Genomic DNA, 48,184 nt, shown 5'->3' with positions numbered 1-48,184 from the left:
TCGGCCGGTTGACCCCGGACGAGGCGTACTTCAATGCGCTGCCAGCAATCCCGATGGCGGCCTAACCGAGGCAGGAATCCACTTAGGAAACGCCCCGAAACTGTTCAAACAAACCGAGCCAGCTCTGTGGTTGACATAGGCGTAGACGCCTGGCTGGAGAAAGGTGTAGAGCGCCGCGCCCGCGCAGCCGCCGGGGATGAACCAGGTCTCGAGGTCGCGCTCCGGCGGGTTGCGGAACTTGCCCGTCGCCCAGACGTAATCGCCGTGGCCGCCAATGAGATGCGGGCGGGTGTCGCGGTTGGCCTGGGAATGGACGATCAGCACCGTCTCGCCGACCTTGGACTTGAGCGCGCCCTTGCCGGTCAGCGCGCCGACGCGGCCGTTGAACACGACATGGCTCGGCGTTAGCGTGCGCATCGCCTTCACCACGTCATCATGCGAATCGCCGATGCTCTCGTAGCGCTTGAACTTGCCGTTCTCGTCGCGCGGGACGTAGAAATCCTGCTCGCCGACGTAATAGACGCGGTCGTATTTCAGCGCCTTGCCCTGCTGGTCGCGCAGACCCTCGCGCGGCAGCACCATGATGGCGCCATTCATGCCGGCGGTGACGTGCCAGGGCACCATGCCCTCCGGCGCGCAATGATAGACGAAGACGCCGGGCCGGGTCGCCTTGAAGCGCAGGACGGCCTTCTCGCCGGGGCCGACATCGGTGAGCTTCGCACCGCCGAGCGCGCCGGTCGCCGAATGGAAGTCGACATTGTGCAGCAACTCGTTGGTCGCGGCGTTGATCAGCGTGAGTTCGACGTAATCTCCCTCGTGAACCACCATCAGCGGACCGGGCACGGTGCCGTTGAAGGTGAAGGCGAAGACCTCGGTGCCCTCGGCATCGATCACGATCTTCTTCTCGATGATGGTCATCTCGAATTCGACGACCCTGGGGCCGCCAACCGCAACCTGATCATGCGCGTGCACGAAGGGCGGATCGACGAGCTTGACCTTGTGGCGCGGCAGCTTCGCGACATCGACCGCCGCGACCTTGGCCAGCCCAGCCGGCGCCACCGGCTGCGCGGCGGCATCCGTCACGGCCTGCGCCAGCGCGCTGCTCGCGGCCGCACCCGCGAGGATGCTTCGGCGGGTCAGTCTGAGGTCCTCGCCCATGGCTTGTCTCCGTTTTCTGCGATCGAGGATCGATCGGACGGAGCCAATCTAGACTTCCCGAGCCTGCGATTATTGTCGCAGCGCAATCTCGGCGATGATTGCCGGTTTGTCCCGCCCGATATGCCTCAGCACATGAAGCGGGGCGGCGGCGGCAGATCGTGTCCGGCCGCAAGCGCATCGGCGAAGCCGTGATTGATGTCGCGCTGGATGGCCTCGTCCTCCTGCATCGCCAGGATGATATCGCCGAGCCGCGCCTCGGGCGGCAGATCCCAATAGGCGAGAGCCGGCTCCGGTGCCGGCGGATTCTCCTGCCGGCCGGCCTGGATCTCCGCCAGGAATTGCGTATAGCCGCGCACCGCGTCCTCCGCGAAATAGCCGACAATCCGGTGCGCCATGCGCCGCGAGACGAGATAGATCAGGAAATGGGCGTTGTAGAACAGACCCTGGGCCAGGAGCACCAGCAGCCGCTCGAACAGGCTCGGCCGGTCGAGCGCAACGAACACCATGAGATGCGCGCGCTGAGCTTCCGCCTCGTTCATCAGCGTCCGGATCCAGCCGCGATCATCGGTCATGCGGCGCAGGCAGCGCAGATGCAGCAACGTTGCCGCGACCATGCCGGGAACGGCGGCGATGGTTTCCAGGACGATCGTCCGGTGGCGGTAGCGGCGTCCGAAGCACGCATCCGCGGCGCGACGCAGCAGGGTGACGAGGCCGAGAGCGATCCGGTCCGATAGATTGCCGGGTGGGTGATGGCGCCGGAGATCGTTCTTGTCGATGTTCAGCATGGTCCGAAGAAGCCCCTATTCCGCCAGCCGCCCGCACGATCGCAAAACGATTTCAGGAAGGGAAGCTGCGTCCCGGCGCCGAGCCGGACGGGCGCGACAACAGCCCCTTGACCCGGATGATTCCGGCTGCCTTCCTCCTGAAGCGCATGCTCGCGAATCCCTCGCGCAAAGACGGTGAATCGGCCTAGCCGGGAGAACGCGCGGCGGCAACGGGTGCAAGCGGTGATGAACCGGCAGACGGACCTGAACATCCTCGCGGGCACGGAGATCTTCCGCGGCCTCACCGCCGAGGCGCTCGATGAGATCCGGCGCGCAGCCTTCCGCAGGCGGCTTGCCAAGGACGAGGTGCTCTACCACCAGGGCGACCCGGCGGCGACCTTCTACGTGCTGATCGTCGGCCGCCTGCGGGTGACGCAGAACACGGTCGATGGCGGGCGGATAACCGTCCGCTATCTCGGCGCCGGGGAGATGGTCGGCTATGCCGTGCTCTCGGGCGCGGGCGCGCATCCCGGCACGGTGATCGCGGTCGAGGACAGCCACCTGTTCGGCTGGAGCCAGGAGAGCATCCGCCAGTTCACGGGCCGGCATCCCGAGGTCGCGATGAACGCCGTCGCCGCGCTCGGGGCGCGCTATCAGGAGACGCAGACGCGCCTCCAGGAGCTCTCCACCGAGAGCGTCGAGCGCAGGATCGCCCATACCCTGCTCCGCCTCGCGCATCAGGCGGGACGGCGCACCGCCATGGGAATCGAGATCGCCTTCCCTCTCTCCCGCCGCGACGTCGCCGAGCTTGCCGGAACCACCCTCCACACCGTCAGCCGCACCTTGAGCGCCTGGGAGAAGGACGGCATCGTGATGAGCGAGCGCCGGCATGTCATCGTCTGCCGCCCGCACGCGCTGGCGGCGCTCGACGCACCGGCCGGCCCGCTCTGACGCGGGGCAGATCCGCGCTTGCCTCCGGCGACGCTCCGGGCGCATCCTGCCGGAAACCGACTCGGAGGATGCCCATGAACGCGGTCGATCGCGGGACGCGGATCGAGACGCATCGCAATCTGATCGGAGCCGAATGGCGCTCCGCCCTTTCCGGCAGCACCCTGCCGATGGTCGAGCCATCGACCGGCGCGACCTTCGCCGCGATCGCCGCCTCCGGCGCCGAGGATATCGATCTCGCGGTCAGGGCGGCGCGTGCCGCCTTCGATGACGGCCCGTGGGGGCGCATGCCGGCCTTCGAGCGCGGCCGGCTGCTGATGCGCCTCGCCGGCGCCATTCTCGACCATGCCGAGGAATTGGCGGCGATCGAGGCGCGCGATTGCGGCAAGCCGATGCGGCAGGCCCGCGCCGATGTCGCGGCCACGGCGCGCTATTTCGAATATTACGGCGGCGCGGCCGACAAGCTGCACGGCGACACGATCCCCTATCTCGCCGGCATGACCGTGATGGCCCTGCGCGAACCGCTCGGCGTCACCGCGCATATCGTGCCGTGGAATTACCCGCTTCAGATCTTCGGCCGCTCGGTGGGGGCGAGCCTTGCCGCCGGCAATGCCGCGGTGGTGAAGCCGGCCGAGGATGCCTGCCTGTCGCTTGTCCGGCTCGCGGAACTGGCGCTGGAGATCGGCCTGCCGCCCGGCGCGCTCAACCTCGTGACCGGCACCGGCGAGGCGGCCGGGGCGGCGCTCGTGGCGCATCCGGGGATCGATTTCGTCTCCTTCACCGGTTCGCCCGAGGTCGGCACGCTGGTGCAGCAGGCGGCGGCGGCGAACCATGTCGGCGTCACGCTCGAACTCGGCGGGAAATCGCCGCAGATCGTGTTCGCCGATGCCGATCTCGACCAGGTCCTGCCCTTCGCGGTCAATGCCATCGTGCAGAATGCCGGCCAGACCTGCTCGGCCTGCTCGCGGCTTCTGGTCGAACGGTCGATCTACCCCGCCTTCCTGGAGCGGCTCGCGGCGGCCTTCGCGACATTGCGGGTCGGCGCGCATCAGGCGGATCTCGATTGCGGGCCGCTGATCTCGGCGCGGCAGAAGACGCGGGTCGAAGGCTTCCTCGACGAGGCGCGGGCAGCGCGCCTGCCCGTCCTCGCCCGCGGGACGATCGATCCCGCAGCGCCGGCGGGAGGCTTCTATGTCGCGCCGGCGCTGATCGGCGACGTGCCGCCCGATCTTCGCCTCGCCCGCGAGGAGATTTTCGGGCCGGTTCTCGCCGCGATCCCCTTCGCGGACGAGGAGGAAGCGCTCCGCCTCGCCAATGCCACCGATTACGGGCTCGTGGCCGCGCTCTGGACGCGCGACGGCGCGCGGCAGATGCGGCTGGCGCGGCGCCTGCGCTGCGGGCAGGTCTTCATCAACGGGTTCGGCGCCGGCGGCGGCATCGAATTGCCCTTCGGCGGCGTCAAGCGCTCCGGCCATGGCCGCGAGAAGGGGTTCGAGGCGCTGCACGAATTCACCGCGCTCAAGACGATCGTCATCAAACACGGATAATCCGGAACGGAATTTCCCATGAGGCTGAAGGACAAGGTCGCGATCGTCACCGGGGCGGCGCAGGGTTTTGGCGCGGGCATCGCGCAGGTCTTCGCCCGCGAGGGCGCGAAGGTCATCTGCTGCGATCTCAACGGCGAGGGCGCGGAGAAGATGGCCGAGAGCCTGATGAACGGCTCGGTCGGCATGGCCTGCGACGTCTCGCGGCTCGCGGATGCGCGGGCCGTGGCGGCGCGCGCGCTCGCCGCGTTCGGGCGGCTCGACATCGTCGTCAACAATGCCGGCACCTCGCACCGCAACAAGCCGCTGCTCGAGGTCACGGAAGAGGAATTCGACCGCGTCGTCGCGGTCAACGTGAAATCGCTCTACAATTTCGCGATTGCCGCCGTGCCGGCGATGCAGGCGCAGCAGGGCGGCGCGATCGTCAATATCGGGTCGACCGCCGGCATCCGCCCGCGCCCCGGCCTCACCTGGTACAACGGCACCAAGGGCGCGGTGCATCTGATGTCGAAATCCATGGCGGTAGAGCTCGCGCCGTGGCGCATCCGCGTCAATGTCATCGCGCCGGTGGCGGGGGAAACGCCGCTGCTGACGACCTTCATGGGCGAGGATTCCCCGGAAATCCGGTCGAAATTCCTCGCGACGATCCCGCTGGGGCGGTTCTCGACGCCGCGCGACATCGCCCATGCGGCGCTGTTCCTCGCCTCGGACGAGGCGAGCATGATCACCGGCGCGGTTCTGGAGGTGGATGGCGGCCGCTGCATCTGAGCGGCTCAGCGCTCCAGCACGGGCATCGCCGCGATCAGCGCCCGCGTATAGGGATGCTCCGGCGCACCGAACACGCGCTCGGTCGGGCCGGTCTCGACGATCCGGCCGCGCAGCATCACCGCGACATGATCCGAGAGATAGCGGATCACGCCGAGATTGTGGCTGATGAAGATGATCGAGAGCCCGCGCGCGAGCTTGAGATCGACGAGCAGGTTGAGGATCTGCGCCTGGATCGAGACGTCGAGCGCCGAGACCGGCTCGTCCGCGACCAGCAGCCGCGGCCCGGTGATCAGGGCGCGCGCAATCGCAATCCGCTGCCGCTGCCCCCCGGAGAACTGGTGCGGATAGCGCCGGAGCGCTGAAGTGCCGAGCCCGACCTCGGCGAGGGTGGCGGCGACGCGCGCCTCGCGCGCATCGCGATCGAGCCCCGGCAGGGCGATATCCAGCGGCTCAGCGACGCTGTCGATGACGCGCATGCGCGGATCGAGCGAACCGAACGGATCCTGAAACACCATCTGCATCGCGCGCCGATAGGGCCGCAGCGCACGCTCCGGCAGGTTCGAGATCGTGGCGCCGTCGAAGGCGATCGTGCCGCGATCAGGTCGTTCGAGCCCGACAAGCAGCCGCGCCAGAGTCGATTTCCCCGAACCGGATTCGCCGACGATGCCGAGCGTCTTGCCCTCGTCGAGTTCGAGCGACACGTCGTCGACCGCGACGAGCCGTCGCCTTCGGCCGAGCAATCCCTCGCCCGGCAGCCGATAGGCCCGGACGAGGTTGCGCGCCGCGATGATCGCGGTCATGGCGCCGCCTCCGGCCGGTGGCACCAGGCGATGCTCGCCCCCGGCACGGGCGGCGGGGGCACGTCGCGGCAGAGAGCGTCGCCCTTGGGGCAGCGCCCGAAGAACGGGCAGCCCGGCGGCAGCCGGTCGAGTTCGGGCACCTGGCCCGGCATCGGCCGCAACGGATTGGCATGGGCATTGCCGCGGGGGATCGCGGCGAGAAGCCCGTGCGTGTAAGGATGTCGCGGCGCGGCGAGCAGCGCGCGGGTTGCGCCCGTCTCCATCGCCCGGCCGCCGTAAAGCACCAATGTCCGGTCGGCCAGGCGCGAGACCACCGCGAGATCGTGGGTGATGAACAGCATCGCCATGCCGGTTTCGTCGCGGATCTCGCGGAGCAGCGCCAGCAGTTCCGCCTGCACCGTGACATCGAGCGCCGAGGTCGGCTCGTCCGCCACGAGCAGGGCCGGACGGCAGGCGATGGCGAGCGCGATCAGCGCCCGCTGGCGCTGGCCGCCAGACAATTCATGCGGATAGGCATGCAGCCGCGCCGCCGGGTCCGGCAATCCGACGCGGGCGATGAGCCGCAGGGCCCGTTTGCTTGCGCCGGCTGCATCCGCCAGACCGTGGCGGATCACCCCCTCGGCGATCTGGGCACCGATCGTCATCACGGGGTTGAGCGCCGTCATCGGCTCCTGGAAGACCATGCCGATCCGGCGTCCGCGCACGGCGCGCAGCTCGCGCTCGGACAGGCGGAGCAGATCCTGCCCCTCGAAGCGGATCGACCCGCTGGCGCGCATGCCGGGCGGCAGCAGGCCCAGCACGGCGAGCGCCGTCATCGACTTGCCGGAGCCCGATTCCCCCACAAGCCCGAGCACCTCCCCCGGCGCCAGGGTGAAGCTCAGCCCCCGGACGATCTCCAGCTCGCCGAGGCGGATTGACAGATTCTCGACAATGATCACGCGCCGCGCTCCCGCAGCCGCGGATCGAGCAGATCGCGCAGCCCGTCGCCGAGCAGGTTGAAGGCGAGCACCGCGAGCGCGATCGCCGCGCCGGGAAAGATCGCCAGGAACGGCTGGCGGGCCATGAAGGTCTGCGCGTCGGAGAGCATGCGCCCCCAGGAGGGGGCCGGCGGCTGGGTGCCGAGCCCGAGATAGGAGAGCGAGGCCTCCGCGAGGATCGCAACCGCGAATTGCACGCTCGCCTGCACGATCATCAGCCCGGCGATGTTCGGCACCACATGGCGCAGCAGGATGCGCGCAGGGCCGGCGCCGGCGAGCCGCGCCGCGCGGATGTAATCCCGCCGCATCACCTGGAGCGCCGCGCCGCGCGCGAGGCGGGCGAAAACCGGAACGTTGAACAGGCCGATCGCCACCACGGCCTCGACGAGCCCCGGCCCGAGCAGGGTCACGATCAGGATGGCGCTCAGCACGATCGGGAAGGCAAAGACGAAATCGAGCAGGCGCATGATCGCCGCGTCGAGGATCGTGCCATCCGCCCGTGCGGCGAGCAGGCCGAGGGCGAGCCCGAGGACGAGCCCGATCCCCACCGCCACCAGGCCGACCGTCAGCGCGTTGCGGGCCCCGACCATCAGCATCGAGGCAATGTCGCGGCCGAACTGGTCGGTGCCGAGCCAGAATTCGGCCGAGGGCGGCCGGAGCCGCGCCAGGATGTTCATCCGGCCGGGATCGGCCGGCGTCCAGACCAGCGAGACGAGCGCCAAAGCCACGATCAGCGCGCTCAGCACCGCGCCGACGAGGAAGGAGGGATGCCGCAGCGCCCGCATCATGCCGGCCGCATGCGGGGGTCGAGCAGGCCGTAGGCGATGTCCACCAGCGCGTTCACGGCCATGGCCGCGCCGGCGAACATCAGCACGAGGCTGCGGATCAGCATCAGGTCATGGCCGCCGATCGCCTGGATCAGCAGCCGCCCGAGCCCCGGCAGCGCGAACACGCCCTCGACCACCACGGTGCCGGTCAGCAGGAAGGAGAATTGCAGGCCGAGGATCGTCACGACCGGGATCAGCGCGTTGCGCAACGCGTGGCGCACCAGGGCCTCGGCGCGGCTCAACCCCTTGGCGCGGGCGGTGAGGATGTAATCCTCGCCGAGCGCCTCGATCACCGCCGAGCGGGTGATGCGCGCCAGCACCGCCGCCATCGGCAGAGCCAGCGCGAGTGCGGGCAGGATCAGCGCGTGCAGCGCCGGCCCCGGCCCCGCCGACCAGCCCGGAAACCCGCCCGAGGGGAACCAGCCGAGCCCGATCGAAAAGATCAGCACGAACAGGAGCCCGAACCAGAAATTCGGAATGGCGAGGCCGAGCTGGGAAACCCCCATCAGCACGGCGTCGAGCCGGGTATTGGCGCGCGACGCCGCCGCGACGCCGAGTGGAATGCCGATCCCGGCGGCAAGCAGCATCGCGAGCACGGCCAGAGGCAGCGTCACGCCGAACCGCTCGCCGATCAGCCCGCCCACGGGCACGCGATAGGCATAGGAGAGGCCGAGATCGCCGGTGACGAGCCCCGCGAGCCAGCGCAGGAAGCGCCGGGCGGCCGGCTGGTCGAGCCCCAATTCGGCGCGGAGCGCGGCGATCGTCTCCGGGGTCGCACTGACGCCGAGCATTGCGGCGGCGGGATCGCCCGGCAGGATCTCCAGAACCAGGAAGATGACGAGGGCCGCGGTGGCGAGCGCCGCGACCAGCATCGCGATGCGGGCTGCAAGAAAGCGCAGCATCGCGCCGGCCCGGTCTCAATTCCAACGCAGGTCGCGGATCGGCGCCGCCGGGATCGGCGAATGCGGCCAGAGCCCCTCGAGCCCCTTCCGCGCAACCGTGATCTTCGGCAGCATGAACAGGAAGACGTTGACCTGATCCTTCGCGATCTGGCGCTGGGCGGCCTCGAAGGCGGCCTTGCGCTCGGCCTCGCTCCGGGCCGATTTCGCGGCCGCCAGCGCCGTCTTCACCGCCGGCGAGGAATAGCCGAAATAATAATCCTCGCGGGCATAGATGTTGAGATCCATCGGTTCGACATGCGCGACGATGGTGAGGTCGTAATCCTTGTTGCGGAACACGCGCTCCAGCCATTGCGGCCATTCCATCGGCTCGATCCGCGCGGTGATGCCGATCTCCTTCAGCATCGCCGCCACGATCTCGCCGCCGCGCCGGGCATAGGCCGGCGGCGGCAGGCGCAGCGCGAGCGTGAAGCCGTTCGGATGTCCCGCCTCGGCGAGCAACGCCTTCGCGGCGCGCGGATCGAACGGCGTTTCCTTCGTCAGATCGAGATAGGCCGGATGGTTCGGCGAGAAATGCGAGCCGATCGGCGTGCCGAAGCCGGAAATCGCGCCTTCGTTGACGAGGTTGCGGTCGATCGCCATCGCGATCGCCCGGCGAACGCGGAGATCGTCGAGCGGCGGCCGGGCATTGTTCATCGCCACGATGGTCTCGCCCTCGGTGCGGCCGATCGCCACCACGAGGCGGGGGTCGGCGCGGAGCTGCGCCACCGCCTCCTGCGCGCCGATATTGGTATGCGCGTCGCAATCGCCGGCCAGCAGCGCCGCGACCTGGGCCTGCGGATCGGAGATGAACCGCAGGATCGCCTCGCGGATCGGCGGTGTGCCGCCCCACCAGGCGGGGTTGCGCTCCAGGACCAGCCGGTCGCCACGCATCCAGCGGCCGAACCGGTAGGGGCCGGTGCCGACCGGCTCCGTCGCGGCGCGGGCAGCGGATGCCTCGGAGAGGATCACCGCGTCGCCCCAGGCAAGCCCTTCGAGGAAATCGGCGGTATAGCGCTTGAGCGTGATTTCCACCCGGTCCGGCGCCGGCGTGGCGATGGCGGCGATCGGCTCGAAGATCCATTTCTGCGTGTTCTTCGAATCCGGCGCGAGCGCGCGCTCGAAGGAGAATTTCACGTCGGCGGCGGTGAAGGGCGCGCCGTCGTGAAAGCGCGCGTCGCGGCGCAGGAAGAAGCGCCAGGTCAGGCCGTCGGCGCTGACCTCGTGGCGTTCGGCGAGCCGCGGCACGATCCGCCCGTCGCGGTCGAAGGCCACGAGCCCCTCGAAGATGTTGTCGTAGGTCACCTCGCGGATCGCCGCGGCGGCGCCGGCGGTAGGGTCGAGGATCGGCGGCTCGAGCGTCTGGCATAGGGTGAGCCGGTCCCGGGCCTGCGCAGCGGCTGGCGAAGATGCGGAAATCCCGGCCGCAACCCCGAGAATGGCCAGAAACGCGCCGCGGAACAGGCCCCACTGGAACACGGTGTGGCGGACAGGATCGCGCATCGTTCTCTCCCCCGGCATTGTCTGCCTTTGCGCCAATTAAGCCGCTGGCGTCGCCCGCCGCAACAAGGTCAGCGTTGTGGCGGCCATGACTTTCGCGCTTGTCACCATGTCATCGATGCCGACCCATTCGTCGGGCTGATGCGCGAGATCAAGGATGCCGGGGCCGTAGGCGACGCAATCGCGCACCTGGCCGAACCGCGCGACATGCTTCTGGTCGTAGGTGCCCGGCGAGGCGACATGCGCGGCCGGCCGGCCGAACAGCGCCTCGATCCAATGGTCTAGGGCACGGACGAGCGGCGCCTCCGGCTCGGTCATCGTCGGCTCGAACCGCATGATCTCGCGCAGGGAATAATCGATCCCCGCGCGCCCCGCCTTCACGCGCTCCAGCAGCGCCACGATCTCGCCGGTCACCGCATCCGGATCCTCCTCGATCAGGTAGCGACGATCGAGCACGAGCCGGCAGCGATCCGCCACGACCGGGGCCGGGCGGCCGCCATGCGGATCCGGTTGTCCGCCATGGATCGAGTTGAGGTTGAGCGTCGCGGCGCGCGCGCCGTCCGGCACGCAGGGCATGCGGGTACGCCGGGCACGCAGCGCCGGCAGCAGCTCGCGCTCGATCAGGGCCAGGAAATCGCCCATGCCCGCGATCGCCGACACACCGAGAAACGGCATCGCCCCATGGCCGATACGGCCGCGGATCTCGACCTCGGCCCAGTAGACGCCGCGATGGCCGAGGCAGACCCGATCCGGGTTCAGCGGCTCGGGGATGATGACGTGGTCGACGCGGCCGCGATCGAACCAGCCGTTGCGCGCGAGATGGCCGACGCCGCCGAAACCGCCGCTCTCCTCGTCGACCGTGCCGGAGAATTCGAGCGCGCCCTGGCTCAGCAGCCCCTCCGCGAGCAGCGCCTCGACCGCGATCAGCGCCGCGGCGATTCCGCCCTTCATGTCGCAGGCGCCGCGGCCATAGACGCGGCCATCCCGCACCTCGCCCGCGAAGGGCGGCAGCGTCCAGCCCAGCCCCGCCTCGACGACGTCGATATGGCCGTTGAAATGGATCACCGGGCCGGGCCGGCCGCTCTCCCAGCGGCCGATGACGTTCACGCGCGGATGGAGATCGCTGTCATCGGGCTCGCCATGCCCCCGGACATAGCGCACCGTCGCGCCCGTGCCCGCGAGTCGCGCGCCGAGGAAGCGCGCACAGGCTTCGTAGGCATCACCCGGCGGATTGACGGTCGGGAAACGGATCAGGTCGCGCGTCAGGGCGACAAGCGCCTCGCGCCCCGCCTCGATGCGGCGGAACAGACGCGCGATCTCCTCCCCGTCCGGACCGGAAGCGGGCAGCGGGGCAGGCGCGTCTGGCGGCGTGTGACGGTCCATGGCTGGTCCTCGGCGCCAGCATAGCCGGCCCCGCGCGCCCGGCAATCAGGCAATGAGGCTCCAGACGAAGCGTGCCGAAACGAGCAGCAGGAAAACGCCGAACGCAATCTCCAGCCGCCGCTTCGGCATGGCATGGGCCAGCCGGGCGCCAAGCGGGGCGACCAGCGTCGAGGTTGGGGCCACCAGCGCGAAGCCGAGCAGCGAGACATAGCCGACCGAAAGCGGCGGCAGGCTCGCCATCTGCGACCAGCCGGCGAGCATGTAGGCGATCGCGCCCGGAATCGAGATCAGCACGCCGAGCCCGGATGAGGTCGCAACCGCATTGTGGATCGACCTGCCATGGAGCGTGAGGAGCATGTTCGAGATCGCGCCGCCGCCAATTCCCATCAGCGACGAGGCAAGCCCGATCAGCACGCCGTAAAGGCGCATGCCGAGCCGCCCCGGCAGATCCGGCGCGATGCGCCAATCGTCGCGCCCCGAAAGCAGCTTGACCGCGTTGGAGCCGGCCACGGCGACGAAAACCAGCTTGAGCAGCAGCGCCGGCGCGAAGGCCGCGATCGCGCCGCCGGCGATCACCGAGAGCACCACGGGAACCGCCCAGAGCCGCAGCACCGCCTCCAGCACCTTGCCCCTGGCGCGATGGGCGCGGAAGGACTGGATCGAGGTCGGAATGATGATCGCCAGCGAGGTGCCGACGCAGAGATGCATGCGGATCGCCTCCGGCACGTCGAGCAGGCCGAAGATCTGGTAGAGCACCGGAACGATGACCGCGCCGCCGCCGACGCCGAACATGCCGGCGAGTAGCCCGGTGACGAGCCCCGCGCCCAGGAGCGCAGCAACAAGGACGAGAAGATCCTGAAGGGGAATGCCGAGCATGGGGCGCCGGAAAAGGAACGGGCTTTCCGCGTAAAGCAGATACGCCGGCAAGGCAATGCGCCAGCCTGGCACAGGATCGGGCCGCAGATCCGGGCCGGAGGGCAGGCGCCGGCATCGGCGGCGCCGACATGGCAGCAAGAGCATTGCGCCCGATGCTGCGGCGCACAAGTCCAGAAAACGGCTTCGAGGGCCCGAATCGGCGCCCCGAAAGTCTAATCGATCAATCCGACTTCCGCAGTTGATTGCGTCAGAATTACCTCGCGACCCGAGATAAAACAACAGAAAGCCATATATCCAGACGCGATTCAATACATGCCGTTTTGAGTGGCTGTATAACTATTGATCGCGTCAGTTTTGACAGGATATTGAATAACATAGCCGTTTTTGCTCTTTACAGGCACAGCAAAAAGCCCGATACGACATTCCATCGGTCATTCGATCAAATTCAAGACGCGGCTACCGCGCTTGCTCCGGGAGGGGGTTCAGTGTCAGACCATCGAAGCCAGGCTGCGCGCTCGCCGCAGGATATCGTCGGCGGGCTCGCGCTCATCCTGATCGCGCTGCTCGCGCTCTATCTCGTCAACCATCTCCCGGCCTCGGGGCGGGTCGGCTTCGCCTCCGGCACCGCACCGCGCCTCTTCGCCTACGGGCTCGTCGGGCTGGGCGCGATGGTCATGATCACGGGCTGGATGAAGGAAGGGCCGCATATCGAGCGTTTCTCGTTCCGCGGCATCATTGCGATCCTCGGCTCGGTCGTGCTGTTCGCGCTGATGATCCGCACCTTCGGGCTTGCGGTTTCAGGCATCCCGATGGTGCTGCTGGCCGGAACCGCCGCGCGCGACATACGCTGGAAGGAGGCGCTCGTCTTCGCCATCGCGCTCACCGCGTTCTGCGGCTTCCTGTTCCCGATCGCGCTTGGCCAGCCGATCCCCCTGTGGCCGCAATTCTAGGGTCCCGCGTCCGATGGAACTGCTCTCGAATCTCGCCTATGGCTTCTCGGTCGCGGCGACAATCCAGAATATCCTGCTCTGTCTGCTCGGGGCGCTGGTGGGCACGCTCATCGGCGTGCTGCCGGGCATCGGCCCTGTCGCGACCATCGCGATGCTGCTGCCGATCACCTACAAGCTCGACCCGACCGGCGCGCTGATCATGCTCGCGGGCATCTATTACGGCGCGCAATATGGCGGCTCGACGACCGCGATCCTCGTCAACCTGCCGGGAGAATCCTCTTCGGTCGTCACCGCACTCGACGGGCACCAGATGGCGAAGAAGGGTCGCGCCGGCGCGGCGCTTGCCATCGCCGCGATCGGCTCGTTCATCGCCGGCACGTTCGGCACGATCCTGATCGCGGCACTCGGCAAGCCGCTGACCGAGATCGCGCAGGCGTTCGGGCCCGCGGATTATTTCTCGCTCATGGTGCTGGGCCTCGTCTGTGCGGTGGTGCTGGCGAGCGGCTCGGTGCTGAAGGCGCTGGCGATGATCTTCCTCGGCCTGCTGCTCTCGACCGTCGGCACCGATCTCGAAACCGGCGAGCAGCGCATGACCTTCGGGCTGCTGCCGCTGGCCGACGGCATCGAATTCGTGACCCTCGCCATGGGCGTGTTCGGCTTCGCGGAAATCCTGCGCAATCTCGAACAGGAACAGAGCCGCGACATCGTCGAGCAGAAGGTCACGAACCTGATGCCGACGCGGGCGGATCTCAAGGAGGCCGCGCCGGCGGTGGTGCGCGGCACCCTGCTCGGCTCCATCCTCGGCATCCTGCCGGGCGGCGGCGCGGTGCTCGCGGCCTTCGGCTCCTATACGCTTGAGAAGAAGCTCTCCAAGACCCCCAAGGAATTCGGCAAGGGCGCCATCTGCGGCGTCGCAGGGCCGGAATCGGCCAACAACGCCGCTGCACAGACCTCGTTCATCCCGCTGCTCACGCTCGGCATTCCGCCGAACGCGGTGATGGCGATCATGGTCGGCGCGATGACGATCCACGGCATCGTGCCGGGGCCGCAGATCATGCAGAAGCAGCCGGATCTGTTCTGGGGCATGATCGCGTCGATGTGGATCGGCAACCTGATGCTCGTCATCATCAATCTGCCGCTGGTCGGGCTCTGGGTGCGGCTGCTGCGCGTACCCTACCGGATGCTGTTCCCCGCGATCCTGATCTTCTGCGCGATCGGCGTCTACTCGATCAACAACCAGCCTTTCGACGTGATGCTCACGGCCTTTTTCGGGCTTTGCGGCTATGTGCTGATCAAGCTCAGCTTCGAGCCGGCCCCGATGCTCGTGGCTTTCGTTCTCGGCAAGCTGATGGAGGAAAAGCTCCGGCAGGCGATGCTGCTGTCGCGCGGGGATCCGACGACCTTCGTCAGCTTCTCCCAGCACCCGATCTCCACGGTGCTGATCATCGTCTCGGGGATCCTGCTGGTGCTTGCCGTGACGCCGTCCCTGCGCAAGAAGCGCGACGAAGTCTTCGTCGAATAGGTGCGCCGATCCGCGCCCTTGCCGGCCGGCTCCCGGCCCGCCGGCAGCCTTTCCAGACCAACAGGGAGAACAAGAATGAAGATCCATCATCTGCTCGGCGCCACCGCGATCCTGGCCCTCGGCACGCTGGGAGCCATGGCGCAGGGCTACCCGACGAAACCGATTACCGTGGTGGTGCCCTTCGCCGCCGGTGGCCCCACGGACGTGATCGCCCGCATCGTCGGCGAGCACATGTCCAAGACCCTCGGCCAGCCGCTGATCGTCGAGAATGTCGCGGGCGCCGGCGGCACCACCGGCCAGGCGCGCGTGGCCAAGGCCGCGCCGGACGGCTACACGATCGGCATGGGGCATATGGGCACGCTGGGCGCCTCGCCCGGCCTCTATCCCAACCTCACCTATGATCCGCAGAAGGATTTCCAGCCGATCGGCCTTGCCGCCGGCACGCCGATCGTAATCGTGACCCGCAAGGACCTTCCGGTGAAGGACTTCAAGGAGTTCATGGATTACGCCAAGAAGAACGAGAAGACGATCAACCAGGCCCATGCTGGCTCGGGTTCCGTCTCCCACATCACCTGCATCCTGCTGCACGAGATGCTGAAGATCGACCCGAACTCCATCCCCTATCGCGGCACCGGCCCGGCGGTGACGGATCTCATCGGCGGCAAGGTTGATTACATCTGCGACCAGATCGTCTCGGTTTCGTCGCAGGTGAAGGGCGGAACGATCCGCGGCCTCGCCATCGCGACTCCGGAGCGCTCGCCGGCGCTGGCCGATGTGCCGACCACCAAGGAAGCCGGCCTGCCCGCCTACCAGGTCTCGGCCTGGAATGCGCTCGTGGCGCCGAAGGGCGTGCCGGCGGATGTGATGAAGAAGCTTTCCGATGCGCTCATCGCCGCCGTGACCGACCCGGCGACGAAGAAGAAGCTCGAGGATCTCGGCGGCGTGGTGCCGGATGCCAAGGGCGCCTCGCCCGAGGCGCTCGCCGCGCTGATCAAGAGCGAGAACGACCGCTGGGTGCCGCTGCTCAAGGCCAAGGTCAAGCCGTGATCCCGGCCTCCTGGCCTGAAATTCGATAGTTCGATAAAAACCGAATAAAGAACTTGAATGCCGCCGGGTTCCGGCGGCATTCTCGTTTCGAACCTTTCTCTCGGCTTTCAGGACAGTTCATGCACCTCGCGCAGACCTCGGCGCTCGGTCCGCGGGTTCGCCTCGCGATCTTCGGCCTCGGCATCACCCAGATCATCGGCTGGGGCTCGACCTATTACCTGCTTTCGCTGCTGGCGCCGGAGATCGGCCGCGCGCTCGGGCTTTCGAGCGCCGCGACGCTGGCCGGCGCCTCGCTGCCGCTGGTGGCGGCAGCGCTGTTCGGGCCGCGCATCGGCCGCTGGCAGGACCGCGCGGGCTCGCGCGTGGTGATGAGCACGGGCTCGATCATCACCGGGCTCGGGCTCGGCCTGCTCGGCTTCGCGCCGGACGCCGCCTTCTACTACCTCGCCTGGAGCGTGATCGCGATCGGCGGGCCGATGATCCTCTATTCGGCCGCTTTCACGGCGCTGACGCAGATCGCCGGCGCGCAGGCGCGGCGGGCGATCTCGTTCCTCACCTTCATGGGCGGGCTTGCCTCGACGATCTTCTGGCCCTTCACGGCCTGGCTCCAGTCCTTCCTCGATTGGCGCTCGATCGCCTTCGTCTTCGCGGTGATGCATCTCGTGATCTGCCTTGGAATTCATCTCCGCCTCCCGGCAACCGGCGAGGCGCGGTCCGACGCGGGCACCGCGCCCCCTGCCCTGCCGCCCGGCCTGCCGCCGGAGGCGCATCTCCTCGCCTTCCTGTTGCTTGCGGCGATGCTCGCGCTCAACGGGCTGATCTTCAATGCCTGGTCGCTGCTCGTGTTCGAAGTGCTGAAGGGAATCGGCTTCGTGCCGGCGGCGGCGATCGCCATCGGCAGCCTTGTCGGGGCGTTCCAGGTCGCCGGCCGGGTCGGTGAATTGCTGTTCGGGGGCCGCTATTCCGCGATGTGGACGGGGCTGATCTCGGCGATCTGCCTGCCGGTTGCTTTCATGGTGCTCCAGGTTTCGGGTGGTGGCGTGGGGCTCGGCGGCTTGTTCGCGGCGCTCTACGGCATCTCGAATGGGCTTCTGACCATCGCGCGCGGGGCGCTCGTGCTGGCGATGTTCGGCACGCGCGGCTATGGCGAGCGGCTCAACCGCGTCACCGTGGCGCAGAACGCCGCCGGCGCGGTGGCGCCGATTCTCGGCGGCTTCCTGCTCGACCGGCTCGGCGCGCCGATGGTCGTGAGCCTGATGTTCGCCACGGCGCTCGTGTCGCTGGCGCTGATGCTGCTCTTGCGCCGGCATTGCGCCCGCAACGGCCTCACCTGACCGCGACGCGCGGACGGGTTGCCTCCCGCCGCGCGACCGGACAAGGTGAGACCTCCCTTCCTCCGACAGGATTCCCCATGCGCTCCGAGAACCCGCCCGTCATCCGCCTCGCCGATTACCGCGCGCCGGATTTCCTGATCGAGCATGTCGCGCTCGACCTGCGGCTGGCCCCGGCGGCGACCACGGTCGCGGCGACGCTGACCATGCGCCGCAACCCGGCCGGACGCGCCGGCGTGCCGCTGGAACTCGACGGCGACGAACTCATGCTGGTCTCGGCGGCGATCGACGGCAGCCTGCTCACGCCCGCGGCCTATGTGGCGACGCCGGACCGCCTGGTGATCCCCGCCGTGCCGGACGGCCCCTTCACCTTGCGGCTCGAAACGCATGTGAACCCGGCCGCCAACACCAAGCTGATGGGGCTCTACCGCTCGAACGGCGTCTATTGCACGCAATGCGAGGCGGACGGCTTCCGCCGCATCACCTATTTCCTCGACCGGCCGGACGTGATGGCGACCTGGCGCGTGCGGATCGAGGCGGACAAGGCGGAAGCGCCGCTGCTGCTCTCCAACGGCAACCCGGTCGAGGCCGGCGAACTGCCCGGCGGCCGCCATTTCGCGGTCTGGGACGATCCGCACAAGAAGCCCTGCTACCTGTTCGCCCTGGTCGCCGGCGATCTCGACGCCGTGACCGATCACCACGTCACCCCCTCGGGCCGGCGGGTGACGCTCAATGTCTATGTCGAGCGCGGCAAGGCCGGCCGCGCCGCCTATGCCATGGATGCCCTGAAGCGCGCAATGGCCTGGGACGAAACGGTCTTCGGCCGCGAATACGATCTCGACCTGTTCAACATTGTCGCCGTTTCCGATTTCAACATGGGGGCGATGGAGAACAAGGGCCTCAACATCTTCAACGACCGCTACATCCTCGCCTCGCCAGAGACCGCGACCGATCAAGACTACCATAACATCGAAGCAATCGTCGCGCATGAATACTTCCACAACTGGACGGGAAACCGCATCACCTGCCGCGACTGGTTCCAGCTCTGCCTGAAGGAGGGGCTCACCGTCTTCCGCGACCAGGAATTCTCCTCCGATCAGCGCAGCCGCGCGGTGGAACGCATCGCCAATGTCCAGACGCTGCGCGCCTCGCAATTCGTCGAGGATGCCGGGCCGCTGGCGCATCCGGTCCGCCCGCAGACCTACAAGGAAATCAACAACTTCTACACGGCGACCGTCTACAACAAGGGCTCCGAGCTGATCCAGATGCTGCGCATCCTGGTCGGACCGGAAGCGTTCCGGAAGGGCATGGATCTCTACTTCGCGCGGCATGACGGCGAAGCGGCGATCGTCGAGCAGTTCATCCAGTGCTTCGCCGATGTCTCCGGCCGCGACCTTGCCCCCTTCATGCGCTGGTATGACCAGGCCGGAACGCCTGTGGTGCGCGTGACCGAGGCATATGATGCGGAAAGCGGCACCTATCGGCTCGATTTCCGCCAGGAAACCCCGCCAACCCCCGGCCAGCTGGAAAAGGGGCCGCAGGTGATCCCGATCCGCCTCGGGTTGATTGCACCCTCGGGCGGCGAATGCGCGGCGGAAGAGACGCTGATCCTCGATGGGGCCGCGGCGAGCCGGGTCTGGACCGGGATGGCCGAACGGCCGATCCCGTCGCTGCTGCGCGGCTTTTCGGCGCCGGTGAAGCTCGACATCGCGCGGCGGGACGGCGATCTCCTGACGCTCGCGCGCCACGATACCGACCCGTTCAACCGCTGGCAGGCGCTCCAGGACGCTGCAACCGACCTGCTCCGACGCTCCACCGCCGCAATCCGGCAGGGCGGCGAACCGCTCACCGATGCCCGCCTAGCCGAGGCGATCGGCCATCTCGTCGCGACCAGCGCCGCTGATCCGGCCTTTGCGGCGCTCGCGACCGGCCTGCCAAGCGAAAGCGACATGGCCCGCGAGATCGGCGCCGATGTCGATCCGGACGCGATCGGCCGCGCGGTCGACGGCCTGCGGCAGGCGGTCGGCCGCGCCATCGCCGGCATCGCCCGCGAGACCTATGCCCGCCTCGATGCCGAGCGCGGGTTCAGCCCGGACGGCGCCAGCGCCGGGCGCCGGGCGCTGAAGGCGCAGCTCCTGCGCTATCTCGTCGCCGCCGATCCGGCCACGGGGGGCGAAGCGGCTCGTCGCCAATACGCGCAGGCCGACAACATGACCGACCGGATGGCGGCGCTCGCAGCGCTGCTGATCGCCGAGCCGGACCTGCGCGACCCGGCGCTCGAGGATTTCGCGACGCGCTTCGCCGAGGAACCGCTGATCCTCGACATGTGGTTCGGGCTTCAGGCGCGCATCGGCGGCGCGGATGCGGTGGCGCGGATCCGCGCGCTGACGCGGCATCCGCATTTCACCATCGCCAATCCCAACCGGGTGCGGGCGCTGGTCGGCACGTTCGCGAATGCCAATCCGCGCGGCTTCCATGCGCCGGACGGCGCCGGTTACCGGCTCGTCGCCGAGATCATCGCGGCACTCGATCAGCGCAACCCGCAGGTCGCGGCACGGCTCGCCACCGCGTTCCGCACCTGGCGCAGCCTCGAACCCGGACGGCGGGCGCAGGCGGAAGCGGCGCTGCGCAGCCTCGCCGAAGGCACGGCCCGTTCGCGCGATCTCGGCGACATTCTCGAACGGACACTCTCCTAGCGTTTGCCGATCCGGTCGGACTCGCGGCGCGTGCAGAACCCGACGCGGCGCCGCGCGGCCGACCCCATGCCGAGGTCAGAACACTATGAGAACATAGAGGGGCCAAACAGAATCCGGATCGCCCCAAGGATTCACGCAGCCCATTCCAAGCACTGCCCCGCCATCAAAAGGTGAATCGAGCGTAAATTTTCGCTTGTCACGTCGATTCACCTCGATTCAACTAGAGGTGATTCGGAGCGATGCGGCACATTCTCCGGGTCCGCTGGGGGAAATCGAGGGGGCGGTCATGGTGCGAGCATTCGCGGCCAGTGGTGGCTTGTTGCGTCATGAGACAACCATCGCGCACGGGCTTCCGCCTCTGCCCCATCGGCGCCGCGAGGCACTGCTCGACAAATCCGTCATCGTTCTCGTTCTTGTCTTTCTCGCGATCTCGGCGCTGAGCGTCATCGCGCAATTCACGACCTCGCGCCATGAACAGCTCGAACAGAGCGAGCGGGCGCTGGCGATCGCGGCGCGGATGCTGGCCGGAGAGATCGCGGCGCGGACGCTGCGCGAGGGGACGACGCTGCCGTCGGAACTGCCGGCCAATCTCCACGCGCTCATGGAGCCGGGGCGACGCTTCCTGCTCGTCGACCGCACGGGACATATCCGCGCCGCGAGCGATCCGGCGGCGATTCCGGGTCTGAGCGCCGGGCGGCTCTTCGCCGACCCCCTCGCCATTGCGCGACTCGACAGGCGCGGCACGGTCGAGCAGTTCCGACTCGCGGATGGCGCGCTCGCCAGTGTCGTGCTTGTGGAGGATGCGGCGATCGGCGGCGCGATCCTGGCCATCCAGCCGGTCGAGGACGAACTGGCGCCGTGGCGGCGGCGGGTGGCGACGCTTTCGGCCATCCTTCTCGCCTTCGGAGCGGTCACGATCGCCTTCACGCTGGCCTTCCACGCCCAGCGCCAGCGCGCCGCCCATGCCGGCAACCGGGCACTGGCCCTGCGCTCGCAATTCGAAGTCGCGCTGGAATATGGCCGCTGCGGCCTGTGGGACTGGCCGATCGCCGGCGATCAGGTGCTCTGGTCGACATCGATGCGCAGCCTGCTGGGCATCGGCGGCGTCGGCGCGACGGATCGGGCGATGATCGAGGCGCGGCTGCATCCGGAGGATCGCGACCTGTTCTCGCGGCTCGGCCGGGGGGCCGAGACCGGCGAACTCGATTGCCTGTTCCGCATGCGCCACGAAAGCGGCAGCTGGATCTGGCTGCGGATGCGCGCGATCTTCGTCGAGGATGCCGCCGCCCGTCCCGGCAGGCTCCTCGGCATCGTCATGGACGTGACCCGCGAGCGCGAGGCCGAGGCCGAGATCCACCGCGCCGATGCCCGGCTGCGCGACGCGATCGAATCGATCTCGGAAGCCTTCGTGCTGTGGGACGACAACAACCGGCTCGTCCTGTGCAATTCGAAATACCAGAGTTTCCACGGGCTTTCGTCGGAATGCGTGCGCCGTGGCGCCCCCTACAAGGCGGTGATGGCCGCGGCCCGCGCCCCGCAAATGCTGATCGAGATCGATCGCGGCACCGAACCCACGACCGGCGCCCGCTGCTACGAGGCGCAGTTCGAGGACGGATCCTGGCTGCTGATCAGCGAGCGGCATACCCGCGACGGCGGCTACGTCTCCGTCGGCACCGACATCACGGCGCGCAAGCTGCAGGAGCAGCAATTCGTCGAGAACGAGCGCCAGCTGCGCATGACCGTCACCGATCTCGGCAATTCCCGCGAGGCCTTCCGCCGCCAGGCCGGGCAGCTCGCCGAACTGGCGGATCGCTATCTCGAGCAGAAGGCCGAGGCGATCAGCGCCAACCGGGCGAAGGCCGAATTCCTCGCCAACATGAACCACGAGATCCGCACGCCGCTGAACCATATCATCGGCTTCGCGGAAATCATCGAGACGGAAATGTTCGGCCCGGCCGGCTCGCCGCGCTACGTCGAATATGCCCGCGACATCCGCGAGAGCGGCGCGAGCCTGCTCGGCCTGATCGCCGACATTCTCGACATGGCGCGGATCGAGGCCGGCCGCGTCCGGCTCGAACGGGCGCCGACGCCGATCGGCGCGCTGCTCGCGGCGGCGGCCGAGCATGTCCGCGACGCGGCGGAGGCCAAGGGGGTCACGCTCCGGCTGGAGCCCGACACCGAGGAACAGGCCGGCCAGCGGCTGATCCATGTCGATGCAGGCGCGGTCTCGCAGGCGCTCGCGCATCTGATGCGCAACGGCATCCGTCTCTCCCCCGCCGGCGGCCGCGTCTCCGTCCGGGCGCGCATGGCGGGAGATCACGTCAACATCTTCATTGCCGATCGCGGCTGCCATCTCTCGCCCGGCGAGATCGACCGGCTGATCGCCCCGTTCGGCCATATCGACAGCATGCTGGAGGATGGCTGCAAGGGGTCCGCCCTCGGCATGCCGATCGCCCGGGCGCTGATCGAACTGCATGGCGGCACGATGCGGCTGAAATCGACGCCCGAGATCGGCTCGCTGGTGCTGGTTCGGCTGCCTGTGGCGCCGAATCCGGTGCAGCTCAGCCTGCTGTGAGAGCGCTCACGCCTTGAGCCGCCCGACGATGCGCTCGAACAATGCGCGGTTTGCCTTCTGCGCCTCGCGCAATTCGTTGCGCAGGAACGCGAAATCGGGAAGGTCGAGCAGGCTTGCGAGCCGCCGCTTGTAGACCGGGCTTGCGGTCTCGGCATCGAAAGGGCCGGAAATGCAGAGCCGGTTCACCTGCGTCACCGCGCTCTGGAGCCGCCAGCCGGCCACCAGGGTCTCGGCATCGCCGGCATCGATCAGCCCCTTTCCGGACGCCGCGATGATGGTCTCCGCCGTCCCGAGTCCCACGAGATCGGGATGCGTCGCCGCATGGGCGAGAACCAGGCCCTGGGCGATGAACTCGCAATCGACGAGCCCGCCCGGCCAGTCCTTGACGTCGAACGGATCCCGGCCCGGTTTCTCGCGCGCCATCAGCGCGCGCATGGCGGCGATGTCGGCAAAGAGCCGGCTCGGCTCGCGCGGCGCGGCCAGCAATTCGGCGATCGTACGCGCGACCCGCGCGGCAAGGCCGGCATCGCCGGCCAGAACCCGGGCGCGGCTCAGCGCCATATGCTCCCAGGTCTCGGCTTCACGCGTCTGGTAATCGCGGAAGCCCGGAAGCGAGGTTGCGACCGTACCCTTGCGGCCTGACGGACGAAGGCGGAGATCGATCTCGTAGAGCGTGCCGGTCTTCATCGGCGCCGAAAGCGCCGAGATCAGGCGCTGGGTGAGCCGCGCGAAATATTCCGCCGGCATCAACGCCCGCTCGCCATCCGACAGCGAATCCGGCGGCGCCTCATAGAGGATCACGAGGTCGAGATCCGAATTCGCCGTCATCTCGCGCGAGCCGGCCTTGCCGTAGCCGACCAGAACCATCTCCGCGCCCGGGATCTCGCCATAGATCCGCGCGAATTCCGCGCGCGTGCGGGCGAGAACGAGATCGAGAAAGATCTCGGCGATGGCGGTATGCGCCCGCCCCGCCTCCGCGACGGGCAGGACGCGCGAGAGCACCCGCGTGCCGAGCAGGAACCGCTCGGCGCGCGCCAGCTCGCGGGCGCGGTCGAGGAAATCCTCGAACAGACCCTCGCGTTCGAGCCGCGGGGCGATGCGGGCGCGGGCATCGGCGGGGCGCAGGCCGCGCACGAATTCCGGATCGACCAGCACGTCGAGCACATGCGGGTTCTGCGCCACGATCTCCGAAAGCCGCGGTGCCGTGCCGAGAATCTCGGCGAAGAGCCGGCGCAGATCGCCGTTGTTCTTGAGAATCGCCAGCAATTCGACCGCCGCCGGCATCCTGACCAGCGCGTTGTCGAAGGCGTTGAGCGCGCCGTCCGGGTCCGAGGCACTGCTGAAGGCCTCGAGCAGGCCCGGAACCAGATCGGTAACGATCTCGCGCGCCCTGGGCGTGGTGATGGCCGGTCGGCGGCCGAAATGCCAGCCGCGTACGGTCTCCGCCGCGGCCTCCGGGCGCTGGAAGCCGAGCCGGCGCAGGGTCCGCAACGTTTCCGGATCGTCCTCGACGCCGGTGAAGACCAGGCTGCCGGATGCCGAAGCGAGGCCCGGAACGGCTTCGAACAGCCGGGCGTAATGGCGCTCGACGATGCGCATCTCCCGGGTCAACGCCTTGTCGAGCCCGGCGCGCGTGAACCCCGCGAGACGCGCGAGCGCAGCGAGATCCTCGTCGGATTTCGGCAATTTCTGCGTCTGCTCGTCATTGACCATCTGCACGCGATGTTCGAGATCGCGCAGGAAGCGATAGGCGCCGGCGAGTTCACGCGCTGCTTCGGGGGTGATCCAGCCCTCGCGCGCCAGTTCCTCCAGCATGTCGAGCGTGCGCGCCCCGCGCAGGACCGGCCGCCGGCCGCCATAGACGAGCTGCTGGGTCTGCACGAAGAACTCGATCTCGCGGATGCCGCCGCGCCCGACCTTGAGATCGTGCCCCGGCACCACGATCTCCTCGTGGCCGCGCACGGCATAGATCTGCCGCTTCATGGCGTGAATATCGGCGATCGCGGCGTAATCGAAATATTTGCGCCAGATGAACGGCGCGAGATCGGCAATGAACCGCGCCCCGGCGGCAAGATCGCCCGCCACCGGCCGCGCCTTGATCAGCGCGGCGCGCTCCCAGTTCTGGCCCACGGTCTCGTAATAGCCAAGCGCGGCGTTGACCGGCATCGCGATCGGCGTCATCCCCGGATCGGGGCGGAGGCGGAGATCGACGCGCTGAACATAGCCATCGGCGTTGCGTTCGTTGAGAAGCCGGACGATGCCCTTGACGAGGCCGATCGCGAGCCCTGCGGGGTCGGTCGCGGAGGTCAGGCCCGGCCGCGTCGGGTCGTAGAAGATCGCGAGATCGATATCGGAGGAATAATTGAGTTCCCGCGCGCCATGCTTGCCGAGCGCGAGCACGAACAGGCCCAGTTCCGTTTCCGGCGCCGACGGATCGGGTGGCGTGAACCGGCCCGCGCGCAGCGCCTCCCCGAGCCCGAAGCGCAGGGCGGCGGCCACTGAAGCATCCGCGAAATCCGACAGCGCCTCCGTCACGGCCACGGTGTCGAACACGCCGCCAAGATCGGCAAGCGCGATCAGCAGTGCCGCCCGCGCCTTGGCCTCGCGCAGCGCGCGCATCGCGTCCGCCGGGACGGCCAGCAGCCCGGCGGCGCGCGTCTCGGCGAGGATCTCCGCGAGCTGGGCAGCCGGCGGCGCGGCGAGCATCGCGGCGAGCACCTCCGGCCGGCGCCGAACGAGGCGCCAGAGATAGGGCGATCCTTCCGCGATCGCGGCGAGAAGCGCACGCGGCTCCGGCCGCCCGTCGAGCAGCGGGCGGAGGGTGGCGGCCTCGGAATCGGCGAGCCAGTCGTCGAGGCGGCGAATGCCCTCGCGGCCGGATTTGGCGCGGGGGCGAAGCGTGGCGAGCAGGGGAGAGGCAGGATCAGGCGGAGGCATCGCCGCGATCATCGGCGAGGCGCGGGCCCCTGGCAAGGGCCGGATCAGCAAGACCCGGATCGGCGAGCGCCGGCAATGCCAGCACCGCCCGCAGGCCCGGCGCGTTATCCTCCAACCGGAGCTGGCCGCCATGAAGCCGCGCGACGGCCGCGACGAGGCTGAGCCCGAGGCCGAAGCCCGGCTGGGCGCGGCTCGGATCGAGCCGCACGAACCGCTCCGTCACGCGCTCGCGGTCCCCCGCAGGAATGCCGGCGCCCCGATCCGTCACCGCGATCTCGATCGTCTCGCCCGCGCGGCGGGCGGCAAGGTCGATTCCGGCCGTGCCGTCCGGTACGTCAGGCTCAGGTTTTCCGTATTTCAGCGCGTTGTCGAGCAGATTGGCGATCGCCTGGCCGATCAGCTCGCGATTGGCGCGCAGCATCAAACCCGGCTCGATCGCAACCGAGAGCGGCATGCCGGCTTCCTCGGCGAGCGGCTCGTAAAGCTCGGCGATGCCGGAGAGCATTTCGTCCACCGCCAGCGGCTGGAGGCTCTGCGCGAGATTGCCGGCCTCGGCGCGGGCGATCATCAGCAAGGCGTCGAAGATGCGGATCAGCTGGTCGCTTTCCTCGATCGCGCGCTCGAGCGCCTCGCGGCTTTCCGCGAGCGTCGTCGCCTTGCGCAGGCTTTCCTCGGCGCCGTTGCGCAGCCGGGTCAGCGGCGTGCGCAGATCATGCGCGACATTGCCGGAGAGTTCGCGCAGGCCAGCCATCAATTCGCCGATCCGGTCGAGCATCTGGTTGAGATGATGGGCGAGCCGGTCGAATTCGTCATCGGTGTTCGAGACCGGCAAGCGTTCGGACAGCGAGCCTTCCATGATCCGGGCGCTCGAGGCGGCGATGGCGTCGACGCGCGCCAGCACGCGCTTGGTGACGAACCAGGCGCCGAACCCGCCGAGCAGCAGCACCATGACCAGCGACCAGCCGCGGGCCCGGCGGATCACCTCGTTGAGGCGCGCGCGCTCTTCAAGATCGCGCCCGACGAACAGCCGCACGCCACTCGGCAGCACGAAGACGCGGAGCCGCGCGAGTCGCTGCACCTCCTCGGGCTCGTCCGGCCAGTTGAAGCGCGCCTCCGTCCAGCCGGGATTCTGCTGCAGCGCCGGGACGCGCAGGATCGCGTTGCCGGTGATGGAATCGCCGCGCGCATCGACAAGCAGGTAGATGAAGGAACCGCTCTGCCGGCCGCGCCGCTCGATAATGGTGATGAGCCGCCGCATGCCGCCCTGGCGATATTGCTCCGCGAGTGCGGCGATCTCGGTCTCGATCGTTTCCGTGATCTGGGCATCGAGCAGACGGCGGGTATTCCAGGCGATGTATCCCAGCACGAACACCGCGAAGATCAGGAAGATGACGAGATAGACCGCCGAGAGCTTGAAGGCCGAGGTGCGGATGATCTGGCCGAAGGCGCCGGGCCTGCGCGCCGGATCAGCGGCCATTGTCGCGGATCATGTAGCCCGCACCGCGCACCGTATGCAGCAATGCCGGGCCGGGGCCGCGGTCGATCTTGCCGCGCAGCCGCGAGATATGGACGTCGATCACGTTGGTCTGGGGGTCGAAATGGTAATCCCAGACATTCTCGAGCAGCATCGTCCGCGTCACCACCTGCCCGGCATGGCGCATGAGATATTCGAGCAGGCGGAATTCGCGCGGCTGGAGCGGGATCTCCTCGCCGCCGCGGGTAACGCGATGGGCAAGCCGGTCGAGTTCGAGATCGGCGACGCGATAGGTGAGTTGCGCGCTCTGCGGGTTCTGGCGGCGCGCCAGCGCCTCGATCCGCGCAAGCGCCTCGGTGAAGGCATAGGGCTTGGTCAGGTAATCATCGCCGCCTGCGCGCAGCCCGAGCACCCGGTCATCGACCTGGCCGAGCGCGGAGAGGATCAGCACCGGAACCGTCCGCTTCTCGGCCCTGAGCGCCGTGATCAGCGACAACCCGTCGCGCTTCGGCAGCATCCGGTCGATGATCAGCACGTCATAAGCGCCGGCGAGCGCCATTTCGAGGCCCTGCTCGCCATCGGTCGCGAGATCCGCGACATGTCCGGCTTCTCCCAGCGCGCGAACAAGGTAGCGGCCGGCTTCCTGATCATCTTCGACGACGAGAAGTTTCATGCGCTGGGCCGGTCGATTCGGATGTCCTCACCTCGCCACCGGCTGGCGGGATCGTCAAGCGGCGCGGGCACTGGGTGGTGGTCCCGCGGGGAAATCCGGAGCGGGGGGCGACGGGGGTTGACCGAACCTCTCGCCGCGGGACCTGAGCCTCTTGTAGAGGGGCGCCAGTCACGCGAACCTGTCCGGAACATGAAAAATCGTTAATGCCCCGGGGCCGCGACCCGGCCTGTCAATCCTGCCGGGGCGTGTCGAGAAGCCGGCGCAAGGCCGCCTCTTCCTCGGCGCTGAGCGGCGCCGCCGCCAGGGTCGCTGCGCGGCGGCGGCGGAACAGCGTCCACACCGCCCCTGCCCCGGCGAGCAGCGCGAGCGCCGGCAGGCTCCACAGCAGGAGCGTCCGCTCCGAGAATGGCGGGTTGAGCAGCACGAATTCACCATAGCGCGCAACGAGAAAATCGCGGATCTGCCGATCGCTGTCGCCGGCGGCGATCCGTTCGCGCACGAGCCGCCGCAGATCGGCGGCAAGCACAGCGTCGGAATCGTCGATCGACTGGTTCTGGCAGACGAGGCAGCGCAATTCGAGCGAGAGGCGCCGCGCGCGGGCCTCCTGCGCGGGATCGGCCAGCCGCTCGCCGGGCTGCACCGCGAGCCCCGGCAAAATCGCCATGACCAGCAGAAAAAGGGCGGTGAACGGGCGCATCGGCCTATTCCGCCGGGTTCGTCGCCAGGCCGCGCGCGCGGGCGGGAATGCCGATCCGCAGCCGGCGATCGCTCAGCGAGAGCAGGCCGCCGAACGCCATCAGCACCGGCCCGAGCCAGATCAGCAGCACGAAGGGCTTGTCATAGGCGCGGATATCGACGCGGCTGCCCTCGTGAACCTCGCCGAGCGCGACATAGACCTCGCCGAGTCCGTGGCGATAGCGCGCCACCTCGGAGGTCGGCATCTCGCGGCCGAGATAGACGCGCTTGGCCGGGGCGAGTTCGGCAAGGCGGCTGGTGGCGTCATGCAGGGCGAAGCGGGCCGCGAGGGCGGAATAATTCGGCCCCGTATAGGGCGCAATCCCCTCGAGAGTGAGCGTGTAGGCGCCGAGCGCAATCCGCTCGCCGAGCCGGAGCGAGGCGATGCGCTCGGTCTCGAACGCGGTCGCGGCGATGCCGAGCACCATCAGCCCGGCGCCGGCATGGGCGAGCGCCATGGCGACAACCGAACGTGGGAGGCCCGCGAGCCGGCCGAGGATCCGCGCCCGCCCCCCTCGTGCCGCACGCTCGACGAGATCATCGAGCGCGCCGAGCACGAGATAGGCGCCGAGCGCCGCGCCGAGCAGCGCGAGAACCGGCCCGCCGCGTTCGGCATAGGCGATGAGCGCGGCCAGCGCGAGGCCGGCGGCGGCACACCACCAGAGCCGCAGCGACGGCGCGAGCGTGCCGCGCTTCCAGGCCAGTTTCTGCCCGATCGGGATCATCAGGAAGAGCGGCACCATCAGCGGCACCGCCGCAGCATTGAAGAAGGGTGGCCCGACCGAGATCTTCGCGCCGGTCAGCGCCTCGAGCAGCAGCGGATAGAGCGTGCCGACGAAAACCGCGAGCGCCGTCACCGACAGGAACAGGTTGTTGAAAACCAGCGCGCCCTCCCGGCTCAGCGGCGCGAAGAGCCCGCCCCCCTCCATCGCGCCGGCCCGCAGCGCGTAGAGCACGAAGGAGCCGCCGATGAAGGCGACAAGGATCACGAGAATGAACAGCCCGCGCTCCGGATCCACCGCGAAGGCATGGACCGAGGTCAGCACGCCGGAACGCACGAGGAAGGTGCCCAGCAGCGAGAGCGAGAAGGTGATGACGGCGAGCAGGATGGTCCAGGTCTTCAGTGCCTCCCGCTTCTCCATGACGATCGCGGAATGCAGCAGCGCGGTTCCCGTCAGCCAGGGCATGAGCGAGGCGTTCTCGACCGGATCCCAGAACCAGTAACCGCCCCAGCCCAGCTCGTAATAGGCCCAGTAGGAGCCCATCGCGATGCCGAGCGTCAGCGCGATCCAGGCCGCCAGCGTCCAGGGCCGGACGAGGCGCGCGAAGGCAGCGTCGACCCGGCCGAGCAGCAAAGCCGCGGCGGCGAAGGAGAAGACGATCGAGAACCCGACATAGCCGAGATAGAGCAGCGGCGGATGGATCGCGAGGCCTGGATCCTGCAGGACGGGGTTGAGCCCCCGCCCCTCGATCGGCGCCGGGTCGAGCCGCAGGAAGGGATTCGAGGTGAAGAGCAGGAAGGCGAGGAAGGCGGCGGCGATCATGCCCTGGACCGCAAGCGTCGCGCCGACCATGTCATCGGCGAGGCGGCGCGAGAGCAGCGCCACCCCCGCGCCGAACAGCGCGAGGATCAGCACCCAGAGCAGCATCGAGCCTTCGTGATTGCCCCAGAGCCCGCTCCATTTGTAGAGCACGGGCTTCAGCGAATGCGAATTCTCGACCACGTTGCGCACCGAGAAATCCGAGGCGAGATAGGCCTGCGTCAGCGCGAGGAAGGCGATCGTCACCAGCGCGAATTGCGCCAGCGCCGCCGGTTGTGCGGTGCGCGCCAGCATGCCGTCGCCGCGCAGCGCGCCCCAGAGCGGCACAACCGCCTGGAACAGCGCCAGAGCCAGCGCAAGCGCCAGCGCGAAATGTCCGGTCTCGACGATCATGGCTTCGAGCCCTCCCCGGCGCCCGGCTTGGCACCCTCGGCATGGCGCCAGACGCCCTGCTTCTTGAGGCTGTCCGCCACCTCGCGCGGCATGTAGTTCTCGTCATGCTTCGCGAGCACGTTCGTGGCGTTGAAGACGCCGCCAGCCCCGAGGCGGCCCTCGGCCACCACGCCCTGCCCCTCACGGAAGAGATCGGGCAGCAGGCCCTGATAGACCACCCTCACCGTCTCGGCGCCGTCGGTGACGGCGAAGCGGACGCGCTGGTCCGGCTCCCGGGTCAGGCTGCCTTCCGCCACGAGCCCGCCGAGCCGGAAGGCTTCGCCGGGCGCGACCTTGCCGGCGACGACCTCGCTCGGCGAGCGGAAGAACACGATCTGGTCGCGCAGGGCCGTGAGGATCAGCCCCAGAGCCACGGCGAGAACCAGACCGACGAGGCCGATCAGCGCCAGACGCTTCTGCTTGCGGGTCATTGCCATGCCTGCGCTCCCATGTCAGTCCGCTGCCTCGCCGTCACCCGGCAGGGCGGCAATGGCCGCCTCGAACCCGTCGAGCGCCGCGCCGGCCTCGGCACCGAGCGCCGCCCGCGCGCGCTGCAGCGCCGCCGCCGCCGCCCGGCGCTCGCCGAGCACGATCCGCGCCTGCACGAGCCGCCGCCACTCGGATGCCGTGCCACCCTCCGCGCCGAGGCGTTGGTCAAGCGCCGCGACCATGCTCCGGATCGCCTCGCGCTGCGCCTCGGGCGGCAGGGCGGCGATCGCCGCGCCAGGCTCGCCCGCGATGGCGGCGAGCCGCGCGATCTCCTCCTCGACCCGAAGCCGCGCCGGCCCTTCGGGCATGCCTGCCGCCAGGGCGCGCAGGTCACCGAGCGCGCCGGCGCGGTCGCCATCCTGCTCGCGCAGCAGCGCGATATAGAACCGTGCCTTGGCGAAGCCGGGATCAAGCACCAGTGCGCGCTCGAAAGCCTGCCGCGCCTCGGCGCTGACGATTCCGTTGCCGACCGCCACCAGGCTCTCCCCGAGATCGGCGAGCCGCGCCGGGCTTTCGCCCAGAAGATCGATGACCCGGCGATAGGCATGCACGGCATCGGCGGCGCGACCGAGCCGGAGATAGACCGGGGCGACAACCTCGAAGCCCCGGCCGTCGTTCGGATTCTTCTGGAGATGCGCCTTGATGCGGTACAGCGCGCCGGCGATATCGAGATTCTGCGGCGCCGTCGGCCGCGCGGCCAGCGGCAGATCCGGGCGCTGCGGCGCGCCGAGCGTCAGATAGGTCGCGAGCGCCAGCGCGGGAATGCCGAGCATCGCGCCAAGCGCGGCCTGCTTCCGGCGGCGCACGATGTCGGGATCGGCGCCCTTTGCCGTCAGCGTGCGCTCCGCAGCGAGCAGGCGGCGCGCCTGTTCGGCGCCGGCGGCCGCGAATTCATCCGGGCCGATCTCGCCGGCATCGCGCTGCCGTTCGAGTTCCATCCGGCGCGCATGGTAAAAGGCCAGGGCGGCGGCCAGGGGATCCCCCCCTGCGCGGCGTGCCATCAGGGGGGCGAGCGCGAACGCGACCGCCGCCGCCGTGAGGACAAGCATCATGATCCACAGCATCATCGGCGCGCCATCCGATGGAACAGGCGCGCCGAACGCGTGTCCGGGCCGGATGCCGTCTTGATCCGACGCAAGCGGGGGCGCGCCTGCGGGCACCTGATATCCTTCATACCGGAGGAGATAGCAGAAGCCCGCCGCGCTGCAACCCGGAGAAGCCGGGGCACGGTGTCACAAAGCCGGGAGTACGAGGCGGGCGCGCAACCCGCCGAGGGGTGAATCCTCCAGCGCGAAATGCCCGCCATAGAGCGTCGCGAGATCGACGACGATCGAGAGGCCGAGGCCCGATCCGGGTTTGGTCTCGTCGAGCCGGCGGCCGCGCTTGGTTGCCTCCACCCGCGCCGCTTCGGGCAGGCCGGGTCCGTCATCATCGACGGTCAGCGCGATCATCGGGGCTGCAACGCCCTCCACGCGCTGGACGCGGATCACCACGCGCGTCTGGGCCCATTTCCCGGCATTGTCGACGAGATTACCGACCGCCTCTTCGAGATCCTGCTTCTCGCCCCGGAAGCGCAGCGCGGTGGCGATCTCGGCCTCGAACCGCACCTCGCGATCACGGTAGATCTTCTCAAAGGCGCGGATGAAGGCGGCGATCACCGGCTCGATCTCGGTGACGTGGCCGATCGTCGCGGCGCGCGCGGCGGCCTGCGCGCGATCGAGATAATATTGCACCTGATCGCGCATCAGCGCCGATTGCTCGCGCACCTTTTCGGCGAGCGGACCGGAATCGCCGCTCGCCTCGTTGATCAGCACCGAGAGCGGCGTCTTGAGCGCATGGGCAAGATTGCCGACCTGGCGGCGCGCGCGGGCGACGATCTCGCGGTTGACGTCGAGCACCTGGTTCAGCTCCTGCGCGAGCGGTGCGACCTCGTCGGGGAACGAACCCTCGACATGCTCCTTCTCGCCCGCCCGCACCCGCGCCAGCGCCCGGCTCAGGCGGCGCAGCGGCCTGAGGCCGAACCGCACCTGGAGATAGGCCGAGGCGGCGAGCGCGAGGCCGAGCAGAGTCAGGATGACGCTCAGGGTCAGGTCGAAGCGGCGGCGCTCCTCCACGATCTCGTCCGAATTCCCCGCAACCGAGATGATGAAGCGGTTCTGCTCGCCGAGATCGATCTCCTGCTCGACGATGCGGATCGTGCGGCCCTCGGGCCCGGTCAGGTAGCCGTCGCGGAAATCGCCGCGCTGCGAGGGCTGGCCGGGCTCGACAAGCGCCGGCAGGCGGTTGGAGAACAGCGAGCGCGAAGTGCGTAGGATCGCCGTTGTGCCGGCCTCGCGATCGACCCGGACGATCTGCCAGTACCAACCCGAAAGCGGGATCTGGAATTGCGGCTCGCCGAGATTGCCGGGCTCGACATTGGCATTGCCGTCGGTCAGCGCAGCGACATCCGCCACCAGCACCTTCAGATAGAGTTTCAGCCGCTCGTCAAACCCCGCCTCGACCGATCGCCGGTTGATCGTCGAGAGGATCGTCCCGGCCGCCACGAGCACGATCGTCGAGAGCACGATGGCCGAAAGGAACAGGCGACCGGCGAGCGAACCGGGGTTGATCGGCGAAAGGAACCGCCAGGCCATCGCGTCAGCGCTTGGGCGCGCCCGGCGCCTCGCCGGCCTGCGCGATATAGCCGAGGCCGCGCACGGTCTGGATGATGTCGACGCCGAGCTTCTTGCGCAGACGCCCGACAAAAACCTCGATCGTATTGGAATCACGGTCGAAATCCTGGTCGTAAAGATGCTCGACCAGTTCCGTGCGCGAGACCACGCGCCCTTGGTGATGGATGAGATAGGCGAGCAGGCGGTATTCGTGCGAGGTAAGCCGCACCGCATTGCCGTCGACGACGACGCGGCTCGACCGCGTATCGAGCGTCACCGGGCCGCAATGGAGTTCGCTCGTCGCATGGCCCGCTGCCCGGCGCAGCAGCGCGCGCAGGCGGGCGAGCACCTCCTCCATGTGGAAGGGCTTGGTCACGTAATCATCCGCGCCCGCATCGAAGCCCTGGACCTTCTCGCTCCACCGGTCGCGCGCGGTGAGGATCAGCACCGGCATGGTGCGGCCGTCGCGGCGCCATTTCTCCAGGACGCGGATCCCGTCCAGAAGCGGCAGGCCCATATCGAGCACCACCCCGTCATAGGGTTCGGTATCGCCGAGGAAATGCCCCTCCTCGCCGTCGAAGGCCTTGTCCACGGCATAGCCGGCATCCTCCAGCGCCGCGACGAGCTGGCGGTTGAGGTCGCGGTCATCCTCGACGACGAGAAGGCGCATGGTTCACTCCTGACAATGCCGACGCCCTCCTATACCAGCTTCACCGGCGGGCGAGGCAAGCCCGGCGATCAGATCAGCCGCCGGGTCGCGATCACGCGGAAGATCGTCGAGAGCACGAAGCCGAGCCCGGCCAGCCCCTGGAGCAAGTTCTCGACCAGCGCGTCACGGTCGAGCCCGCCCACGTCGAAGCCGAGCCAGGACAGGGCAAGCGCCGCGAACCCGACGGCATTGGCCCAGACCGTGCGGCTCGACAGAATGGTCTTGGTGGTCTCCATGGTATCTTTCTCCTTGATGCTGTTGCTATTCTTGTCAGCCTGCCGCTTTCCCTCCGGCCGTCCCTGTCCAGCGGCCAGCGCGAGCGCGCGCGCCTCGATCGCGGCGACGCGCCGTGCCCAGCCGCGGCCGAACACGCCATGGGCGGGCAGGGATTGAAGAAAGGCGCGTCGCGCGGCGCAGAGCGCGCGGATGCTCGCCGCGCTGTCCGCCGCCCGCGCCGCCGCCAGCGTCCTCGGGCCGATCAGCCCGTCGGCTGGCACTGCGAGAACCCGTTGCAGCAGCCGCACGGCTCGGCCGGGGCCGGAATTGACCGCGAGATCGAACACCGCGAGGTCGAGCCCGGCGGGCAGTTCGTCGGCCCGGATACGGTCCCAATAGCGCGCGCGGTAGATCGCTGCCGCCTCCGCGCGGCTCAACGCCCGCACCTCGTCGCGGGTCACGGGCCGCCCGCGCCATTCGGCGAGCGTCGCCTGCGTGATGCCCATCATCGTCGCGCCGCCGGGATCGTCCGGATGGTCGGCGAAACCGCCCTCGTGCCGGAGCACGGCGGCAAGTGCAGTCTGGAACATGTCGTGCGCCATCGCAAACAGCCTCGCAGGTCCGGGAATCAGCGCACGGGCAGCAGCATTTCCAGCGCATCGCCCGGCCCGACGAGCATGCTCATCTGCCGGATACGGACCGCGAGCGCGGTCTGCGCGACGCCGAAATCGGCGATTTCCTCCGCCGACGGGTAGAGATATTCCGTCCCGCCCAGCGCGATCGTGCGGATGGGAATGGCGCCATCCAGGATCTCAAGCTGGTATTCCTCGCGATCCTCGGCGAGCGGCACCTCGAACAGATCGAGCGAATCCCCCCCCGTGCGGGCGCGCCGGATGAAGCGGATCCGGATGCCCCCGGCCTCGCGGTGCGCGGTGGGGTGGACGGGCGCCAGCGGCCGCAAGGCGTGGCCGGCGATCGTCGCCGCGAGCGCCGTCTGGCTGGGATCGCCGGGCGCGCGGCCGGCCGGCAGCACGATCGCCGCGACCTGCTGGCCGATCGCCTCCGTCCCGAGCCCGAGATCGACCAGCGCATTGTCGAGCACGACAAAAGCCGCGCCGGCAGGCAGCAGGCGGCCGGCCGCAGCCTCGGAAAGGCCGATTCCGCGCAGCAACCCTGTCAGGCGATAGGTATTCGCGCCGATGAGCGCCGCCTCGCGCGCGAGCACGAGCTCGATTCCGCCAGCGGAATCGATCAGCGCCAGCGCATTGCCGCCCGCGAGCGTCTCGGCCTCGGAGAGGCTCGCCAGCGCGCCGCCCTCGAGGCGGATCTCCAGCCGCGCGCCGTGATCCCAGCGCCAGAGCGGCCCCGGCGGCAGCGCCGTCAGCGTCTCGCCGATCCGTGCCGGCGCGATCGCGCTCCCGAGAGGCCGGACGCCCCCGCCATCCACCCGCGCGATCGCATAAGGCCCGCGCCAGGGTTCGGCGCGGACCGAGGCGACGAGGAGCCCGCCGGCGCCGCGCGGCAGCGGCAATTCGAGCAGACGCGCCTCGGCCGGCCCCGGCAACGGGGGCGGCGACGGCGCGGCGGGCTGTTCGTCGAGCGCCGGCACGTCATCGGCGAAGGCGGGATCAAGGCCGCGCCCCTCGACATCGCGGATGCCGCGATCGGTGAGCCGGTCGACCAGAACCCGGCGTGGGCCGGAGGCGGTCGGGATTTCGACCAGATCGCCAGGCTCGATCGGCGGCGCCCCGCGCGCGAGCGAGAAGCGGAAGCTCTCGCGCGCCGACCAGATATCCTGGAGCCGCGTCTCGGCGATCCGCTGCGCGGCGGCGAGCGGGACATGGATCGCCACCGCCTCGCCCTCCTCGCGCATCGTCCGGGCATCGTTCTTCTCGGCCTGGACCACGGCGCGGCGGAAATCGCGCTCCGAATCGGTGAATTGCAGCTGGAGCCGGCGCGGCATCTCGGTTTCCTGCCGGCGCGTGATCTCGATCCGGCGTCCGTCGCGGGCCTCGACGAGCATCTCCTCGGGGATGGTCGCGACGACAGCACTCGGGCGGCCGATGAAGGCCACGCGATCGCCCTCGATGCGCACCGCAAGCCCGAAGAGACCGGCGAGCGGCTCGATTGCGGCGCGGGCGCTCATCGGACGCTCGATCACATAGCCGTCGACGATCCCGTCCACCGCGCGGAAGGCGGGCGGATCGAGCCCGAGATCCGCCGCGATCATCGCGATCAGCGCCGCGATCGGCACCGCCTCGATCCGGCCGTTGAGCCAATGGCCGCGATGCCAGTTCCCTCCGTCCGACCACAGCCCGGTCAGGCGCGGGAAGGCGGGATAGGGGCGCGCATCCCAGGCCCAGGGCGCGATGAAACCCGGCGCAACCATCCGGATGCCGTTGATCGGCGAAAGCGGATTGTTCGCCGCCGCGAAATCCGGCGCGGAGGGATCGAAATGGCGCAGGATCGCCTCCAGCGCGCGGCGCTGCACGAGATCGTCGCGCGCACCGATGGAGGCGTAAGGGAAGGCGTTCTCGGAGGATTTCGGATCGGGAAAGACGTTCGGCTGGTTCGCGCCCTTGTCCACCGCCGGGCAACCGATCTCGGTCAGGAAGATCGGCTTGACCGGGCCGGGATAAGCGGTCGGCTGGCCGAGTTCGAGGCCGCCGACGCGCTCGACATGCGGGCCGAGCCACCAGCCCGCGAGATCCTTCGGCCGGAAGACCCATGGCTTGCCATAGGCGCCGTCGGTGATCGGCTGCCGGATCTGGCCCGTGCGCGCCGCATCATCGGCGTAATACCAGTCATATCCCTCGCCGGAGGCGATCCGCGCGCGCAGGTAATCCGGATCCGCCGGACCATAGGCCTCCGCCGCGTCGAGATGGTCGCGGCCGGGCCGCCAATCGGACAGCGGCATGTAGAAATCGATGCCGATGGCGCCGATCTCTGGATGCGCCCAGACGGGATCGAGCGGAAAGCGCAGCTCCTGCCCGCCGTCGCGGGCTTGCGCGCCGTATTCGGTCCAGTCCGCCGCGTAGGTGATCACCGTGCCCGGGCCGAGGATCGCGCGGATATCCGAGATCAGCGCGAGCAGGGCCTGAACGAAGGGATAGGCGCCGTTGCCGGCAGAGAGATGCGTCAGACCCACCAGTTCGGAGCCGAGGATGAAGGTCTCGACCTCGCCTGCCGCCCTGGCCAGCATCGCATGGTGCAGCACCATGCGCCGGAGACTCCATTCCTCCGGGCCCGAATAGAGCACCGTGTCGCCGTCGAGCGCGAAATGCGCCGGGGATGCGGTGCCGATCAGCGCAGCGATCTGCCCGGATACCGCCGGCGTGCCTTCCGGCGAACCGGACTGCCCCGGCGCGGGGTCGCAGGTGATCCGCCCGCGCCAGGGGAAGGGGGGCTGATTCGCGCCGCCGCCATAGGGATCCGGCCGGCCATTCCCGGCCGGAATATCCATAAGGATGAACGGATGCAGCGCCACCTGGAGCCCACGTGCGCGCAGATCGCGGATGGCGTCGATCACGCTCTGGTCGGCGGGCGTGCCGCCGTAATTCGGGCGACCGTCATAGGCCGAGACGGGGAGCGCCTCGGCGCGGGTCAGCCCGCAGACGCGCCATTCGCCGCCGAGGATCGCCTTGCCGGATTTCTCGACCCTGGGCCGCAGCGTGCAATGCGCGGCGCGCAGGTCGTCGCCGAACCAGGCGGAAACCAGCGTCGCGCGTTCGAGTTCCGGCATCAGCGCCTGGAGCTGGTCGAGCGAGGCGTCCCAGTCGGTCGCATGCGTCCATTGCGCGCGGTTGACCGCCTGCGAGGCGCCATAGCCGAAATCCTCGCGGATCTCGCCCGTGCTGTAGCCGAATTCCGTCGAACCGGGAATGATGTTGATCGCGCGGATCATCCTGGGAAGTCCCGGCGCGGGCCGCACGATCTCGAAGGCGAATTGCGGCAGGCGGTTGCCATAGCGTTCGAGCGGCAGGCGCTCGAAGACGATATAGGCGAGGCCGCGGAAGCCCGGCAGCGCCGCCGTGCCCTGCTTGGCGACGATCAGCGGGTCGGGCGCCTGATCCTCGGTGCCGGGGTAGAAGCGCATCGCCACGCCGGCGAGGTCGAGTTCCTCGCCATCGGCCCAGATACGGCGCAGGAAGGCGACAGGCCCCTCGCAGAGGCCGATCGCGACATTGGCGAAATAGCTGTAGCGCACGGTCTCGGTGACGGGCGCGCTCCCGCCGCCGAGCGATTTGCCGCCCCCCGAGCCGGAACGCTCGATCGTCCGGCTCTCCTCGAACTCGGTCGCCCAGATCACCTGGCCGCCGATGCGCACCCGGCCATAGACGCGCGGAATCGGCGCGCCCTCGCTGGCGGAGATCCCCGCGAGATCGGAGAGGCGCGGCCCCTCGATCACGCGCTTGCCGGCGCCGAGCAGCGAGCGGTCGATCATCGCGCCGACGGTGCCGCCGACCGCCGAGCCGATCGCGGCGCCGAAAGGCCCGCCGAGGAAGGAGCCGACCGCGGTTCCCGCGATCTGGAGCGCAATTGTCGCCATCAATCCACCATGCCGGGAAAGTCGAAGGTCGCGGCGAGCCGCCGCCGCCATTGGGGAACGATCGCCACCTCGGCGACCGCGGCGCCATCATGGGCGTGGATCATCCGGTCCGGCGCCGTGGCAATGCCGCAATGCTTGGCGGGAAGGCCGGGCCGCCAGCGGAAGAGCAGCACCGCGCCGGGGGCGATGCTGCCGTCCGCGCGCGGCGCGAGATGGCGCCGGGCCGCCTCGATCAGCGGATCGCCGCCGCCGATCTCAGCCCAGGCGGGGGAATAGGGGCCTAGTGCCGCCGGTTCCGGGCCGATCAGCTCGCGCCAGAGGCCGCGCAGCAGCCCGAGGCAATCGCAGCCCGCGCCGCGCAGCGAGGCCTGATGCCGGTAGGGGGTTCCGATCCAGCCGCGCGCGGCGGTGACAATCGCCGCGCGGGTCGGCTGCGGGGCTGCGGAGGCGCTCATCGGCCGCCCTCACGCAACCAGCGGCCGGCCGAGATGCCGGCCCTCGCCCGTCCGGGCATAGGTCAGCACGAAATCCGGCGCCGGGATATGGGGAAAGCCGCGGAAGTTCACGGCATTGCCGAACCGGTCGCGGCAGGTCGCAAAACGCTTGTCGCAGCCGGCCCTGGCAGTAACGGAATCGCCGAGCGCCATCGCGCGGACCAGCGGCTGCCACAGAACGAGCACGCCGCCCGGGCGGTGCTCCTTGATCAGGGCCGAGCCGCCCGCATTGGCGCCGGAGATGAAATGCAGCAGCCCGCGGGTGAACAGCCCGGTGGCGCTGCCGGCAAGCGCCGGCACAGCAAGGGTCAGCGATCCGTCCGTTTCCCCGATCACCCCGTCGAGGCGATAGGGCGGGCCGCCGAGCCCGATCCCGCAGCGCGTATCGCCGAGTTCGGCGTCACACGCGGCGGCGAAGAGCCGGCCGCGCGCCTGGTCGTAGGCGTGCAGTGCGCTGCGCGTCTCGGCGACGAAGCGGCCGTCGAGCCGCCGGATCTCGCCGAGCGTCGCCACCTCGATCAGGCCATCGAGCGCGGGAGCCGACCAGTCGACGAGATAGGTCCGGAGTTCGGCGCCGTCATAGAGCCCGGCCTCGATCTCTTCGGGCAGGATGCGGGCGCTCGACAGCGAGCCCGCCACCTCGCCGCCGGTAACGGCCATCCCGGCGCCCGCCTCGGTCGCGCTCGCCTCGAAGCCACCCTGCGCCTCGAAGGTCCGGCCGTCGATCACGAGGTCGCGGTCATGATCGGTCAGGCCCAGCGCGAAGCCGTCCGGGCGCGTCAGCAGCCAGCAGCGGCAATGCGTGGTCACGCCGGAGGCGAGGCCCGCGGCGAGAACGGGGGGCAGCATGCGCATGGTCAGGCCCTCAATTCGACGAGCGGGATGGAGGGGATCGCCCCCGCCTCGAAGGCGGAGAGGTCGAATTCGAGGAAATCCGTGTCGAAACGCACCGGCACATCGAACACGAAGCCCGCCGTCACCGCCGCGCCGGGGGGCGGGACATGGCCGGGCTGGAAGGTGACGATCCCGCTCGCCGCATCGGCATGGAATGCGGTTCCCGCCACGGCCTCGATCCCGGCCACAGCCACCCGGACGGACCCCGAGACCGGCTTGAGGATCGGGCGGGAATAGGGGGCGAAGACCGTGCCATAGGTCTTGCGAAGCGCGAATTCGACACGGGCACCATCCCCGGTGCCGAGCGCCTGGTCGAGTGGGCCCGGCGCGGCGTTGCCGGGCGCCGAGGTCCAGTCGAGGCGGTCGCGGAAGCGGAAGCCGTGCAGCCGGCCGCGCCGCTCCTCGAAAAAGGCCACGATCTCGGCGAGCCGGGCGATGGTCTTCACGCCGTAGCCGGCATCGTATTTGCGGCGGGAATGCGCCCAGCGCGCGTTACGCTCCTCGCGCCCGGTGGCGGTGGTGACGATCTCGGTCTTGCGCTCCGGCCCGCCCCGCGCGCCGAGCGCGATATCGAGCGGGAAGCGCACCTCGTGAAAGCCGGCGATGCTCATCCTGTCCTCCGTCAGAGATTGCGCTGGCCGCGCGTCACGGCGCGGGCGAGCGCGGCACCGATCTGCCCCTCGGAATTGCGGAAGCTCTCCGCGTCCGGCGTCGAGACCGCCATGTTGACGGTCACGCCGCCGCCACCGAACAGCCCGCCGAACCCCGCCTCCCCGCCCCCGGTACCGCCCGAGAAAAGCCCCTCGCCGCCACCACCGCCGCCGAACAGCCCGGAAACCGCGCCGCTGATCCCGTTGAAGACCGAGCCGAGCCCGGTCTCCAGCGGCTTGAAGGCCGCGCGCAGGGAGAGTTCGACGAGCCGCTCCCCGAGCCGCTGGAGGATGTCGTCGAAGCTCCGGCCCTGCGCGATGCCCGAGGCGAGCGTGCGCGAAAGCGAGCGGCCGAACTGGGTCGCGAGCTGGTCGAGCCGGGACATATGGTCGCCAAGCCCGCCCAGGGCCTCGGCCGCCTCGTCGAGATCATGCGCCATGGGGATGGCTCCTTGCAGCAATCGGAACGGAATCATCGGGAAAGCGCGCCATCAGCGCGGCGAATTCGGCGCGTCCGAGCGGCGACACGGCACGGCGACGGCCGGTGCGCGCTTCGAGCGCCGCGAGGAATTCCGGCAGCGTCAGGCGCCAGAAGGCATCCGGCGGCAGGGCGAGGATCCCGAGCCCGAAGGCGAGCATGTCCGGCCAGGGCAGGCCGGCATCCGCGTCCGGGTTCAGGCTCCCCGCGCCGCCGGCAGCGGAGGGTCCGGGGGGCGCGCCGCGCCGGCCTCCCCCGCGAAGCTCGCCTCGAACAGCACGCCGAGCGCCGCAAGAACCGCCGGCAGGTCCGAGGCCGCCACGCGGGCGGCCACCGTTTCATCATCGATCGCCGCACCGCCGCCGCGGATCGCGGCCGCGAGCACGATCGCGAGGTCGCGCGCCGAGAGCCGCCCGCCGCCGAGCCGGGCGCCGAGCGCGCCGAGGCCGGGAAGCTCCAGCGCGGTCTCGATCTCGGCCAGTGCCTGGAGCGTCAGGCGCAGGGTGAAGCGGGTGCCGTCGAGCACAAGCGTCACCTCGCCACGATGCCTGTTCGCCATTTCGCCCTCACAGCGCGGTGAAGACGAGCGCGCCGGCGCTCTCGAGCGTCATGTCGAACGTGACCTCGCCCTGGTGCTCACCGCGGAAATCCAATGCGGCGACCTGGAACGGCCCCTCGATCGTGCCGAAATCCGGCAGGACCACCTGGAACCGGCGGATCAGCCCGTCGAAGAAGATCTGGCGGATCAGCGCATCCGAGGCCGCGTCCCGGAACACGCCGGCGCCGGTGATGCTCGCGCGTTTCACGCCGGCGCCGTCGAGCAGTTCGCGCCAGCGTCCGGCCGATTCCGAGTGGGTGATGTCGACCGCCTCGGCATTGAAGGCAAGGCGGCGCGTGCGCAGCCCCGCCACGGTTACGAGAAGGCCGGTTCCGTCATCGACCTTGAGAAGCAGATCCTTGCCGCGTTGCGCCGCCATGGAATCCCCCGTCGGGTTCAGGTTGGTTCGGTGAAGGCGCGAAACCGGAGGATCGCGCGGGTGAGGCCGGAAGCGGGATCGTGCCGGGTTTCGACCTGACGGAGATCGAGCGCCACGAGCCGATGCGCGCTCAGCACGGGAAGCGGGTCCGCCAGGGCAGCAGCGACCGCCGCAGCCAGTTCGAGCGCGCCGGCGCTGCCGCGCTCCCGTGTCACGCCGACGAGTTCGCAATCGATGATCGCACCTTCGGCAAGGCTTGCGCCGTTCTCCGTCAGCCGGGCATCGCCGAGGGCGAGATAGGGCGGGTCGAGGCCGCGCGGCGGCGCGTCATGCACGGCGCCTCCGATCAAGGCCGCGAGATCCGGATCGGCGAGAAGCCGCGTCCGCAGCGCCGCCTTGAGGCTCAGGATCGGGTGGAGCGGCACGGTCATGGCGTCGTCTCCTCACACAGGCAGACGAGGTCGCGGCGGCGTCCGTCCGGATCGAACACGGCGCGGATCAGGAAGATCCGCGCGCCGAGCCGGAACCGCATCCGGGGATCGATGCCGGGCCGGTGGCGCAGGGTGATGCGCGTCTCCGTCCGGCCTTCGGCCCGGCCGGCTTCCACCGGCTCGCGCCCGCCCGTCGCCTCGATCCGCGCCCACAGGGTCGCGAGCACCGCCCAGCCCGGCCGGGCGCCGCCGAGCGCATCGGGGATCTCGGCCGGCGCCTCGACCACGATCCGGTGCCGGCGCAGGCCGCCGGCAACAATCCGCCGCGCCGCACTCATCGCGCGCTCCCCAGGCGGAAGCGCCGGAACGGCTTGAGCAATGCGCGGATCGCGGGCGGCAGCCCGGCCTCGACATCCCCTGCATCGCCGCGATTCTCGTACCAGAGCATCACCAGGCGGCGGATCGCGAGGCGGATCGTCTCGGGCACGGCGCCGGCCGTCTCGCCGAAGCCGAGGCGCAGGTCGATCTCGATCCCGGAGGCAACCCGGCCGGGATTGGGCGTTTCCAGCGGCAGGATCCCGGGCGGATCGGCATGCGGGAACACGGTGAAGCGATCGGCCGCGATCGGCACCGCCGGCCCCTCCGACGGGAAGACGCGCCCGCCGGTGACTGCCAGAATCCGCCCGATCCGCACCGGAATCAGCCCGCCTTCCGGCCAGCGATCGCCGACGAGGCGCCAATTCTGACCGATCAGCACCTGGCCGTTCTCGGCCTCGACCATCAGCCGGGCCGCCACGATCAGCGCCATGACGAGATCGTCCTCGTCGGGGCCGTCGAGCCGCAGCCAGAGCTTCGCCTCGGCCAGCGTCACCGGCTCCAGCGCCGGCCCCTCGATCAAAACGGGTATCATCGCAACCATCCTCTCGACAGCGCCGCATGGCGCTTGCGCGGGGCCCGGTCCGGTGCCAAGGTCCGGCCCGTGATCAAGGCTCGCCGCTTCGCTGTTCTCGCACTGGTGCTCGCCGCGGCCGTGCCGGAGGCGTGGGCGCTTGGCGGGCGGGCGTCCGGGCCGGATTCAGGGCTCGGTGCGCATCTCGTCATGGTGCTCTCGAACGAGCGGAACCGGCACGGCGCCTGCACCGGCACCGCCATCGCGCGCGACATCATCCTCACGGCGGCGCATTGCGTCGCCGGCAACAAGCGGATCGCGGTCGCCTATCCCGAGAACGGCTCGCATGTCCTTCAGCGTGTCGCGGCGAAGGCGATCCATCCCGGCTTCTCGCCGCGCTCGCGCGTCTCGATCGACATCGCGCTGATCCGGCTCGAAGGCCAGCTTCCGGCCCGCTTCCTGCCGATGGCGATCGACCGCGGCGCGGGCGGGCATGCCGTCGGCGCGCGGCGGGTGATCGCGGGGTTCGGCCTCGCGGTCGACGGCCTCGAGGAAAGCGCGGGCACCCTGCGCAGCGCCCGCGTCTCGGTTCTGCCGCGCTTCTACCCGCGCTTCATGCGCCTCGGCTACACGCCGGATGCCGGGCTCGACGATTTCGCCGTCTGCACCGGCGATTCCGGCGGTCCGGTCCTGGAGGACCGGCTCGTCGTCGGCGTGGTCTATGGCCGCGAGGCGTTCGGCCGCGCGAAGAGCTGCGGCACGACGGCACAGGCGGTGCGCGTCGCGCCGCAGGCCGGCTGGATTGATGGCGTGCTCGGCCGCTGGGGGCGGAGCGCCGCCGCGCCCTGACGGCTCAGGTGCCGAAGCGCAGCAATTTGATCGCCTCGAAATCCTGGACGCCGCCGCCGACGCGCTTCGTGGTGTAGAACAACACATAGGGCTTGGCGGAATAGGGATCGCGCAACGCGCGGATGCCGATCCGGTCGACCACGAGATAGCCGCGTCGGAAATCGCCGAACGCAACCGAATGGCTGTTCGCGGCGATGTCCGGCATGTCCTCGCTCTCGATCACGGGGAAGCCCATGAGGCTCGGCCGCGCACCGGGCGTCGTCGCCGGCGCCCAGAGATACTGGCCCGAGGCATCCTTGAACTTGCGGATCGCGTTCTGCGTCTTGCGGTTCATGACGAAGACGCCGTTCTGGCGATAGACGCTCTTCACCGCATGCGCGAGGTCGACCAGCGTGTCCGAGGGGTTGGAGGCCGGGAAGGCGCCGGAGACGCCGGTGGCGATCATGCCGATATTGCCCCAGGTGAAGGCACTGTCCGCGACCTTCGGATAGGTCATGAACCCCTTGGGCTTGTTGGTGCCGTCGCCGTTGACGAAGGCCGCGCTTTCCTGCTCCGCGAAGGACATCAGGATCTCGTCGGCGATCCATTCCTCGACATCGACGGCAGCGTCGTCGAGCATCGCCTGCGTCGCCGCCGGCTGGGCGAAGAGTTCCATCGTGTTGAAGGTGATCTCGCCATAGCTCGAGGCGCCGATCGTGTTGCTCGGCGGGGTCTCCGTCGCCCAGCCGGCATTGGCGCCCACGGGATAGACCGCCTTCTTGAGCGAGATGTTCGCGAGCGGGCGGACGCTCGCCACCGAGCGGATCGGCGAGAGCGAGGCCATGCGGGCGAGGATGCCAGCCTCGGCGTCCGGCGGCAGGAGATAGCCGCCATCGGGGGCGATCGCGCCGTTCAGCGCCTTGGCCTCGATGAGGCGCAACGCCTCGCCCTGGCCGGTGCGGATATAGGCGTCGAAGGCGGTCTTGTGCTCGAGCACATCGCCGCCCTCGCGCCCCGGCATCGGCGCCAGCGCTGGCCGGCGCGACCATGTGGCGAGGCGATCGATCGCACGGCCGATGCGGTCGACCTTCTCCTCGAGCAGGATATCGGCGCCCTGGCGGCGCTCGATCTCGGCGAGCCGTTCGTCATTGGCGGCCCGGAAGGCCTCGAAAGCCTCGAGCACCTTGGTCTCCGGCGCGGCCTGCGCCTCGTTCTGATGGTCCATGGTTCAGGTCCTTTGCTGGAATGCCGGCCAGCCGGCGGAAGTCGCCGCGCCGCCTCGGCGCGGCATGAGGGCGGCCCACGCCGCCTTGACCGAGCGCACCCTGGCCTGCGGCAGGAGCGGGAAGGTCACGAGCGAGATTTCCCAGAGATCGACGCGTTCGAGCCGGCGCAGGCCGGTCGCGGGATCGCGCCGCTCCGCCTCGCTGCGATAGCCGATCGACAGCCCGTCCACGGCGCCGCGCCGCATCAGGCGCAGCGCCTCGCGCCCCCGCGCATGGCCGAGATCGAGCGCGCCGCGGACATAGAGCCCGTGCCGGTCCTCGCGGATCTCGCGCCATTCGCCGATCGGCTGCGCCGGATCGTGCTGCCAGAGCAGCTTCACCCCCCGCGCGCCGCGCCTTTCCAGCGTCGCGCGGAAGGCGCCCGGCAGCACGACGTCGCGGCCGAGATCCATCACGCCGAAGACCGAGGCATAGCCCTCGAACTCGCCGGCGGCATCGGGCGGGAGAAGGTCGGCGTCCGCGCGCTTGAGGGAGGGGGCAGGCGCGCGGACGCCTCTTCCGGCCGGTGGGGAGGTTAGCCGGCCGAAATCGGGAAGCTTCGTCATCGGGAAATCCGGGTCAGGACGGGCGATGGGATGGATCGTCAAGGCGCGTGATGCGCGCCTTGGTCTCGGGCGCGGCGCGCTGCGGCCGCTCCAGGCGGCCGATCAGCGTGAAGAAGCGGCGGAAGATCAGGTCCGCGTGGCGCGGATCGGGGCGTTCAGCCCCTTTCCGCCTGCAAAGGGAGAGGCGGGGCAGCATCATGGCTCGATATCTCCATGGCGGGCGTTGAAGCGCGCGAGCTCGCGCAGGAAGGCGTCGAAGCGCCGGTTGGCGGCGGCGTTCTCGCGCAGCACCTGCACCAGCAGCGCCGAGGCACCGCTCGCCCAGAGGAACAGCGCGAGATCGGCGAGATCCCCGCGCGAGAGCACGAATTCCGTGACCGCGCTCATGCCTCCTCCCGGCCCGTTCCGGTCAGGGGAGCCGTGCGGCGGCCGTAGCCGAGCGCCTCGCGCTTCTCCTCCTCGGTGAGGAAGGGCGCCTCGCCGACCCGCTTCCACAATGCGGCGCGTTCGGCGGCCAGCGCCTCGATCCGGTCGAGATCGGGCTCGAAGCGCAGCGTCTCGGCGAAGAGCGGCTGGAGCCAATGCGCCATCGCCGCCATGGTGCGCGAGGCGAGCGGCAGCACCGTCGTACGCCAGAAGGCGCGGTTCGCCTCGGCATAGTTGGCGTGGGTATTGTCCCCCGGCAGGCCGAGCAGCAGCGGCGGCACGCCAAGCGCCAGCGCGATCTCGCGCGCCGCACCGGCCCGCGCCTCGAGGAAATCCATGTCCTTGGGCGTCAGCGAGAGCGGTTTCCAGTCGAGCCCCCCTTCGAGCAGGATCGGCCGGCCGGCATTGCCGGAGCCCTGGAACGCCGTTTCCAGCTCGGCCTTCAGCCGGTCGAACTGATCGTCCGAAAGATTGTCGTTGCCCTGGCTCGCATAAACCAGCGCACCGGAGGGGCGCGCGGAATTGTCGAGCAGCGCCTTGTTCCAGCGGCTCGCGGCCTCGTGCATCTCGAGCGCGACCTGCGCCGCCGCGAGCGGGGCGAAGCCGTAATGATCTTCGAGCGGATCGAACAGCCGCAGATGCAGGATCGGCGACAGACCGGACGGCTCCACCCCGAAGCGCGTCACCGAAGCGCCGACCGCGTATTCATAGCCCGCCGGCCAGCCATCCGGGCCGGTGACGACCGAGACCCTGTCCGGGCGCAGGACATGGATCTCGCGCGGCGCATCCGCCTCGGCGAGCAGCGCGCAATAGGCGTTGCCGGAAAGCAGGAGATGGCCATAGACCGCCTCCATCAGCTCCGGTCCGCTCTGGCGCGGGTTCGGCCGGCGCAGCAGCTGCTCGGCCGGGTGGTCGCGCCGCTCGGCCCCGTCGGCAAGGATCGTCCAGGTCACGCTCGCGGCCGCCTCGGCGACGAGGCGAACGGAGCGGTGAACGATCGCGTTGCGGTGGTAGCCGGCCCGGACGAGCCCCGCGCCGGCACGCTCGCGGAACAGGCCGGGCGCGGGCTGATGAAAGGCCACGAAGGGCGCCGGCCGCGCGGCCTTCTTTCGCCCCTTGCCGCCGATCAGACGGCCGAGAATGCCAGGCATCCGTGTCTCCTTGCCTTCGACAGAATCCGCTCAACCGATCAGCCGCCGCACCCGCGGCGCGCCGGCCTCGCCGTCGAGCGCGAGATGCGTCACCGCCCAGACGAGCGCGTCGAGCCGGTCCGGAG

At 69.5% G+C, this 48,184-nt stretch carries 46 protein-coding genes (1 of these 46 cut by a window edge); 10 read left to right on the top strand and 36 right to left on the bottom strand.

What is annotated here, in order from left to right:
• Positions 1-30 precede the first annotated feature (30 nt).
• Positions 31-1,158, bottom strand: coding sequence for a copper-containing nitrite reductase (nirK, locus tag FWJ24_RS12275; protein ID WP_150288131.1), 1,128 nt, complete (start codon positions 1,156-1,158; stop codon positions 31-33).
• A 125-nt stretch (positions 1,159-1,283) separates the two neighbouring features.
• On the bottom strand, positions 1,284-1,943 hold the full coding sequence (locus FWJ24_RS12270) for an alternative oxidase (RefSeq protein WP_206110839.1): 660 nt from the start codon (positions 1,941-1,943) through the stop codon (positions 1,284-1,286).
• Between the two features lie 225 nt (positions 1,944-2,168).
• Between FWJ24_RS12270 and FWJ24_RS12265 the strand changes: the two genes are divergently transcribed.
• From FWJ24_RS12265 to FWJ24_RS12255, 3 genes are all read left to right on the top strand, one after another.
• Positions 2,169-2,873 carry a Crp/Fnr family transcriptional regulator gene (locus tag FWJ24_RS12265; RefSeq protein ID WP_150288130.1) on the top strand — a complete coding sequence of 235 codons (705 nt, stop codon included), beginning with the start codon at positions 2,169-2,171 and terminating at the stop codon, positions 2,871-2,873.
• A 74-nt stretch (positions 2,874-2,947) separates the two neighbouring features.
• The gene (locus tag FWJ24_RS12260) at positions 2,948-4,417 is read left to right on the top strand and encodes an aldehyde dehydrogenase family protein (RefSeq protein WP_150288129.1); all 1,470 of its coding nucleotides are present in this window, start codon (positions 2,948-2,950) and stop codon (positions 4,415-4,417) included.
• A gap of 18 nt (positions 4,418-4,435) precedes the next feature.
• Positions 4,436-5,182, top strand: coding sequence for a glucose 1-dehydrogenase (locus tag FWJ24_RS12255; protein ID WP_150288128.1), 747 nt, complete (start codon positions 4,436-4,438; stop codon positions 5,180-5,182).
• A 5-nt stretch (positions 5,183-5,187) separates the two neighbouring features.
• Here the strand turns inward: FWJ24_RS12255 and FWJ24_RS12250 are convergent, their stop codons facing one another.
• From FWJ24_RS12250 to FWJ24_RS12220, 7 genes are read right to left on the bottom strand one after another with little or no spacing between them, the layout of a single operon-like run.
• Positions 5,188-5,982, bottom strand: a complete 795-nt coding sequence (locus FWJ24_RS12250) for an ATP-binding cassette domain-containing protein (protein WP_150288127.1) — start codon at positions 5,980-5,982, stop codon at positions 5,188-5,190.
• Positions 5,979-6,920 carry an ABC transporter ATP-binding protein gene (locus FWJ24_RS12245; RefSeq protein WP_150288126.1) on the bottom strand — a complete coding sequence of 314 codons (942 nt, stop codon included), beginning with the start codon at positions 6,918-6,920 and terminating at the stop codon, positions 5,979-5,981. The genes FWJ24_RS12250 and FWJ24_RS12245 overlap by 4 nt, the downstream gene beginning before the upstream one ends.
• Positions 6,917-7,747, bottom strand: coding sequence for an ABC transporter permease (locus tag FWJ24_RS12240; protein WP_150288125.1), 831 nt, complete (start codon positions 7,745-7,747; stop codon positions 6,917-6,919). The genes FWJ24_RS12245 and FWJ24_RS12240 overlap by 4 nt, the downstream gene beginning before the upstream one ends.
• A complete protein-coding gene (locus FWJ24_RS12235; protein WP_150288124.1) occupies positions 7,744-8,688 on the bottom strand; it encodes an ABC transporter permease in 945 nt (314 codons plus the stop codon). The genes FWJ24_RS12240 and FWJ24_RS12235 overlap by 4 nt, the downstream gene beginning before the upstream one ends.
• A 15-nt stretch (positions 8,689-8,703) precedes the next feature.
• On the bottom strand, positions 8,704-10,227 hold the full coding sequence (locus FWJ24_RS12230) for an ABC transporter substrate-binding protein (protein WP_150288123.1): 1,524 nt from the start codon (positions 10,225-10,227) through the stop codon (positions 8,704-8,706).
• A 36-nt stretch (positions 10,228-10,263) separates the two neighbouring features.
• On the bottom strand, positions 10,264-11,607 hold the full coding sequence (locus FWJ24_RS12225; protein ID WP_150288122.1) for an acetylornithine deacetylase/succinyl-diaminopimelate desuccinylase family protein: 1,344 nt from the start codon (positions 11,605-11,607) through the stop codon (positions 10,264-10,266).
• Positions 11,608-11,652: 45 nt separating this feature from the next.
• On the bottom strand, positions 11,653-12,483 hold the full coding sequence (locus FWJ24_RS12220) for a sulfite exporter TauE/SafE family protein (RefSeq protein ID WP_150288121.1): 831 nt from the start codon (positions 12,481-12,483) through the stop codon (positions 11,653-11,655).
• Between the two features lie 485 nt (positions 12,484-12,968).
• Here FWJ24_RS12220 and FWJ24_RS12215 point away from each other — a divergent pair, with 485 nt between their 5' ends.
• The 6 genes from FWJ24_RS12215 to FWJ24_RS12190 all read left to right on the top strand — a co-directional run bounded on the left by FWJ24_RS12215 (position 12,969) and on the right by FWJ24_RS12190 (position 22,604).
• The gene (locus FWJ24_RS12215; RefSeq protein ID WP_166443693.1) at positions 12,969-13,433 is read left to right on the top strand and encodes a tripartite tricarboxylate transporter TctB family protein; all 465 of its coding nucleotides are present in this window, start codon (positions 12,969-12,971) and stop codon (positions 13,431-13,433) included.
• 13 nt (positions 13,434-13,446) lie between these two features.
• Positions 13,447-14,955, top strand: a complete 1,509-nt coding sequence (locus FWJ24_RS12210) for a tripartite tricarboxylate transporter permease (RefSeq protein WP_150288119.1) — start codon at positions 13,447-13,449, stop codon at positions 14,953-14,955.
• A gap of 75 nt (positions 14,956-15,030) precedes the next feature.
• A complete protein-coding gene (locus FWJ24_RS12205) occupies positions 15,031-16,002 on the top strand; it encodes a Bug family tripartite tricarboxylate transporter substrate binding protein (protein WP_150288118.1) in 972 nt (323 codons plus the stop codon).
• 119 nt (positions 16,003-16,121) lie between these two features.
• Complete coding sequence (locus FWJ24_RS12200) at positions 16,122-17,336, top strand: MFS transporter (RefSeq protein WP_150288117.1); 1,215 nt, start codon at positions 16,122-16,124, stop codon at positions 17,334-17,336.
• Between the two features lie 77 nt (positions 17,337-17,413).
• The gene (gene pepN / locus FWJ24_RS12195) at positions 17,414-20,029 is read left to right on the top strand and encodes an aminopeptidase N (RefSeq protein ID WP_150288116.1); all 2,616 of its coding nucleotides are present in this window, start codon (positions 17,414-17,416) and stop codon (positions 20,027-20,029) included.
• Positions 20,030-20,348: 319 nt separating this feature from the next.
• Complete coding sequence (locus FWJ24_RS12190; protein WP_150288115.1) at positions 20,349-22,604, top strand: sensor histidine kinase; 2,256 nt, start codon at positions 20,349-20,351, stop codon at positions 22,602-22,604.
• Between the two features lie 6 nt (positions 22,605-22,610).
• On the opposite strand, the gene FWJ24_RS12185 is transcribed toward FWJ24_RS12190, so the two are convergent.
• The 21 genes from FWJ24_RS12185 to FWJ24_RS12085 form a co-directional block, all read right to left on the bottom strand.
• A complete protein-coding gene (locus tag FWJ24_RS12185) occupies positions 22,611-25,541 on the bottom strand; it encodes a bifunctional [glutamine synthetase] adenylyltransferase/[glutamine synthetase]-adenylyl-L-tyrosine phosphorylase (protein WP_166443692.1) in 2,931 nt (976 codons plus the stop codon).
• The gene (locus FWJ24_RS12180) at positions 25,528-27,018 is read right to left on the bottom strand and encodes a HAMP domain-containing sensor histidine kinase (protein WP_150288113.1); all 1,491 of its coding nucleotides are present in this window, start codon (positions 27,016-27,018) and stop codon (positions 25,528-25,530) included. Before FWJ24_RS12180 ends, FWJ24_RS12185 begins: the two co-directional genes overlap by 14 nt.
• Entirely contained in the window at positions 27,008-27,688 is a 681-nt protein-coding gene (locus tag FWJ24_RS12175) for a response regulator transcription factor (RefSeq protein ID WP_150288112.1), read from the bottom strand. The genes FWJ24_RS12180 and FWJ24_RS12175 overlap by 11 nt, the downstream gene beginning before the upstream one ends.
• 229 nt (positions 27,689-27,917) lie before the next feature.
• A complete protein-coding gene (locus FWJ24_RS12170; RefSeq protein WP_150288111.1) occupies positions 27,918-28,385 on the bottom strand; it encodes a cytochrome c-type biogenesis protein in 468 nt (155 codons plus the stop codon).
• Positions 28,386-28,389: 4 nt separating this feature from the next.
• Positions 28,390-30,357: a heme lyase CcmF/NrfE family subunit gene (locus FWJ24_RS12165; RefSeq protein WP_150288110.1), complete on the bottom strand. Its 1,968-nt coding sequence runs from the start codon at positions 30,355-30,357 to the stop codon at positions 28,390-28,392.
• On the bottom strand, positions 30,354-30,827 hold the full coding sequence (ccmE, locus tag FWJ24_RS12160) for a cytochrome c maturation protein CcmE (RefSeq protein WP_150288138.1): 474 nt from the start codon (positions 30,825-30,827) through the stop codon (positions 30,354-30,356). The genes FWJ24_RS12165 and ccmE overlap by 4 nt, the downstream gene beginning before the upstream one ends.
• Before the next feature lie 21 nt (positions 30,828-30,848).
• On the bottom strand, positions 30,849-31,952 hold the full coding sequence (gene ccmI, locus FWJ24_RS12155) for a c-type cytochrome biogenesis protein CcmI (protein WP_150288109.1): 1,104 nt from the start codon (positions 31,950-31,952) through the stop codon (positions 30,849-30,851).
• Between the two features lie 165 nt (positions 31,953-32,117).
• Positions 32,118-33,518, bottom strand: a complete 1,401-nt coding sequence (locus tag FWJ24_RS12150; protein WP_150288108.1) for a sensor histidine kinase — start codon at positions 33,516-33,518, stop codon at positions 32,118-32,120.
• A 4-nt stretch (positions 33,519-33,522) separates the two neighbouring features.
• Positions 33,523-34,206 carry a response regulator transcription factor gene (locus FWJ24_RS12145; RefSeq protein ID WP_150288107.1) on the bottom strand — a complete coding sequence of 228 codons (684 nt, stop codon included), beginning with the start codon at positions 34,204-34,206 and terminating at the stop codon, positions 33,523-33,525.
• Positions 34,207-34,274: 68 nt separating this feature from the next.
• Positions 34,275-35,051: a glycoside hydrolase family 108 protein gene (locus FWJ24_RS12140; protein ID WP_166443691.1), complete on the bottom strand. Its 777-nt coding sequence runs from the start codon at positions 35,049-35,051 to the stop codon at positions 34,275-34,277.
• A 38-nt stretch (positions 35,052-35,089) separates the two neighbouring features.
• Positions 35,090-39,010, bottom strand: coding sequence for a baseplate multidomain protein megatron (locus FWJ24_RS12135; protein ID WP_150288105.1), 3,921 nt, complete (start codon positions 39,008-39,010; stop codon positions 35,090-35,092).
• Positions 39,010-39,465 (bottom strand): C40 family peptidase, encoded by a 456-nt coding sequence (locus tag FWJ24_RS12130; protein WP_150288104.1) that lies wholly within the window; start codon positions 39,463-39,465, stop codon positions 39,010-39,012. The genes FWJ24_RS12135 and FWJ24_RS12130 overlap by 1 nt, the downstream gene beginning before the upstream one ends.
• A 9-nt stretch (positions 39,466-39,474) precedes the next feature.
• Complete coding sequence (locus FWJ24_RS12125) at positions 39,475-40,359, bottom strand: DUF2163 domain-containing protein (protein ID WP_150288103.1); 885 nt, start codon at positions 40,357-40,359, stop codon at positions 39,475-39,477.
• A gap of 2 nt (positions 40,360-40,361) precedes the next feature.
• Positions 40,362-41,003, bottom strand: coding sequence for a DUF2460 domain-containing protein (locus FWJ24_RS12120; protein ID WP_150288137.1), 642 nt, complete (start codon positions 41,001-41,003; stop codon positions 40,362-40,364).
• A gap of 17 nt (positions 41,004-41,020) precedes the next feature.
• Positions 41,021-41,488 carry a phage tail tape measure protein gene (locus FWJ24_RS12115; RefSeq protein WP_246155670.1) on the bottom strand — a complete coding sequence of 156 codons (468 nt, stop codon included), beginning with the start codon at positions 41,486-41,488 and terminating at the stop codon, positions 41,021-41,023.
• The gene (locus tag FWJ24_RS12110) at positions 41,478-41,702 is read right to left on the bottom strand and encodes a rcc01693 family protein (RefSeq protein ID WP_342788615.1); all 225 of its coding nucleotides are present in this window, start codon (positions 41,700-41,702) and stop codon (positions 41,478-41,480) included. Before FWJ24_RS12110 ends, FWJ24_RS12115 begins: the two co-directional genes overlap by 11 nt.
• Before the next feature lie 20 nt (positions 41,703-41,722).
• A complete protein-coding gene (locus FWJ24_RS12105) occupies positions 41,723-42,085 on the bottom strand; it encodes a GTA-gp10 family protein (protein WP_150288101.1) in 363 nt (120 codons plus the stop codon).
• A gap of 7 nt (positions 42,086-42,092) precedes the next feature.
• Complete coding sequence (locus FWJ24_RS12100) at positions 42,093-42,503, bottom strand: phage major tail protein, TP901-1 family (protein WP_150288100.1); 411 nt, start codon at positions 42,501-42,503, stop codon at positions 42,093-42,095.
• A gap of 17 nt (positions 42,504-42,520) precedes the next feature.
• The gene (locus FWJ24_RS12095) at positions 42,521-42,934 is read right to left on the bottom strand and encodes a DUF3168 domain-containing protein (protein WP_150288099.1); all 414 of its coding nucleotides are present in this window, start codon (positions 42,932-42,934) and stop codon (positions 42,521-42,523) included.
• Positions 42,931-43,272, bottom strand: coding sequence for a phage head closure protein (locus tag FWJ24_RS12090; RefSeq protein ID WP_150288098.1), 342 nt, complete (start codon positions 43,270-43,272; stop codon positions 42,931-42,933). The genes FWJ24_RS12095 and FWJ24_RS12090 overlap by 4 nt, the downstream gene beginning before the upstream one ends.
• Positions 43,269-43,844 (bottom strand): head-tail connector protein, encoded by a 576-nt coding sequence (locus FWJ24_RS12085; RefSeq protein ID WP_166443690.1) that lies wholly within the window; start codon positions 43,842-43,844, stop codon positions 43,269-43,271. Before FWJ24_RS12085 ends, FWJ24_RS12090 begins: the two co-directional genes overlap by 4 nt.
• Before the next feature lie 69 nt (positions 43,845-43,913).
• Here FWJ24_RS12085 and FWJ24_RS12080 point away from each other — a divergent pair, with 69 nt between their 5' ends.
• A complete protein-coding gene (locus tag FWJ24_RS12080; RefSeq protein WP_150288096.1) occupies positions 43,914-44,672 on the top strand; it encodes a S1 family peptidase in 759 nt (252 codons plus the stop codon).
• A 4-nt stretch (positions 44,673-44,676) separates the two neighbouring features.
• On the opposite strand, the gene FWJ24_RS12075 is transcribed toward FWJ24_RS12080, so the two are convergent.
• The 6 genes in view from FWJ24_RS12075 to FWJ24_RS12050 are tightly spaced (at most 30 nt apart) and all read right to left on the bottom strand, a layout consistent with a single transcriptional unit that may run on beyond the window.
• The gene (locus tag FWJ24_RS12075; protein ID WP_150288095.1) at positions 44,677-45,876 is read right to left on the bottom strand and encodes a phage major capsid protein; all 1,200 of its coding nucleotides are present in this window, start codon (positions 45,874-45,876) and stop codon (positions 44,677-44,679) included.
• Between the two features lie 3 nt (positions 45,877-45,879).
• Entirely contained in the window at positions 45,880-46,482 is a 603-nt protein-coding gene (locus FWJ24_RS12070; protein ID WP_150288094.1) for an HK97 family phage prohead protease, read from the bottom strand.
• A gap of 13 nt (positions 46,483-46,495) precedes the next feature.
• Positions 46,496-46,681: a hypothetical protein gene (locus FWJ24_RS12065; RefSeq protein WP_150288093.1), complete on the bottom strand. Its 186-nt coding sequence runs from the start codon at positions 46,679-46,681 to the stop codon at positions 46,496-46,498.
• On the bottom strand, positions 46,678-46,869 hold the full coding sequence (locus FWJ24_RS12060; protein ID WP_150288092.1) for a hypothetical protein: 192 nt from the start codon (positions 46,867-46,869) through the stop codon (positions 46,678-46,680). The genes FWJ24_RS12065 and FWJ24_RS12060 overlap by 4 nt, the downstream gene beginning before the upstream one ends.
• On the bottom strand, positions 46,866-48,059 hold the full coding sequence (locus FWJ24_RS12055) for a phage portal protein (RefSeq protein WP_150288091.1): 1,194 nt from the start codon (positions 48,057-48,059) through the stop codon (positions 46,866-46,868). The genes FWJ24_RS12060 and FWJ24_RS12055 overlap by 4 nt, the downstream gene beginning before the upstream one ends.
• 30 nt (positions 48,060-48,089) lie before the next feature.
• Positions 48,090-48,184: the final stretch of a DNA-packaging protein gene (locus tag FWJ24_RS12050; protein ID WP_150288090.1), read on the bottom strand. The gene runs 1,285 nt beyond the window's last position; 95 of the gene's 1,380 nt are visible here — the last part of the coding sequence; its start codon lies beyond the right edge, outside the window — the gene reads right to left on this strand; the stop codon is at positions 48,090-48,092.

The sequence above is a fragment of the Rhabdaerophilum calidifontis genome, from assembly GCF_008641065.1.
Lineage (GTDB): Bacteria > Pseudomonadota > Alphaproteobacteria > Rhizobiales > Beijerinckiaceae > Rhabdaerophilum > Rhabdaerophilum calidifontis.
Note: the sequence above shows the minus strand (reverse complement) of the source record. Positions and strands in the feature narration are given on the sequence as shown.

Coding starts and splice junctions, on each gene's coding strand:
- nirK (WP_150288131.1), bottom strand. CDS start 1,158: ATGGGCGAGGACCTCAGACTGACCCGCCGAAGCATCCTCGCGGGTGCG.
- FWJ24_RS12270 (WP_206110839.1), bottom strand. CDS start 1,943: ATGCTGAACATCGACAAGAACGATCTCCGGCGCCATCACCCACCCGGC.
- FWJ24_RS12265 (WP_150288130.1), top strand. CDS start 2,169: ATGAACCGGCAGACGGACCTGAACATCCTCGCGGGCACGGAGATCTTC.
- FWJ24_RS12260 (WP_150288129.1), top strand. CDS start 2,948: ATGAACGCGGTCGATCGCGGGACGCGGATCGAGACGCATCGCAATCTG.
- FWJ24_RS12255 (WP_150288128.1), top strand. CDS start 4,436: ATGAGGCTGAAGGACAAGGTCGCGATCGTCACCGGGGCGGCGCAGGGT.
- FWJ24_RS12250 (WP_150288127.1), bottom strand. CDS start 5,982: ATGACCGCGATCATCGCGGCGCGCAACCTCGTCCGGGCCTATCGGCTG.
- FWJ24_RS12240 (WP_150288125.1), bottom strand. CDS start 7,747: ATGATGCGGGCGCTGCGGCATCCCTCCTTCCTCGTCGGCGCGGTGCTG.
- FWJ24_RS12235 (WP_150288124.1), bottom strand. CDS start 8,688: ATGCTGCGCTTTCTTGCAGCCCGCATCGCGATGCTGGTCGCGGCGCTC.
- FWJ24_RS12230 (WP_150288123.1), bottom strand. CDS start 10,227: ATGCGCGATCCTGTCCGCCACACCGTGTTCCAGTGGGGCCTGTTCCGC.
- FWJ24_RS12225 (WP_150288122.1), bottom strand. CDS start 11,607: ATGGACCGTCACACGCCGCCAGACGCGCCTGCCCCGCTGCCCGCTTCC.
- FWJ24_RS12220 (WP_150288121.1), bottom strand. CDS start 12,483: ATGCTCGGCATTCCCCTTCAGGATCTTCTCGTCCTTGTTGCTGCGCTC.
- FWJ24_RS12210 (WP_150288119.1), top strand. CDS start 13,447: ATGGAACTGCTCTCGAATCTCGCCTATGGCTTCTCGGTCGCGGCGACA.
- FWJ24_RS12205 (WP_150288118.1), top strand. CDS start 15,031: ATGAAGATCCATCATCTGCTCGGCGCCACCGCGATCCTGGCCCTCGGC.
- FWJ24_RS12200 (WP_150288117.1), top strand. CDS start 16,122: ATGCACCTCGCGCAGACCTCGGCGCTCGGTCCGCGGGTTCGCCTCGCG.
- pepN (WP_150288116.1), top strand. CDS start 17,414: ATGCGCTCCGAGAACCCGCCCGTCATCCGCCTCGCCGATTACCGCGCG.
- FWJ24_RS12185 (WP_166443692.1), bottom strand. CDS start 25,541: ATGCCTCCGCCTGATCCTGCCTCTCCCCTGCTCGCCACGCTTCGCCCC.
- FWJ24_RS12180 (WP_150288113.1), bottom strand. CDS start 27,018: ATGGCCGCTGATCCGGCGCGCAGGCCCGGCGCCTTCGGCCAGATCATC.
- FWJ24_RS12175 (WP_150288112.1), bottom strand. CDS start 27,688: ATGAAACTTCTCGTCGTCGAAGATGATCAGGAAGCCGGCCGCTACCTT.
- FWJ24_RS12170 (WP_150288111.1), bottom strand. CDS start 28,385: ATGCGCCCGTTCACCGCCCTTTTTCTGCTGGTCATGGCGATTTTGCCG.
- FWJ24_RS12165 (WP_150288110.1), bottom strand. CDS start 30,357: ATGATCGTCGAGACCGGACATTTCGCGCTGGCGCTTGCGCTGGCTCTG.
- ccmE (WP_150288138.1), bottom strand. CDS start 30,827: ATGACCCGCAAGCAGAAGCGTCTGGCGCTGATCGGCCTCGTCGGTCTG.
- ccmI (WP_150288109.1), bottom strand. CDS start 31,952: ATGATGCTGTGGATCATGATGCTTGTCCTCACGGCGGCGGCGGTCGCG.
- FWJ24_RS12150 (WP_150288108.1), bottom strand. CDS start 33,518: ATGGCCTGGCGGTTCCTTTCGCCGATCAACCCCGGTTCGCTCGCCGGT.
- FWJ24_RS12145 (WP_150288107.1), bottom strand. CDS start 34,206: ATGCGCCTTCTCGTCGTCGAGGATGACCGCGACCTCAACCGCCAGCTC.
- FWJ24_RS12140 (WP_166443691.1), bottom strand. CDS start 35,051: ATGTTCCAGACTGCACTTGCCGCCGTGCTCCGGCACGAGGGCGGTTTC.
- FWJ24_RS12135 (WP_150288105.1), bottom strand. CDS start 39,010: ATGGCGACAATTGCGCTCCAGATCGCGGGAACCGCGGTCGGCTCCTTC.
- FWJ24_RS12130 (WP_150288104.1), bottom strand. CDS start 39,465: ATGAGCGCCTCCGCAGCCCCGCAGCCGACCCGCGCGGCGATTGTCACC.
- FWJ24_RS12125 (WP_150288103.1), bottom strand. CDS start 40,359: ATGCGCATGCTGCCCCCCGTTCTCGCCGCGGGCCTCGCCTCCGGCGTG.
- FWJ24_RS12115 (WP_246155670.1), bottom strand. CDS start 41,488: ATGGCGCATGATCTCGACGAGGCGGCCGAGGCCCTGGGCGGGCTTGGC.
- FWJ24_RS12105 (WP_150288101.1), bottom strand. CDS start 42,085: ATGGCGAACAGGCATCGTGGCGAGGTGACGCTTGTGCTCGACGGCACC.
- FWJ24_RS12100 (WP_150288100.1), bottom strand. CDS start 42,503: ATGGCGGCGCAACGCGGCAAGGATCTGCTTCTCAAGGTCGATGACGGA.
- FWJ24_RS12095 (WP_150288099.1), bottom strand. CDS start 42,934: ATGACCGTGCCGCTCCACCCGATCCTGAGCCTCAAGGCGGCGCTGCGG.
- FWJ24_RS12090 (WP_150288098.1), bottom strand. CDS start 43,272: ATGAGTGCGGCGCGGCGGATTGTTGCCGGCGGCCTGCGCCGGCACCGG.
- FWJ24_RS12085 (WP_166443690.1), bottom strand. CDS start 43,844: ATGATACCCGTTTTGATCGAGGGGCCGGCGCTGGAGCCGGTGACGCTG.
- FWJ24_RS12075 (WP_150288095.1), bottom strand. CDS start 45,876: ATGGACCATCAGAACGAGGCGCAGGCCGCGCCGGAGACCAAGGTGCTC.
- FWJ24_RS12070 (WP_150288094.1), bottom strand. CDS start 46,482: ATGACGAAGCTTCCCGATTTCGGCCGGCTAACCTCCCCACCGGCCGGA.
- FWJ24_RS12065 (WP_150288093.1), bottom strand. CDS start 46,681: ATGATGCTGCCCCGCCTCTCCCTTTGCAGGCGGAAAGGGGCTGAACGC.
- FWJ24_RS12060 (WP_150288092.1), bottom strand. CDS start 46,869: ATGAGCGCGGTCACGGAATTCGTGCTCTCGCGCGGGGATCTCGCCGAT.
- FWJ24_RS12055 (WP_150288091.1), bottom strand. CDS start 48,059: ATGCCTGGCATTCTCGGCCGTCTGATCGGCGGCAAGGGGCGAAAGAAG.